45 protein-coding genes and 1 tRNA gene (1 of these 46 running past the window's edge) are annotated in these 57,671 nt (G+C 40.8%); 20 read left to right on the top strand and 26 right to left on the bottom strand.

Going from position 1 to position 57,671, the window contains the following annotated elements; all coding sequences use genetic code 11:
- Positions 1-123, top strand: partial view of an adenylate/guanylate cyclase domain-containing protein gene (locus ACEQ81_RS16795; RefSeq protein WP_411032082.1) — the 3' portion only. Its footprint begins 1,326 nt before the window's first position; only the last 123 of its 1,449 coding nucleotides appear in the window; its start codon lies off the left edge, out of view; its stop codon occupies positions 121-123.
- Between the two features lie 24 nt (positions 124-147).
- On the opposite strand, the gene ACEQ81_RS16790 is transcribed toward ACEQ81_RS16795, so the two are convergent.
- Together ACEQ81_RS16790 and ACEQ81_RS16785 are read right to left on the bottom strand one after the other, a co-directional pair.
- Positions 148-3,573: a tetratricopeptide repeat protein gene (locus ACEQ81_RS16790; RefSeq protein ID WP_411032081.1), complete on the bottom strand. Its 3,426-nt coding sequence runs from the start codon at positions 3,571-3,573 to the stop codon at positions 148-150.
- A 150-nt stretch (positions 3,574-3,723) separates the two neighbouring features.
- Positions 3,724-4,806 carry a glycosyltransferase family 9 protein gene (locus ACEQ81_RS16785; protein ID WP_411032080.1) on the bottom strand — a complete coding sequence of 361 codons (1,083 nt, stop codon included), beginning with the start codon at positions 4,804-4,806 and terminating at the stop codon, positions 3,724-3,726.
- 558 nt (positions 4,807-5,364) lie between these two features.
- Between ACEQ81_RS16785 and ACEQ81_RS16780 the strand changes: the two genes are divergently transcribed.
- Positions 5,365-7,524 carry a TonB-dependent receptor gene (locus tag ACEQ81_RS16780; protein ID WP_411032079.1) on the top strand — a complete coding sequence of 720 codons (2,160 nt, stop codon included), beginning with the start codon at positions 5,365-5,367 and terminating at the stop codon, positions 7,522-7,524.
- Here the strand turns inward: ACEQ81_RS16780 and ACEQ81_RS16775 are convergent.
- From ACEQ81_RS16775 to ACEQ81_RS16720, 12 genes are all read right to left on the bottom strand, one after another.
- Positions 7,521-7,943, bottom strand: a complete 423-nt coding sequence (locus ACEQ81_RS16775; protein ID WP_411032078.1) for a DoxX family protein — start codon at positions 7,941-7,943, stop codon at positions 7,521-7,523. The genes ACEQ81_RS16780 and ACEQ81_RS16775 overlap by 4 nt on opposite strands.
- Before the next feature lie 341 nt (positions 7,944-8,284).
- Positions 8,285-9,139, bottom strand: a complete 855-nt coding sequence (locus tag ACEQ81_RS16770) for a DUF4249 family protein (RefSeq protein WP_411032077.1) — start codon at positions 9,137-9,139, stop codon at positions 8,285-8,287.
- A 5-nt stretch (positions 9,140-9,144) separates the two neighbouring features.
- Complete coding sequence (locus ACEQ81_RS16765) at positions 9,145-11,511, bottom strand: TonB-dependent receptor (protein WP_411032076.1); 2,367 nt, start codon at positions 11,509-11,511, stop codon at positions 9,145-9,147.
- Positions 11,512-11,854: 343 nt separating this feature from the next.
- Positions 11,855-13,030, bottom strand: a complete 1,176-nt coding sequence (locus ACEQ81_RS16760) for an acyltransferase family protein (protein ID WP_411032075.1) — start codon at positions 13,028-13,030, stop codon at positions 11,855-11,857.
- 123 nt (positions 13,031-13,153) lie between these two features.
- Positions 13,154-14,308: a helix-turn-helix domain-containing protein gene (locus tag ACEQ81_RS16755; protein ID WP_411032074.1), complete on the bottom strand. Its 1,155-nt coding sequence runs from the start codon at positions 14,306-14,308 to the stop codon at positions 13,154-13,156.
- A 63-nt stretch (positions 14,309-14,371) separates the two neighbouring features.
- Positions 14,372-15,322, bottom strand: coding sequence for a sugar phosphate isomerase/epimerase family protein (locus tag ACEQ81_RS16750; RefSeq protein ID WP_411032073.1), 951 nt, complete (start codon positions 15,320-15,322; stop codon positions 14,372-14,374).
- Positions 15,323-15,401: 79 nt separating this feature from the next.
- On the bottom strand, positions 15,402-16,388 hold the full coding sequence (gap, locus tag ACEQ81_RS16745; RefSeq protein WP_411032072.1) for a type I glyceraldehyde-3-phosphate dehydrogenase: 987 nt from the start codon (positions 16,386-16,388) through the stop codon (positions 15,402-15,404).
- 22 nt (positions 16,389-16,410) lie between these two features.
- Positions 16,411-17,022, bottom strand: coding sequence for a pyridoxamine 5'-phosphate oxidase family protein (locus ACEQ81_RS16740; RefSeq protein ID WP_411032071.1), 612 nt, complete (start codon positions 17,020-17,022; stop codon positions 16,411-16,413).
- A 92-nt stretch (positions 17,023-17,114) separates the two neighbouring features.
- Positions 17,115-17,246 (bottom strand): hypothetical protein, encoded by a 132-nt coding sequence (locus tag ACEQ81_RS16735; protein ID WP_411032070.1) that lies wholly within the window; start codon positions 17,244-17,246, stop codon positions 17,115-17,117.
- Between the two features lie 7 nt (positions 17,247-17,253).
- Positions 17,254-18,240 carry an alpha/beta fold hydrolase gene (locus tag ACEQ81_RS16730; RefSeq protein WP_411032069.1) on the bottom strand — a complete coding sequence of 329 codons (987 nt, stop codon included), beginning with the start codon at positions 18,238-18,240 and terminating at the stop codon, positions 17,254-17,256.
- Positions 18,241-18,271: 31 nt separating this feature from the next.
- Entirely contained in the window at positions 18,272-18,679 is a 408-nt protein-coding gene (locus tag ACEQ81_RS16725) for a nuclear transport factor 2 family protein (protein WP_411032068.1), read from the bottom strand.
- Between the two features lie 80 nt (positions 18,680-18,759).
- Positions 18,760-19,311 carry a TetR/AcrR family transcriptional regulator gene (locus tag ACEQ81_RS16720; RefSeq protein ID WP_411032067.1) on the bottom strand — a complete coding sequence of 184 codons (552 nt, stop codon included), beginning with the start codon at positions 19,309-19,311 and terminating at the stop codon, positions 18,760-18,762.
- A gap of 283 nt (positions 19,312-19,594) precedes the next feature.
- On the opposite strand from ACEQ81_RS16720, the gene ACEQ81_RS16715 reads away from it, so the two are divergent.
- The 12 genes from ACEQ81_RS16715 (at position 19,595) to ACEQ81_RS16660 (ending at position 36,292) form a co-directional block, all read left to right on the top strand.
- Positions 19,595-20,059: a DoxX family membrane protein gene (locus ACEQ81_RS16715; RefSeq protein ID WP_411032066.1), complete on the top strand. Its 465-nt coding sequence runs from the start codon at positions 19,595-19,597 to the stop codon at positions 20,057-20,059.
- A gap of 325 nt (positions 20,060-20,384) precedes the next feature.
- On the top strand, positions 20,385-20,744 hold the full coding sequence (locus ACEQ81_RS16710; RefSeq protein WP_411032065.1) for a hypothetical protein: 360 nt from the start codon (positions 20,385-20,387) through the stop codon (positions 20,742-20,744).
- Between the two features lie 71 nt (positions 20,745-20,815).
- The gene (locus ACEQ81_RS16705; protein WP_411032064.1) at positions 20,816-21,349 is read left to right on the top strand and encodes an OmpH family outer membrane protein; all 534 of its coding nucleotides are present in this window, start codon (positions 20,816-20,818) and stop codon (positions 21,347-21,349) included.
- A complete protein-coding gene (locus tag ACEQ81_RS16700) occupies positions 21,336-22,001 on the top strand; it encodes a hypothetical protein (RefSeq protein WP_411032063.1) in 666 nt (221 codons plus the stop codon). Before ACEQ81_RS16705 ends, ACEQ81_RS16700 begins: the two co-directional genes overlap by 14 nt.
- Positions 22,002-22,040: 39 nt before the next feature.
- Positions 22,041-27,434, top strand: coding sequence for a PKD domain-containing protein (locus tag ACEQ81_RS16695; protein ID WP_411032062.1), 5,394 nt, complete (start codon positions 22,041-22,043; stop codon positions 27,432-27,434).
- A 28-nt stretch (positions 27,435-27,462) separates the two neighbouring features.
- The gene (locus ACEQ81_RS16690) at positions 27,463-31,170 is read left to right on the top strand and encodes an RHS repeat domain-containing protein (RefSeq protein WP_411032061.1); all 3,708 of its coding nucleotides are present in this window, start codon (positions 27,463-27,465) and stop codon (positions 31,168-31,170) included.
- Between the two features lie 12 nt (positions 31,171-31,182).
- Positions 31,183-31,653: a hypothetical protein gene (locus tag ACEQ81_RS16685; protein ID WP_411032060.1), complete on the top strand. Its 471-nt coding sequence runs from the start codon at positions 31,183-31,185 to the stop codon at positions 31,651-31,653.
- A gap of 376 nt (positions 31,654-32,029) precedes the next feature.
- Positions 32,030-32,740, top strand: a complete 711-nt coding sequence (locus ACEQ81_RS16680; protein ID WP_411032059.1) for a hypothetical protein — start codon at positions 32,030-32,032, stop codon at positions 32,738-32,740.
- A gap of 72 nt (positions 32,741-32,812) precedes the next feature.
- The gene (locus ACEQ81_RS16675; RefSeq protein WP_411032058.1) at positions 32,813-33,514 is read left to right on the top strand and encodes a hypothetical protein; all 702 of its coding nucleotides are present in this window, start codon (positions 32,813-32,815) and stop codon (positions 33,512-33,514) included.
- 91 nt (positions 33,515-33,605) lie between these two features.
- Positions 33,606-34,403, top strand: a complete 798-nt coding sequence (locus ACEQ81_RS16670) for a hypothetical protein (protein WP_411032057.1) — start codon at positions 33,606-33,608, stop codon at positions 34,401-34,403.
- Between the two features lie 106 nt (positions 34,404-34,509).
- Positions 34,510-35,601 (top strand): RHS repeat domain-containing protein, encoded by a 1,092-nt coding sequence (locus ACEQ81_RS16665; protein ID WP_411032056.1) that lies wholly within the window; start codon positions 34,510-34,512, stop codon positions 35,599-35,601.
- 286 nt (positions 35,602-35,887) lie between these two features.
- Complete coding sequence (locus ACEQ81_RS16660) at positions 35,888-36,292, top strand: hypothetical protein (protein WP_411032055.1); 405 nt, start codon at positions 35,888-35,890, stop codon at positions 36,290-36,292.
- Positions 36,293-36,328: 36 nt separating this feature from the next.
- Here ACEQ81_RS16660 and ACEQ81_RS16655 read toward each other — a convergent pair whose 3' ends face one another.
- The 3 genes from ACEQ81_RS16655 to ACEQ81_RS16645 form a co-directional block, all read right to left on the bottom strand.
- The gene (locus ACEQ81_RS16655) at positions 36,329-36,607 is read right to left on the bottom strand and encodes a hypothetical protein (RefSeq protein WP_411032054.1); all 279 of its coding nucleotides are present in this window, start codon (positions 36,605-36,607) and stop codon (positions 36,329-36,331) included.
- Positions 36,608-36,656: 49 nt separating this feature from the next.
- The gene (locus ACEQ81_RS16650; protein ID WP_411032053.1) at positions 36,657-37,439 is read right to left on the bottom strand and encodes a prohibitin family protein; all 783 of its coding nucleotides are present in this window, start codon (positions 37,437-37,439) and stop codon (positions 36,657-36,659) included.
- Positions 37,440-37,512: 73 nt separating this feature from the next.
- A complete protein-coding gene (locus ACEQ81_RS16645) occupies positions 37,513-37,995 on the bottom strand; it encodes a hypothetical protein (RefSeq protein ID WP_411032052.1) in 483 nt (160 codons plus the stop codon).
- A 497-nt stretch (positions 37,996-38,492) separates the two neighbouring features.
- Between ACEQ81_RS16645 and ACEQ81_RS16640 the strand changes: the two genes are divergently transcribed.
- Positions 38,493-38,566: transfer RNA gene (locus ACEQ81_RS16640), tRNA-Arg, on the top strand.
- Positions 38,567-38,838: 272 nt separating this feature from the next.
- On the opposite strand, the gene ACEQ81_RS16635 is transcribed toward ACEQ81_RS16640, so the two are convergent.
- Genes ACEQ81_RS16635 through ACEQ81_RS16625 form a run of 3 tightly spaced genes read right to left on the bottom strand, consistent with a single transcriptional unit; the run spans position 38,839 to position 40,976 of the window.
- Positions 38,839-39,717: a DUF6503 family protein gene (locus ACEQ81_RS16635; protein WP_411032051.1), complete on the bottom strand. Its 879-nt coding sequence runs from the start codon at positions 39,715-39,717 to the stop codon at positions 38,839-38,841.
- 15 nt (positions 39,718-39,732) lie between these two features.
- Positions 39,733-40,578 carry an alpha/beta hydrolase gene (locus ACEQ81_RS16630; protein ID WP_411032050.1) on the bottom strand — a complete coding sequence of 282 codons (846 nt, stop codon included), beginning with the start codon at positions 40,576-40,578 and terminating at the stop codon, positions 39,733-39,735.
- Complete coding sequence (locus tag ACEQ81_RS16625) at positions 40,578-40,976, bottom strand: hypothetical protein (RefSeq protein ID WP_411032049.1); 399 nt, start codon at positions 40,974-40,976, stop codon at positions 40,578-40,580. Before ACEQ81_RS16625 ends, ACEQ81_RS16630 begins: the two co-directional genes overlap by 1 nt.
- Positions 40,977-41,127: 151 nt before the next feature.
- Here ACEQ81_RS16625 and ACEQ81_RS16620 point away from each other — a divergent pair, with 151 nt between their 5' ends.
- Positions 41,128-42,273, top strand: coding sequence for a helix-turn-helix domain-containing protein (locus ACEQ81_RS16620; protein ID WP_411032048.1), 1,146 nt, complete (start codon positions 41,128-41,130; stop codon positions 42,271-42,273).
- A gap of 106 nt (positions 42,274-42,379) precedes the next feature.
- On the top strand, positions 42,380-43,072 hold the full coding sequence (locus ACEQ81_RS16615; RefSeq protein ID WP_411032047.1) for a hypothetical protein: 693 nt from the start codon (positions 42,380-42,382) through the stop codon (positions 43,070-43,072).
- 73 nt (positions 43,073-43,145) lie between these two features.
- Here the strand turns inward: ACEQ81_RS16615 and ACEQ81_RS16610 are convergent, their stop codons facing one another.
- Genes ACEQ81_RS16610 through ACEQ81_RS16585 form a run of 6 tightly spaced genes read right to left on the bottom strand, consistent with a single transcriptional unit; the run spans position 43,146 to position 49,337 of the window.
- Positions 43,146-43,658, bottom strand: a complete 513-nt coding sequence (locus tag ACEQ81_RS16610) for a hypothetical protein (RefSeq protein ID WP_411032046.1) — start codon at positions 43,656-43,658, stop codon at positions 43,146-43,148.
- Positions 43,648-44,850: a hypothetical protein gene (locus tag ACEQ81_RS16605; protein ID WP_411032045.1), complete on the bottom strand. Its 1,203-nt coding sequence runs from the start codon at positions 44,848-44,850 to the stop codon at positions 43,648-43,650. The genes ACEQ81_RS16610 and ACEQ81_RS16605 overlap by 11 nt, the downstream gene beginning before the upstream one ends.
- Positions 44,850-47,030 (bottom strand): type II secretion system protein GspD, encoded by a 2,181-nt coding sequence (locus ACEQ81_RS16600; protein ID WP_411032044.1) that lies wholly within the window; start codon positions 47,028-47,030, stop codon positions 44,850-44,852. Before ACEQ81_RS16600 ends, ACEQ81_RS16605 begins: the two co-directional genes overlap by 1 nt.
- A 3-nt stretch (positions 47,031-47,033) precedes the next feature.
- Positions 47,034-48,446 (bottom strand): GspE/PulE family protein, encoded by a 1,413-nt coding sequence (locus ACEQ81_RS16595; RefSeq protein WP_411032043.1) that lies wholly within the window; start codon positions 48,444-48,446, stop codon positions 47,034-47,036.
- Position 48,447: 1 nt separating this feature from the next.
- Positions 48,448-48,930 (bottom strand): hypothetical protein, encoded by a 483-nt coding sequence (locus tag ACEQ81_RS16590; protein WP_411032042.1) that lies wholly within the window; start codon positions 48,928-48,930, stop codon positions 48,448-48,450.
- Positions 48,930-49,337, bottom strand: a complete 408-nt coding sequence (locus ACEQ81_RS16585; RefSeq protein WP_411032041.1) for a hypothetical protein — start codon at positions 49,335-49,337, stop codon at positions 48,930-48,932. Before ACEQ81_RS16585 ends, ACEQ81_RS16590 begins: the two co-directional genes overlap by 1 nt.
- Before the next feature lie 229 nt (positions 49,338-49,566).
- Here ACEQ81_RS16585 and ACEQ81_RS16580 point away from each other — a divergent pair, with 229 nt between their 5' ends.
- The 3 genes from ACEQ81_RS16580 to ACEQ81_RS16570 form a co-directional block, all read left to right on the top strand.
- Positions 49,567-49,809 (top strand): hypothetical protein, encoded by a 243-nt coding sequence (locus tag ACEQ81_RS16580; protein WP_411032040.1) that lies wholly within the window; start codon positions 49,567-49,569, stop codon positions 49,807-49,809.
- A 402-nt stretch (positions 49,810-50,211) separates the two neighbouring features.
- On the top strand, positions 50,212-55,428 hold the full coding sequence (locus ACEQ81_RS16575; protein ID WP_411032039.1) for a PKD domain-containing protein: 5,217 nt from the start codon (positions 50,212-50,214) through the stop codon (positions 55,426-55,428).
- 21 nt (positions 55,429-55,449) lie between these two features.
- Positions 55,450-57,671, top strand: a 2,222-nt coding sequence (locus tag ACEQ81_RS16570) for a DUF6443 domain-containing protein (protein WP_411032038.1), incomplete at its 3' end; no start/stop codon positions are given.

Raw genomic sequence — 57,671 nt, 5'->3', positions numbered from 1 at the left:
GAAGCACTGGGCAAGTTTAAAGGTGTTGTAGAAGATTACCCGGAAGATGGACTGGCATCTTTTCATTTAAGCAGATTAAACTCGGGCAAATCAGGTAGCACCATTATTCTTCCCTGGAAATAGCAAGAGGTAAAAACCCAATAATCCTTATTTTTCGCTCATGGTGTTCACCACTTCCCAATCTTTGGGTACCCCCGCTATGGTATACTCGGCGGATTTGGTCACAAAATATTTGGCCACAGTATCCTTGGGATTGGCATTCAATACTTTATCGAAGGCCGCAGAGGCTTTGGGAAATTCGTTTTTAAAAAAATACTTCAGGCCTTTCTCAAAGTCTTTTAATGTATTTTGTTTATGGGTTATCACATCGTCATCGTCCCCATCAAAACATTCGTAAATGCCCATTACCTTAGCTTTACCTTTAACCCTTACCTTTCCTAAATATCTAAGTCCGTAGTCCGATTTGTTTTTTATGGTATTTAAACTGTCCTCGCTTATTATTATGTTGGCTCCGTAATGTTTGGTAACTCCTTCCATACGCGAAGCTGTATTTACGGTATCGGCAATTATGGCAGTATCATTTCTGTTGATGTCCCCTATGATGCCCATAACTAAAGGTCCTGTATGAAGCCCCATGCCTACGGACAGGGGTTGGTATCCATCTTGAAGTCTCTGTATATTATATTCCTTTATTTTCTTTTGCATATCGATGGAAGCCTGCAGCGCATGCTCGGCTTCGAACGGAAATAAGGCCATGATACCATCGCCCAAGTACTGGTTTACAAAACCCTTGTTTCCTTGAATGATAGGCCCCATTTTACCTACATAGGCATTTACAAATTTAAAGTTTTGACGTGGGGTCATACTTTCAGCTAAATGGGTATATTCCCTAACATCGGTAAATAGTACCGTAACATCCTTTTCTACGTGATCGCCTAATGCCACCTCGGTAATAGCTTCTCTTCCTACCGATTTTATAAATTCCGTGGGCACAAACTTGCTTGCCGCCTTATGTATTCCGTTGAGGTTGAGGTGCATCTTTATACGGCTTAGCAATTCATTTTTAGAGAAGGGTTTAGTAAGGTAATCATTGGCTCCCACATTAAAACCTATAACCAAATCACTGACCCTGTTCTTGGCCGTTAAAAGAACTACGGGCAATTCGCTGGCGCCATGCTCTTCCCTTATCGTTTGGCATACCTCGTACCCAGATATACCGGGCATCATAACATCCAATAGTATTAGATCAAAGTGGTTTCCATGGGCAATAAGGTCCAAAGCCTCTTTACCACTATGGGCTTCGGTAACCTCGTAATTAGCAACTGCCAAATGGTTCTCCAAGACACGCCTGTTTACCGGCTCGTCATCAACCACCAAAATTTTACTTCGCAATTCTTCAGAAATAGCTTGCAATGGGTCCGTACCATACTCCTGTTTGCCATCGACTATAACAGTTGCTATTCTTTCTTGTACAGTATCCCGATCGGACAGTTGTGCCTTTGTTTTGGAGGTGCTTTTGGGGAGGGTAAAAACAAAGGTAGATCCCTGGTCTATAACTGATTTTACACTGATAGTCCCCTGGTGGAGCTCTACCAATTGTTTGGTAACGGAAAGTCCCAGACCAGTTCCTCCATACGCCCTGGAGATACTGCCATCTGCCTGCTCGAACGATTTAAAAATGGTCTCGAACTTGTCTTTTGAGATTCCAATACCAGTATCCGATACGCTTATGGAAACCATATCTTTTTGTGTTTCGGCACTAACGGTAATAGATCCGCCATTGGTAAATTTTATGGCATTACCTATAAGATTGTGCAATATTTGTTGTAATCTATTTTCGTCCGCTTCCACAAGCGGAATATCTTTTGGAATTGTATTTATCAGTTTAAGGTGCTTGTCCAAGATAAGGGGTTCCGAAAGTTTAAGCACAACATCAACAATAGCGTGCAAGTCGGTAGGGTTTAGGGCAAGTACCAAATCTTGGTTTTTCAGTTTGGAAAAATCCAAAATATCGTTCACCAGATGTGCCAGGCGTTTACCGCTATTTGTGATCATGTCCAGATTTTCAATGACCTTGCCCGGCAGTTTGCCAGCAACACCGTCCTTAAGTGATTCGGTAAGACCGATGATACCGTTTAATGGGGTACGAAGTTCATGCGATGTGTTCGCAAGGAATTCGTCTTTTAGCTTATCAATTTTTTGGAGTTCATCCACGCGTTGTTTTTCAATTTCGGTCTTTTGGCGTTCTTCTGCAATAAGCCTTTTTTTCTCCTCTGCCTCCCTGTTTACGCGTTGTTGGTATTTGTATCGATTAAATAAGATAAGTGAGAGCAGCACGGTGGCCAGTGCTATTCCTATGGTAATATTTCTAAAAGTGGTCTGCCTCCTTAGTTTTAGGTCGTTTATTTCGGCATCTTTCTGTAAGGTTGCAATAGCATCTTGCTTTTTCTCGGAATCGAATTTTACTTGCAGTTCCTCTATTTGTTTGGATTTTGTTTCGTTGAAGAGGCTGTCTTTTACCGCAATATATTTGTCCTTGGTCTCTAACGCTTTTTTAAGGTCGCCCGTTGCAGCATATACTTTGGACAAGGTTTCGTAAGCCTGTTGCATTTCTGGTTTTGCATCTATTGCCTCGGCATAGGCTACTGCTTCTTCTAAGTGGGAGCGTGCTTTTTTGTAGTCCTTGAGTTGAAAATAGTCTAACCCCAAATGGGTATGACTCTCGGCAAGTTCCAATTTTTGTTGTAGCTGTTGCCGAATTTCAAAGGCTTTCAAATGAAATTCCAAGGCTTTTTTATGGTTCTCTTGCAGTCGATAAACTTTTCCTATGGATTCATAATCATAGGCCTTGCCCCAAGGGCTGTCTATTTCGGTATCCAAGTCCAAGGCCCTATTAAAATAGCGCAAGGCTTCTTGGTAATCCTTTTTCATCATATAAAGGTCTCCAATATTAAAGTACCCGTTGGCCATATCTGCCTTCTCGTCCAGGGCCTCGAATATCTGGAGGGATTTGGTATAGTTTTCCATGGCTTCCTCCAACTTATTGGTCCGTTTAAACGTTTCACCCAGAGCATTGAGGATGGTTGCAATACTATATTTATCGTCTAATTTCTCATAGATCTTTAAAATCCTAAATTGTATTTCCAAACTTTTACTGAAAAGCCCCTGACTGTCCAAAATTGTGGCTTTCTGATACAATCCATCGGCAATGCCCTTTTCGTCTTTTTTTTCTTCACAGTAGGTTAAATACTTCTCCATATGTTCAAGGGCCTTGTTGTAGTGCCCTTTTTGGCGCTCCAATACGCCATATTGGTAGTTGGCCCGGGCCAAGCCGTAAGCATAGTCGTTTTTAACACTGATCTGGTAAAAACTGTCGATATATTTTTTGGCCAGGTCGGCATCGGACCTATTGTTAAGATATTCCCATGCAATATTTTTAAGGTGGAAGACTCTAGCGGAATCGGTAACGGAGGCATTTAATTGTTGTTGTAGGCTATCTAGGGTCGTGGATTGCCCGTAAGTAAGCTGGCATACAAAGATTCCCAAAAATAATATGGATAGTAGCGTTTTCATTTTGTACGTGGGGGACCTTGTGGTTTATTGATTATGTCTTCTTAAATGTAGTGTTTAATGGCAAGAATGCAAAAAAGGGGTGATAAGTTGCATCAGGATACTTTGCTAGTAGATCGATTATCGCAGATTGTTGAAACTCCCATAGCTGTTCTATGGATTCACTTTTGGTATGACACTAATATCCTTCAAAAAATCTGTTAACAGCAGCATGAAGTATGCAGGGGTAAAGCGCTTATATAGATCAAGGTTGTTTTTTTTAAGCTCTTTTTTTGATTTTCCATACATTTCTTCCGGGCGATAGTCATTTAAATGGACTGCAACGTTACTGGCATCGCTAAAAGTGTCCCATGCCGCTTTGGTAATCCATGGAGAAAATATGCTGAACGTGGGAACGCCTAGCGCTTTTGCCATGTTTATAGCACCACCTTCGTTACCTATAACCGCATTGCAATGATGAACCAATGCCAAGAACAATCGAAGAGAACTTGCGAATGCGTCTATTTTTATTTGTTTTTTTGTGGTATCGTTGCATAAGTCATATAACTCGAGTGCCTGTTTGTGCTGGCATGGAATATAATTAAATAGTAATGTTGCATCCGTAATTTTTGCTATAAGATCAATTACTTCGGCCATATAAGGTAAGGGGTATGTTTTATTGGGGTGACTCCCTAGAATATTTAGCATAATTATAGGTTCTGACCCAGTAATATTATGCGCACCCAAAAACGTTCTTGCAGCGCAGGTTTCATCCTCTGTTAAATAAATTTTGGGCCTTTTAACGGCTTCGTTTAAATTTGGAAGTATTGGAGCCAAAAATAAAAGCCTGTCCTCTATTGCCATTCCTGTTCCCCGCTTTCTGTTTTTTGGTTTGTAAACATGATGGGTATAAATAAAGCTTGAATACCATTTTTTTAATGACGCTTTCAAAGGTGCCTGTGAAAAAAGGCTTATCAAATTACTTTCCAATTTACAATAAACATCTAGGACAACATGATACTTTTCTTCTTTGATGTCCTTTAAAAATTGGTAAAAGGCCAGTTTGTTTTTTTTATAGTCGGCCTTGAACAATACCACTTGATCTATAAAAGGATTATTAATGACCACTGGCACTGTGTGACAGTTAATTAAGTAATGTATTTCCACGTCGGGAAGGTTTCTCTTTATGTTTTCACAAATGATTGTGCTGATAAGAACATCTCCGATCATTTTTTGCTGTATTATCAATATCTTCATAAAGCTAGAGAAGATTATACAGAGGGCATAGATGTCTTAAAACATCATAAAATGGCTTTTTTTTGCGCATGTCCTTCCTCCTTGTTTAAGATTTGTAACTCTCATTTCGGTGGGAAGAAGGGTATTGTCAAAGGGGCCCTTCCTTTTTTTGTAAATGTTGCCGTTTTAGAAATACCGGAAGTGCGTTCCCGAGAATAGGGAACGTTCAGTTAGGGAACCGATACAAAATATATAGGGATAAAACGGGAATAAACTCAGGTCCTAAGCGAAAGTGGGACATATCGCTTTTATAGAACCGAGCAACACCACTAAATAAGGGAATATTTTTTGATTCCTGAAATCATATCCCGCTTTTTTTGAGGTATAAATCCTACTATAGTTGTTATCAGCGGTTTGGCTCTGGAGATAATTTTCTTGCTGGTCTAGAAACCAACATAGGAACGGTTCAAGGCAAGGTCTTTTAACAATTCAGAAACCAAAAATTACGATTGGGTCATCAATTTTGGGATTGGCTGCACTACTAAAGCACCTTTGTCCCAACAAAATAACCACTGACCCATGAGATTATTAATATTATTGCTCTCTCTTTTTTATGCTGCCCTTGGTATTGCCCAAACAACGGTTTCTGGTACGGTTACGGATCAAAAGAACAAAGCTGTGGCAGGTGCCAACGTGTATTTGGAAGGTACCTATGATGGGGCCTCCACCGATGAAACGGGAAATTTTTCTTTTGAGACTACCGAGAAGGGCACCCAAAACCTGATAGTTTCCATGATCTCGTATGAAACCTATATGCAAGCAGGTGATATCTCTTATTTTAAAGATATAAAAATTCAATTGCGAGAGGCTATAAATTCGCTTACCGGGGTAACCCTTACTGCCGGTACTTTTGAGGCTGGTGATAATTCTAAAGTATCGGTACTTAAACCTCTGGATATTGTTACCACGGCAGGGGCTGCAGGCGATTTTGTTGGTGCTTTGCAAACGCTTCCGGGTACCTCTACCGTTAATGAGGACGGTAGGTTGTTTGTACGCGGGGGAGCCGCTGGGGAGACACAGGTTTTTATAGATGGCCTAAGGGTTTTTCAACCTTTTAGTGCTACGGCAAACAATATTCCTACCCGAGGCCGATTTTCCCCTTTTCTTTTCAAAGGCATTACTTTCAGTACAGGGGGTTATTCGGCGGAATACGGTCAGGCCCTCTCTAGTGTATTGCTTCTGAATACTACCGATGTGCCCGATCAGGAAAAGACAGATATTTCGGTGATGTCCGTCGGTGGGGGGTTGGGACATACCAAAATCTGGGGCAATCAATCATTAAGTATAAATACTTCTTACATTAATCTGGCACCTTACGAAGCCTTAATTCCTTCCAATCAGGGAGTTAAATGGAATAGCCCTTTTGAATCGATCTCCGGGGAGGCTGTATTTCGCAGTAAAAGTGAACAAGGCTTGTTTAAGCTGTACACCGGGTTTAGTCATAGCAATTTGGATATAGATCAGGAAGATATCAACTTTGAAGACCCTGTCCGATTTGGCTTAAAAAATAACAACCTCTACTTCAACACCACCTACAGACATTTCTTTGGGGATGGATGGAGTGTTGCCGGTGGGGCAAGCATTTCTTTTGACGGTAACGATATAAATGTACTTACGGACCGCATAGATGCCGAGGAAACGGCTTCGCACCTAAAAATAAAACTGCATAAGAATTTTAGTAACAGGTTTAAATTGAATTTTGGGGCGGAGCATTTTGTTACCGATTATGACGAGACTTTTACTGCGGCAGATGGTTTCACTGCCCAATACGGATTTACGGACCATTTAACAGCTGGCTATACAGAAGCCGATATTTTCTTTAGTAATAAATTTGCCATGAAACTTGGAGCTAGGGCCGAGTATTCCAAGGTCCTGGAAGATTTTAACCTGGCGCCACGTATCTCACTGGCCTACAAGAGCAGCGAAAAAGGACAGTTTTCCCTTGCCTATGGCGACTTTTATCAAAACCCCTTGAATGAAAACCTGAAATTTGACCAAAGCCTGGGTACCGAGAAAACATCACATTACATTCTTAATTATCAATATAACAACAATGGTAGAACCTTTAGGGCCGAGGCTTTTTATAAGGATTATGATGGTTTAATCAAATTTAATACAAGGCTTCCACAGTTCGATTCAAACTTCAGCAATTTGGGAAGTGGTTATGCTGCCGGACTCGATATCTTTTGGCGCGATAACAAAAACATAAAAAATTTGGATTATTGGGTATCCTATTCCTTGTTGGATACAGAGCGCGACTATCGTGATTTTACCGAACGGGCAACTCCCAATTTTGCGGCCACGCATAACTTTTCCGTAGTAACCAAATACTGGGTAGATAAATTACGTTCGCAAGTAGGGCTGTCCTATAATTATTCTTCGGGCAGACCGTATGACAACCCCAATACCAACCAATTTCTTGCGGAAAAGACCAAGGCCTATAATAATCTTAGTTTTAATTGGGCCTATCTGCTTTCACCACAAAAGATTCTTTACTTTTCTGTAAACAATGTCCTTGGGTTTAACAACATCAATAATTATCAATATGCAGATACCCCAAATGCCAATGGTCTGTTTCCTAGGCGCACGGTAAGGCCTGCAGCTGACAGTTTCTTTTTTATAGGTTTCTTCTGGACAATAAGTGCCGATAAGAAGAGCAATCAGTTAGATAACCTTTAATTCTGCATTTCCAAATAGTAATCTGCGGAATGTTTACCAGATCCGTAGAACAAAAAGAAAATACAAAGTAGTAGTACGGTCGCCGATAGTATTAGATTAGTGGTGTTCATCTCACCCAAAAAATTAATTAGTACGGCACCGATTAAAATAGGTATTTGAGCCAAAACGGCCCATCGGGTAAGCAGACCAAAAACAATTAAAACACCTCCTACAAAATGTGCCGGGATTACATAGTGGATGGCGGCCATACCTCCGGTTAAATGTTGTATGGGTTCAATAAGTTCAGAAAGCGTCTTAAAGCTCTGCATAATATCGATCCCCTTGATAAAAAGAAAAGTTCCCAAGGCAATACGCACAAGATCTAGCGGGTAATACGTGTGGGCGTTGGCCCATTTGTTTAAATTTTTTATTCTTCCCATGATTGACAACGAGTTTGATTAGACCTATCATAAGATACTCGTTTTAAGCCATATATGAAAGAATACAGCTGGTAAATCCGTTTTGACACCCCACTTGGAGGAGTGGCTAATTCCTTGTTTTAAGTTTTTGAAGCCCCTGGTTAATGTATTGTTTTCCAATAAGCAGGAGCAAGTTTTAAAAAAAGGAAACCAACCGATCCATGGTTTTTCCACGAGTCAATACCAATTGGCAAACGAGCAATCCAATCCCAACACTTAAAGGATATAACTTGTTTGGCCAATCTCCGTGGATAGTCCAGAAAAGGCCGGTAACCTTTCGTTCAAAAATCAATCAAAACCAACTACTCAAAAGTATAGGTGTCTTTAACTACCTGTGTAACCCTGAAAAAACCGTATGCATAATTTTCCGGGGAGGTTACGTTTACGCAATTTCCTTTAAGTTCTACCGGAATGGAACTGAAAAGCCCAACCCCTTCCGACTGTTCGATCACGATTCGTATAAAGTTGAAATAAGTCTCCGAAATCCCCAAAAGTTCAATATCCACAATATCCCCGGGAGCAAATTCTTCCGTATTGGTATCGGTATCCTCTTCCTTCTCGTAATAGAGGTCTATTTCGTTACCATTGCTAAACTCATCGTCTACATCAAACAGCTCTACAAAACGATCTCCACGTTCCTGAAGCTTTATGAGGTAGAAATTTTCCTCGTCTTCCGGATCTTCAAAAGAAACGTTTATTTCCAAGACTTCGTCATCAAAACCTTCCTCAGTAGATTGGGTAAGTGAAGTTATGTCCGTTACCGGCATAAGTCTTTCCGTAGCATTGTAAGTTTCACCATTGTGTATAACTTCCAGGGTATAGGAAGCATTGAGCACAGGTACAAATTGTGTTGTGGTATACGATCCGTTGTTTTGATCGGTAAACACAAATTCTGCCCCGCTATCGTTATTGGTAACACGCACCGATGCGCCTGAAACGGCAGAATTCGTAGTGGTATCAAAGTATGGGGTAGAGGTACTTAACTTAATGATCTGTACATTTCCCTGTGTACCCTTTTCCCAATCCAAGGAGGCTTCTATGGTTAAACGGGCAGGTGCGGTTTGCACATCCACGTCTACTACATCTTCACAAGAAGTAAAGATAGCAGCGAAAAAAAGGATACTAAATTTTAAATATGTTTTTATGTATGATGTCATGGTCGTTAAAATTTAAAGTTATACGTTGCGGAGGGTACCATACCAAAAATTGCGGTTCTGGTAGCTTCATTGGCCCCGGTCTCTATATTCTGTCCGAAGGAAATGGATGCTGCATTTTTGTGGTTGTAGACGTTATAGAGTCCAAAGACCCATTCGCCCTTCCATCTTTTGTTAGGTCTTCTGTTTGGCCTATAGGTAGCAGAGATATCTAAACGATGATAGGCAGGTAGCCTATCGGAATTCCGGTCAGAATAGCTGGCTATGGAGAGCCCCTCGTATTCATATTGTCCGTTAGGATACGTTACCGGCCTACCGGTCTGAAAGACCAAATTGGTTCCTAAACTCCATTTATCGTTTAACTTATAAGCTCCCGTAAGCGAAAAATCGTGTGTTCTGTCATAGGCAGTGTTGTACCAGTTGCCATCATTAATTCCCAATCCGCCGGCACTACCACCGGGTGCGCGCTGTTCAGACTTTGACAGGGTATAGGCAAGCCACCCGGTAAATCTACCTTCATTTTTTCGTACTAAGAATTCCAATCCGTAAGCTCTAGATTCCCCGTTCAGGATTTCCGTTTCAATGGTGTTGTTACCAATAAGGTCCGATCCATCAATGTAGTCTATTCTGTTGTCGGTGGTTTTGTAATATGCCTCTACCTCCAGACTGTATATTTTATCCTTGAAATTTCTAAAATACCCCAAGGCAAATTGATCGGATATCTGAGGTTCCACAAACTGGCCACTAGGTGTCCAAACGTCCAAAGGAGTAACGGAAGTGGTATTGGACAACAAATGAATGTATTGGGCCACACGAGAGTATCCGGCCTTTACCGAAGAAAATTCGTTTAACTGATAGGCCAAGGACACCCTAGGTTCCAAATTCCCAAAATCCTTAATGGTTTCCCCTTTATCAAAATTGGTTTCGCCAATTTCTATACCTCGCTCGTAAATCCCCAACGTATTGTTATAAACAACGGGTTGGTTGTTGGCATAATTTGCCATAGGCTGTCCGCCAAGGCGGGCAAAGGCACTGTACCGCAATCCGTACTGGGCGGTAAGATTATCGGTAAGTTTATGTTCCGCGTTTATGTAGATACCACTCTCAAAAGCTCTTTTCTCATCCAGTTTTCTAGGGTTTATGGAAGAAGTAGGGGTAGAGGGGGTAATCTGTCCGGGATCGAACTTGTAATAAATACCACTAGCCCCAAAATCTAGCTTAAACCTATCGTTGAAGTAATACTTAAGATCGTACTTTAGGTGGTAATTCTTTATGGACGATATCCAATCGAACTCCAAAAGATCGATTCCCAGATCATAATCATATTCGCTATAGATTACCGATGCATTGGAAAATAAGCGATCGTTAAAAATATGGTTCCACCTAAGATTTCCCGACTTATTGCCATAGCTGCTGGTAAAATTTCCATTAAAATCAAATGCATCCCTTCCAAAGTAGCCAGAAAGGAATAGCCGGTTATTTTCATTGATATTGTAATTGGTCTTTAGGTTTAGGTCGTAAAAATTGGCACTGTTCTTCTCACCGGCTGCTTTTAACAACAGGTGGGCATAAGAACCACGGCCTGCAATTAAAAAGGAACCACGGTCTTTAAACAAAGGCCCTTCTGCCGCTAGCCTACTAGATATTAAGCCAATTCCGCCGGTAAGGGCAAAGTTTTTACTGTTTCCGTCCTTTTGACGAATATCCAATACAGAGGAAGCCCTGCCACCAAAACGGGCCGGTATACCTCCTTTATAGAGTTTCATGTCCTTAATGGCGTCTGCATTAAAGACGGAAAAGAACCCCAACAAGTGCGAAGTGTTATAAATAATAGCTTCGTCCAATAAAACCAAATTCTGGTCTACCGCTCCTCCCCTTACGTTAAAGCCACTAGACCCTTCTCCGTTATTGGTTACTCCAGGTAGTAATTGCAATGACTTTATTACATCTACTTCCCCTAAGACCACAGGCATCTGTTTTACCGTTTTAATGTTCATTTTGGCCACACTCATTTCTGGTTTTCTAAGAATGGCACGCTCCGGTTCTTCTGCGGTAACTACAATTTCTTCTAACCGAGTGGTAAACTCCTGGATTTCCAAATCTATCTTTTGATTTCGGATCAGTTCAATTTCACGTTTGATTTCCGTGTAGCCCATATGGGATATCACCAAGGTATAGTTGCCTTTTGGGGCAGTGATGGAATAGAATCCATACTCGTTGGTTATAGCACCAATAGTGGTGCCTTCCAAGAATGCGGAAGCGCCAAAAAGCGTTTCCCCATTGCTTGCATCTTTAATAGAACCGCTTATGGTATACTGATCTTGTGCGGACAGTACAGCGGCGAATAACATAAAAAATACTAATAAATGCTTCATTTGTTTTTGATTGTTGAATATTAATTGTTGACTATTTGTTTTTTGATTGATAAAGATTGATGTTTCGTTTAATTCATAGATTTTAAGGTTTACGTTCTTACTGACAGATGAAACAATAAAGGGTTGCATCCTCTGTATTTTAAATGGATCATTTTGCTTTTATTTAACAGATTATTGAAGGAACATTTTTGGTATTTTGAATCCATCCGTGAGTTTTTCCAGCTCCTTGGCAATTTGCAAAAGTCTGTAATCGTGCCACTTACGACAATGTATTTGTATCCCTACCGGAAGTCCTGCTTTGGGGTATTATTGGTTTCTTTCATATAAGACCAAATGGCGGTCCCTATGCTTTTATAAATTTCTCTTTACTAACCGGTGCTTTTTTAGCAGTGTGCACCTTCATACCGAATATAAACCTGAGCAGATTGAATCTCTTAATTATGAACCAATAGGTAATAAAAATTGAAATTAAGGACAGCATAATGATCAATACGGCCTGTAATGCGTATGAAATCTGCCATTGCAATACTATGTAGCCAACAATGACCAGGGCAGGTTGGTGCAAAAGGTAAAATGGATAAATGGCCTCGTTCAACAGTTTTCGCCACCTGTTTTCTTTGTTGAAGTAGGTTTTAAAATAGCCGATGGCAGTAAGGCCACAAGAAAGGGCAATACCCATTTGGATGGCACCGTAGATATATTTTTGCCATGGAAGACCGTAATCGAAGACCCAAAACGAGAACATGAGTACGGTAAGTATAAGGGTTTGGTAAAAAAACGACCGTCTTTGTGCAGCCAAGGCGCTAATTACCTTATCGCTGGTAAACAACATAAACCCACTTAGGAAGAACAATAGATAATAGGTAAAATAGGCCCAGTCATTGTATAAGGCATGGGTACTTCTAGGAAAGTATTGCCTTAGGATAAGCTGTGAAATAAAAATGACCGGAAGCAACCAGTTGAGTCCCATTTTCTTTGAGACAAGGTTGATTATCTTATTTTTTACCTCGGCAAAATGTTTGCTCTTGGCATACTTTAAAAAGGGAGTTATCAGTAAAGATATAATGAAGAGGTACAGTATAAACCACAGATGGTGCCAAGAGATATTACCTATAGGGTAGGGACCACCATCGAACATATGGGGGTAAAAATCCCAAAGTGAGCTGTACTGATCTATCCGCTCTATATAGACCTGTACAGGTACAAGGATAAAAAAGCCAACGGAAAAGGGTATGTACAGACGTTTAAAACGCTCCTTAAGATACTGCCAGCTGGTTCTGTGTCCAATAGCATAATAGGTTCCTACACCAGATACCAAAAAAAGTAGCGGCATACGCCACAAGTGCAGCCAGCTCATTATTGGATCTAAAAATGCAAAGGACTCCGCACTGTTAACATGCCACTCTTCTGGTCTAAAGATCATGCCTACATGAAAAAAGTATACACTGATGATAAGGCCTATCCGTAACCAGTCTATAAAATATTTACGTTCTTTTTGGGTTTTACCATTGGTTTCCATAATTGTATTGTTATTAGATTATGGAACAAAACTATGGAAGGGTAGAGGCGTGCAGCGAATCTCCCTATAAGCACGGCGTTCGTCCTTATAGGGAGCTACATATTTTATCTGATAATCAGGTATTTACAAATCTCTATATGCAGATGGCGTTTGCGAAGTATGCCTTTTAAATGCAGTGTTAAAGGCTGATTTTGAGTTATAACCAACCCGTTCGGCTACCTCTTCAATCGTTAATTTTTTGCCCATATCGGTCTTAAGGATGGTCTTGGCCTCTTCTACACGATGTGTTGCCAAAAGCTCAAAAAAAGACTGCCCCAATTTTTCGTTGATGACTTGGGAAACATGATGTGGCGTTTCGTTGATTGCCTTTGCCAAACCCGATAAGGAGGCTGTGCCGCTTAAATAATACTTTTGTTGTATCATTTGCGAATTAATGCTTTTAAGAATCTCATTTTTTTCAAACTGGTCCAAGGACGATTTCTTGTACTTTAGGGTAGGTGCCTCTAAAAATGTGGAAGCCTGATTGTAGTAAGATGAGCGATCCATAATTTGGGCGGCCGTTGCATATATCATAAGCGTGAGGTACAAATAAATGAAATGATCCCCGACATCATTTTTGAAGATTAGCTTAACAAAAACAAAAATGCATAGCACCACTGTGGTATGATAAAACATGTTGCGCATAGATACCAAGGTTTTGTCCGTGGTCTTAAAAACAGACTGACCAAGGGATTTACTCTTGGCAAAGAGCATTTTGAACATTAGCAGAATATATACGCCAAAAGATATTCCGGTAAGCACATTAACATATTGCCTAACACCCCAGGGGTCATCGGAGAAAGTTGGGCTTTCTTCCAATAAAGGAATATCCAATTGCATTACTTCGATGGTGTCATTGTACTTTACGGCATCGGGTTGTAAAAAATAGAACATACAGTAGCCGAGCCAAAAAACGAAGGGTACAAAATGTAACCAGCATTTAGAATGGCGGTCATCTCCCAATTGTGAAGAAACAAACATGTAAAGCAGCGGGGCCATTATGAAGTTAACCGGTTCGGCGAAATTGGAGAACTGTAGAAAATCGAATATGAAACCGGTATAGTTTAACCAGCCTTCCAACATTACCATAGAAAGAGAAACAATGAACAATCCCATAAAGAGGTTGGGACGGTTTGTTCTAAACGATTTTTTAATGATAAAGAACGATATAAAAATCCCAAGAAAAATACCCGATAACAAAATCAGGGCAATAAAATCGAGGTTTTTCGGTATATCCATATTCCCAAAAGTACAGATAATATCCAATGCCTTGCAACGGGCACGTAATTTAATGGTTAGGGATTAGTCCAAACCTTGCCAAGCCCTTTCTATAAGTGCTTTGGTGGCCCGTATGCCTTCTGGCTCACTTAGGCGTTCGCCTTCGTATTCTATGCCGATATATCCTTCAAATTTGGCATCTTTCACCAACTGCAAAAATTTCTTATAATCTAGCATGGTCTCATTGCCGTTTTCATCAAAATTATAGGATTTGGCGCTTACACCCTTGGCATAGGGAAGAAAGTCGGCAACACCCCGATAATGATCATAAACTTCTGTGCACTGGTTGTTCTGGGTGCCTCCCCATTCTTTGTTTAGGCACCAATTGCCAAAGTCGGGCAAAGTGCCCAAATACGGATTATCCACGGTTTTTATTATATCCACGATGTACGCTCCGTCAGAGGTATGAAGACCATGATTTTCTATAAGAACGTTAATACCCACTTTGGCGCCATATTCGGCCAAGAGACCCAGACCGTTTACCAAGGTGCTCTTTAATGTATCTCGATCGCCTTCACCAAAGGCGTTTACTCTTATAGAATGGCACCCTAGGATTTTGGCCGCGTGTATCCATTTGTAATGGTTCTCCACGGCTGTCAATCGTTCCTGGTCATTGGTATTGCCCAACAGTCCTTCGCTATCTACCATAATCAAAAGGCTCGTTACCTCTTCGTTATTGGCGTGCTCTTTCATCTGGTTCCAGAACTTTTCACTATGACCGTAATCCTTATAAAAGGAATTAACGTATTCTACGGCACCGATACCGTAATCATTTCTGGCAATGGCAGCAAAGTCAGTGGCTTTTATGCTGTTTGCTTCCAAGGCCCTGTGCATGGACCATTGTGCCAGGGAAATTTTTGGGTTGGACATATTTGAAAAGGATATAACCTTGTCAGCGGCCATCAAAGCCGATGGGGCCGACAAGGCTAGACCGCTAAGCGCGGTATTTTTAATAAATGACCTTCTAGAGTACATAGTTTTCTAATTAAAGAATACTTGTAAAGTAATCTATTTTAAAGAAATTATCAAGAAGGACGGTGCAATATATTTTGGCTTAGAGTTCAAGGATTTGCCGAATCATCTGATTGGTAAAGCCCCACTCGTTATCGTACCACGTCATCACCTTTAACAGATCACCATCTACCACTCTGGTCATACCCAAATCCACGGTTGAGGCATAAGGACTTTTTACAATATCCGAAGAAACTATGGGTTCCGTAGTTGTGGTCAATACATTGGCGTAGCGCGCAGATTTTGCCTCTTCTTCAAAAATGGCGTTTATTTCCGCTACTGTTACAGGTCTTTCTGTAACGAATGTCATATCGGACAGTGAACCAACGGGTATGGGTACACGTATGGCCACACCATCAAATTTTCCGGCATATTCCGGCAAAGCTTTTGTGGTGGCTACTGCCGCTCCTGTTGTGGTGGGAACAATATTGGCCGCTCCGGCCCTGCCCATTCTAAAATTCTTTTTAGACGGACCATCTACCATGCTCTGGGACGCAGTATAGGCATGAATGGTGGTCATAATGGCTTTTTTTATCCCTATTCTTCTACCCAATACTTCTACCACCGGGCTAATATTATTGGTGGTACAGCTGGCACACGAAAAAATACTGGTGTTGCCATCTTTGGAGTTTACACCGTGCACTACGGTAGGGGTATCGGCGCTTTTGGTAGGTGCAGAAATCACTACGGTCTTGGCACCGGCCTTTATATGCTTTTCCGCATCCTCCCTAGCGGTAAAAAAGCCTGTACTTTCTATGACCACATCTATTTTGTTTTCTTTCCAGGGTAAGGCTTCGGGGTTGCGTTCCGAGTTGTACTGAATTTTTTTACCATTAACGATCAAATGATTTTCATCATGGTCTACTTCCTTTTCGTAAATACCATAAACCGAATCGTATTTTAAGAGATAGGCTATGTTTTCTATCGCTACAATATCGTTTACTGCCACCAGTTCCAAGCTAGGGGTGTCTAATATTACTTTGAGCGCAGCTCTCCCGATGCGCCCCATTCCGTTAATTGCTATTTTCATATTTCAAAATTGTTTTTGGGTTTTATTTCGCTTTTTTAATGATTTCTTCCAGTTCGGCAATCCGTTTCCTTAAGGGATCTACCACTTTTGCCATATCCTCGGGGGTAAAACGTTGTTGAATGTGCTGTGGACAGTTAATGTCCCATGCTTCCAAGGTAAAAATAATAGCCCGTTCTACCTTTGCTTTGTATGAAATATCCGCAAGGGATTCCAGTAATTTTTCATCGTCCTCCACAGTATGTGCCTTACCCCATAATTTTACCCGTGTTCTATTTGGGTAATCCATTAAAAAAATAAAGGCCCTATTGTTTTCTGTGAGATTCCCGGTAGAGATGTATTGTCTGTTGCCGGAAAAATCTGCAAAGGCCAATCTATTGGCATCCAATACTTTTAAAAAGCCCTTTGGGCCGCCACGGTGTTGAATATATGGTTGTCCCTGGGTATTGGAAGTCCCTAGATAAAAGGAGTCCATAGTACTTAAAAACTGCTCCAATTGTGGGTTAATTTCCGATTGCCATCCGCCAGATTGCTCCATACGTTCGTAGCTCTTGCGCGAACGGTATTTTGTTTGCATGGCTTTTACGGCAGGTGTAAAGGCAATGTCACTAGTGTATTTTGGGTCGTTGTCTTTCATACTAAAATTTTAAAATGCCACAGCGCGACGGATCATCGTGCTGCGACATTCATAATTATTCCAATTATACTGCTGAGTACCCATCAAATCCTTTATAAAAATTTAAACTGGGTAGACAGGAAAGAATGTCTTCTTCTACCGTTCCATGTTAGTCGTTTTGAGGTAGGTACCCTTTCAATATTTAGGGTTTCCGGTTTGTCCGTTTTTATGTTTATCGCTTTCATAATGTTATTATTTTATATTGTTCTTGTTTAAAAATTTTAAAATGTAATCCGCAATCTCATCGCCTTTTTCTTCCAAGGCAAAATGACCTGTGTCCAAAAGGTGGAATTCCAGGTTTTTCAAATCCTTTTTATAGGGATGGGCCCCTTCGGCAGGAAAGATGACATCGTTCTTGCCCCAAACAATTAGGGTAGGGGGTTGATGGTCCCTAAAGTACTGTTGCCATTTGGGGTATAGGGGCACGTTTGTTCGGTAATCGTAGAACATGGCCAGTTGAATCTCGTTATTTTCCGGTCTTGTAAGATGTTGCAAATCTATGTTCCAGTTATCGGGACTAATTTTTGTGCTATCCTTTACTCCATGGGTATATTGCCATTTAAGTCCGGCCAGGGCATGGAAACCTTCAAGAGCCTTGCCATCTTCTACCGCATGGTCTTTCCAATATTTTTTAAGCGGAATCCAAAAATCGCTTAATCCCTCTTCATAGGCATTCCCGTTCTGAATGATCAGGGCATCTACTCTTTCGGGATATTTGGCCGCAATTCTAAAGCCTATAGGGGCGCCGTAATCCATTAGATAGATGCTATATTTAGTGACCTTTAACTCTTCCAAGAACCCTTCCACTATTTTGGACATATTGTCGAACGTATACTCAAAATTGGTCATGGCCGGCTGATCGCTTCTTCCGTAACCGGGATAGTCGGGGGCAAGCACGTGGTACTTTCCGGATAGGTCCGAAATCAAATTACGGAACATGTGAGACGAGGTAGGATACCCATGTAGTAGTAAGATGGTGGGTTTGTTGGCGTCTCCTGCTTCCCGATAAAAAATGTTCACCCCGTTTACTGCTACACTTTTGTGGTAGGTAGGTTGAGGACTATTGGTGGTTAACCCTAAATTGGTTTTGTCATTGGACGTTTCAAAAGAAGCGGTCCCAAAGGCGATCATTGCAATTAGCAGACCCCCTGTTACTATTTTTAACGTACTTGTTTTCATTTTTTTGTATTAAGATTAGATTTATATTGAATTAAAATTTTCTATCAGATTCGTTTATTTTAATATCGTTGGCACTCATGTCGCGTACGCGCATTAGCCCCTCCTCGTTAAACTCCCAATGCTCGTTACCGTGTGTTCGGAACCACTGACCAGAATCGGCTTCCTGCCATTCGTATTCAAATCGGACAGAAATCCTATTGTCCGTAAATGACCAGAGGTATTTTCTAAGTTTGTAATGCTGCTCTTTGGACCATTTGTCCGTTAAGAAAGCCGCTATGGCTTCTCTACCAGTAAAGAAAAGATCCCTGTTTCGCCATTGGGAATCAACGGAATACGCTAGGGAAACCCTTTCCGGATTTTTGCTGTTCCAGGCATCTTCGGCCAATTGTACTTTGGCCGCTGCGGTTTCTTTGTTAAAAGGCGGTACTATTTGTTTCATTTTAATTGTTTTTAAAAACAGACAAGTCTGTTTTATTTGTGATGTACTAATTATACTTCTATGGTATGCATTACATACCGTTACGCTAATAGTTTAGTGCAGGCTCTTTGGGCTGCTTTAATGGGCCAGGCGTTGTGTTGAATTTGGGAAAGGATAATGGCTCCTTCCATTAAGACCATTACTTCTTCGGCCAAAGCGGCCGCATCATCATAATTCTCCTCGCTCAACAGACTGTAGATCCATTTGTGTACCTCATTTTTATGGAGCGCCGTTTGATCTCGTATTTTCCCTTGTTCGGCAGGCAGATCCGTGATAATATTTTGAAAGCCGCAACCCCTGTAGCCGTCTTGTTTTAGCCACTTGGCCATAAAATCGAAACAAGCCAGCACCTTATCCTTATTGCTTGGCCGGGTAGATACAAAATCTGATAATGCACCCATCCAGTTAAAGTGCCTTTGCTGCAAGTAGGCTACGGCGATGTCTTCCTTGGACCTAAACGATTGGTACATGCTAGATTTTGCTACTCCTGCTTCTTCTATGATTTGATTAATGCCCGTTTGGTTGTAACCCTCATAATAGAATAAACGCGATGCTGTTTCAATAATCCTTTCCCGAACGCTTAACTTTTTCATGGGACAAATATATAGAAAAATAAATACGAACAGACTTGTATGTATTTATTTAGCATTTAATTAACATAAATAATTTTCTTTTGTACCGGCATGGACGTTAACACAGAAACGGGAAATATCGATGATTTTTTTAAAAAAGTAGGTGTCATGGGTAATGATTTCCATTTTGATGATTAAGTTTGCGAAGTACCGAAAAGATACGGACAATTTTACCTAGTAGTAAAGCGGTGCAAGGTCTGCCAACATATTATGAGACCTTTTCAATTAATCTATAGTAGAGCCAATGAGAGCGTTTTTTATAAGTTTAGATCAACAAATTGCAAAGGGCATGGGTAAATGGGGCGTGCCTACCATACGTTTTTCTTTTGCCGTTATTTTCTTTTGGTTCGGCATTCTAAAACCTTTTGGATTGTCTGCGGCCGAAGGTTTACTTAAAGCTACGGTAGCCTGGCTTCCTTTTGGGGATCCGGAATGGTGGTTGGTGGTCATCGGATGGTGGGAGGTGGTCATAGGAATTACTTTTTTGTTTAAGCGTACTACCAGGATTGCCATTGGCCTTCTGTTTCTTCAGATGCTGGGTACTTTTATGCCCCTTGTTTTTTTACCCGAAATTACTTTTCAGAATGGAAACTATCTGTTACCTACCATGGAAGGACAATACATTACCAAAAACCTGATGATCCTTTCCGCGGCCATGGTGGTTTGGGGATCTATGTACGTTAAAGAGCGGTCCGCCAAATTGCAATAAAAATGTTCCCTCGTTTGTAACTTCCTAATGATGTGTACCGGATAAACGGACAAATTATTTAGGTATCCTTAAGAACTTTCAAATTCTAAAGACCGGAATCAAAATTCGGCACTCTTTTAATCCAACCGCATAATTTTAAATCGGACGAAATGCAATTTTAACACCTGGCTTTTCCGTACCCTATACCATATAATGTAGGAAATGTATTTCATCGAAATTAAGAAATATATTTTTTATTATTCAAAATTAATAATACATTTAGCTGTGTTATTCTTACATCAGTAAATGAATAATAGTTTGACCAAATCAGTTTGACCTACAGATTATGCTTGAGACACTATATGGTAAAATGCCATGGGTCCAGTCTTTTGGTACGGTTGCGCAAGGCGACCTTAAAGACACCCGAAAAAGATTACGTTTCACCACTTCCGGGATTTCCGTTCCGCCGTATTCCAAAATACAAGAACATTCCGGTCTACCTATGAGATCCATGGGGAAGCCCATTGCCAATTTTCCATTTGGACAAGACCATGGCGTACGTCCTAGTGAAACCAATGACATGCGGTTGGGAGAGATGAACAAGTTGTTGCACGAGAAAATTGAGGAGCTGATATTTTACATTTTGAAGCAACAAATGGAACCGCAAATGCAAAAAGAGTCAAATCTAGAACTCGAACAAGACTAATGAAATTGGAAAATTCCTTTAATACAAATGAAAAAGAAACCTACAGCTAATAAACAAAAACACCAAATACCATGAATAAACTAGCATTGCCTATATCTATCATCGCCCTTGTGGCAAGTATGGCCACTTTTTTTCTTTTACCATCAAAATCCGAGTTGGTCTTTGTGGACATCAATAAGTTGGTAGAAGGTTATGACCGGACCAAAACCGAAAGAGAAACTTTTAATAATAAAGCCAGCACACTAAAGGCCAATGCAGACAGTCTTTTGGTAGATTGGCAAAAGGAACTACGGACGTATGAAAAAGAACGTGCCTCCATGACTAAAAAAGAATTGGAGTTAAAACAACAACTATTGCAAAACAAACAGCAACAAATTAATAGTTACCAACAGGCGATACAAAAACAGATAGAAGAAGAGGATCAAAAAATGACCCAAACGGTAGTTAATGATATTAATGATTATGTAAAAGAATACGGTAAAAAGAAAGGGTATCGAATCATTTTTGGCGCCAAGGGAAGCGGAAATATTATGTATGCCGAAGATGTTTCAGATTTAACCCAAACAGTGTTGAACGGTTTAAATTCTGAGTATGCAGGTGAATAATAGAAAAACAAAACAACGCTTTCTCTTTCCACAAGATAGGATCAGAGCATTAACATTTACGCTCATGGTAATTACGTTTAGCTCCTGCCATCAAAACAAGTTTGAATCGGAGCAAGCACTTTGGGCCCATATCAAAAAAGAGGAGAATGGCTATGTGCATCAAAAAACGGTTAATAATGTTTCCTATACGCTTACCTATAGGCCTACGGACATATTGGTAAAACAGGAATTGACAGATCGGTATGCTATAGAAACGGTAGATAGCCTTAGAAATAAGTATGGGGAATATCTCTATTTTAATTTGAGCATGAGCTCCAACAACCAAGAACTCTTAAGCAACAAGATAGGAAACAGAAATACTTTTGGCACCATGGTAAACCAGTTAGCCTTTGGTATGACAGATAAAGTACATATGTATACCAAAGCTAAGGACACTATTCCTATGGCAGATTATGTGTACCCTAGAATGTATGGTATGAGTAATGGTACTAGTATGTTATTAGTGTATCCAAAAGATGAAAGATTATTGGAAAAAGATTTTTTCCATTTCACTATTGAAGATTTAGGATTCTCTACCGGAGAAGTGCGCTTTAAAGTTTCCACTTTGCCAATTAAAGACCAACCAAAACTAAATTTTAAAAACCTACTCTAACCCAAGTTTAAACCTTGACCTATTAACACCCAGATCACTATGAAGAAGACCAAATTTTCACACAAAGTAATGGCAGTGTTTTTAACACTTACCTTTTTGCCCAGCTTGGTACCTGTAAACTTTTTGTTTGCATCCAACAATGGACCCACGGCCCCTGAAGCTTCAAGTTTTGAACCCGTGGATGCCACAGACATGGTAAACTTAGCTACTGGGGATTTAAGCTATGTATTACCATTAATGAACGTGCCTTCTCCAGAAGGAGGCTACCCATTATCATTGGCATACCATGCAGGTATAGCTATGGATCAAGAAGCTACGTGGACTGGCTTGGGTTGGAACGTAAACCCTGGTGCCATAACCCGATCCGTAAATGGTTATCCGGATGACTGGAATCAAGGTACTTTTAGAGAGTATTTCTACAACAAGGGTACAACATATACAGATTATTCCGCTAGTATTGGGTTTACTAGTAATGGAGGAGCATCTGTGGGGCTCAATCTGGCCTGGGGAGATAGCCGTTCTTTTGGGGGTTCTGTAAGTTTGGGAACAGGTATTTTAAACAAAACGGGTAATACTGTCGGTAACATTGGTGTATCTGTTGGCACTTCTGGTTTTTCGCTTAATGGTGGTACGTATATTGGAAATAATGGTTTTGGTATTGGAGGGAGTATAGGTACTAATGGTATTGGATTAAGGGGCAGTTATGGTTTTGATAGGAAATTAGGTACTAGTGGGGTATTTACAAACCAAAATTTAAATTTAGGTGTAAGCTCTAGTTGGAGTGGTGATGTTTCAGCAAATGCATCATATTCTGCTGGAGAGGGTGGCAAAAAAAGTAGTTTAGGTGTAAACTTTTCTTCCAGTGGAGTTGGTATTACAGGAACTGTTGGCAAAGCATCAGTAGGACTTAATACCTTTTCTTTTTCCCATTCGGTTTCGTCCAATGATTATAATGTAAAACAAAGTGGTTATAATATCCCGGCGTTTATCCCTTTACCTGGTGGAATATTATCTTTTAGTTTTGGGAAACAAAAGACTACCGTATCTCTTGACAATTTGGAGCACAATATTGTTAACGGAACTTTGTATTTTAGGAATAATAGAGCAGCCTTAAACCAGAATAGTACTAATGTCCGTGGAACTTCAGATATATACGGCATAAGTACTTCAGGCACATATAATAGCAATAGTAACAATGGGGTTTATCCCAATTATGATGGATATAGGGTAATGGGCCAGGGTATTGCAGGTTCCATTTCTCCACGTCACAAAAAAAATGGAGCGTTGATTGGGTTTAACAAAAAAGTGGAGAACAGTTTTCCAACAGTAGATTATGAACTTCGGCACGAACTTCCAACCTCCGGTTCTTCATATGCCACAGCAACAGATTTTACATTGCTCCCAGACTTCCAATTTGATAACGATTATACATCCAATTGGTTGCAGACACAAAAGGATTTTCACGGGAGTTCAGCAAATAGTTCGTCTATTTTTAATTATTTGACCTCCACGGCAAATGCCTCCCTTTCCCGAAGGGTAACTGGAAGATATGTGGAATATTATACCAACGCAGAGTTGGCTGCTGGGATCGGCTTTAACCTTGGGCTTTTAAAGGCGGTTTCAGCTACCCCTACATATAGCGGCACAGCCTTTGAATCAGATGGAATAGGAGCTTTTAAGGTGGTGGCACCAGATGGTAAGACCTACCATTATACCATTCCTGTATACAACCATGAGATAGTAGCAAGGCAATATGGCATGGACCCGCAATATACTTTAGAAGGTGATGCTTTTTATGAAAAACGTCAACTAAAAAAATATGCTACCCACTGGTTGTTAACTGCGGTTACAGGTCCCGATTTTGTGGACATGAATAACAATCAAAGACCTGACGACTCCGATTATGGCTATTGGGTAGCTTTCGACTACGGCAAATGGTCCAACGGCTATATTTGGTATAATCCCCATGGGGAGGAGTTTGAATTAAGTGGTACAAATGATGAGATCAAAAATTATTCTTGGGGACGAAAGGAAATCTATTATTTAGACAAAGTAATCACGCGTACCCATACGGCACTTTTTGTAAAAGAAGAACGTGCAGATGGCAGGGGAAAACAATTAACCTACCATCACCGAAAAGATAAGAATACTGCAGTCAGTACTTTTAATCTAAGAGAACAAAGTTTGTTAAGGCTTAAAGAGATTTTATTGGTGAAGAACTCGGATTTGGGAACTATTTCCAAAAATAATACAACAAATTTAAGCGCTACGCCTGCTGTTAACACTAATTATTCCATTACTTGGTTTGACACAACTGCGGATGGCGGTGGTACAAAAAATATAAACTGCAGTCGTCAAAGCAGTGTTCTTGACGCCAAGGATGCTAACAACTGGACTCTTTTAAAGGATAAATCCTCGAAAGTAGTATCTTTTTCATATGATTATAGCTTGGCTTCAGGAGCGCCCTATACCTCCTCTACAGGCAGATTGACCTTAAAAAATGTGACTTTTAAAGGAAAGGGAGACAATCAGTTGATGCCACCTTATACTTTTGCGTACAATAATACCAACAAGCCTTATGTATTTGCAGACAAGGACGAATGGGGGTATGACAAACACGACCCCGATCAATGGAGTCTTACCGATATTACAATGCCGACGGGTGGGAAAATTGTGGTAGACTATGAAGAAGACACTTTTGCTTCTGCCATACCACAAAACTTGAGTTTTTCCACCACAAGAAGCTTAGATGTTAACAACACCTTTGAAGTCTCTTCCAATGTGGATTTCTCAAATTTCGGTATCGGACTTAATGACGATATACCGGCCACTCATAGAAAAGTAACCAGTTGTAGTGATGGCGCTACCTCTTCTGATCCTGATTCATACACAATGGATGTTTATGATGGCACGGCCAAAGTGATTCAGGTCATCAATCCACAAAAGATAAAATTACAACTAAATGGCAATCCAACATCGGTGAGCAGTATATCATATGGGTCTGAATGTACAGCAATTACATTTAACAATACCTACACGAGAGTAAGTATGTCTGGCGATACATTCTCCACAGGAACACGGGTAAAATCCTTAACCACCACTGATGGGACCAATTCGTATAGGACGGATTATGATTATGATATTCCTGGTACCAATATAACATCAGGCATTGTCTCGTACATACCTTTTGGACCTTATGCTGACAAGGAGGTTCCATACGGTATGGAACTCCCTGCACCAATAGCCATGTACTCCCATGTGAAGACCACGGCTTACGGAACGGATAATACATCTCTGGGGAATACACAGTATGTCTTTAAAACACTAGTGGAAAAGAGCAGTCTTAACACCACTTTTGGAGATGTGCTTCAGATAGATAAAGATGAAGACAATTTCAATAATTCCGGTGCCGGCGCCTCTGTTTCCGTAAGTACTATAAATGTAAAAGATAATACCGCATGTTTGGGACAGTTATTATCCACTGCCAGTTATAATAGTTACGGTCAATTGTTGAGTAAGACCATCAATAATTACGCATTACCAGATAATGCACCCCAAGGGATTGTAAGAGAATCATTTCAACAGTACAAAATATTGGATTATACCAGTGGCTCTGCAACGGACAAATGGTATGTGAATAGTTCCTCTCGAACCATATACTCCAGTGCTTTGTTAAGTACTACCGTAATACAAGGTGGTTTTACGAGCACCACCTATTTTGACCAGCACGACCAATATACTGGCCAGCTTTTAAAGACCACTACAACACAGAGCGATGGTACTGAATTTAGAACGGAGACCATTCCTGCCTACACACGTTACGCAAATATGGGTAGTAAAATTACCAGCACGTCCTACAAAAATATGTTGACACAAGAAGCGATGAACAAAACATATATAAAGGACAATGGTACCTATAAATTGGTAGGGGCCGGAATCAATACATGGTCCCCATCAACCTATACGGCAAGCAACGGGGGTGGTACCTCTAGCGTATGGCGCAAGCACAAAACCTATACGTGGGATGGCTCTTCCGATAGCAATGGTTTCTTTACCAGCTTCTCTGGAGATTATGATAACTTTAATTGGAGCACAACTGCAAGTTCACAACCTACGGATTGGAAATTAACCTCCCAAATAAATGCTTATGATCCCTTTTCCATGGTTTTGGAAGTTGAGGATATCAATGGTAATAAGGCTGCTACCAAAATGGGAGATGATGATACCAAAATTATCGTTACAGCTAACGCCCCACTGTCCGAAATGTACTATAGCGGTGCAGAATATTTGGACGGTGACACTTTTGACGACGGAATAGATGATGTGGGCAGAACAGAAGATCGGGCACATACGGGCAGGTATGCCATTAAGGTCACAAGCGATCAGGGTTTTAAGACAACCTTATCTGGACACCGCGCTGGAAAATATAAAATTTCCGTTTGGGCTTCCAAGGATAATTACACCAACGCAAGGGTTTACGATGGTAATGGACTTAATTCCTTTAATGGCGAAAAGATTATTGCAGGAGACTGGGTATTGCTGAATCATTATGTAAGCTTAAGTTCCTCTAATAAAACGATATATGTAAGAGCAAATACGGGGACGTTGTATTATGATGATTTTAGAATCCATCCAGTACAATCTTCTATGAATTCTTATGTCTATAATGAATGGGACGAACTAACCCATATTATCGGAGCTAATAACCTTGCCACACAATACGTTTATAATGAAGGTGGGCAATTATGCAGTACTTATGCCGAAGTGGTAGACCAAACAGGCATTGTTGGAGGGTTTAAAGTGATAGCCAAAAGCAAACTGCAATATAAAAATGGGAGTATAGGAACCTGTAGCAACCTTTCTGGAAGTATTGCAACAGATGAAAATGTTACAAGCACTGCCTGTAATGTTGTTTTTGATATTATAGGATACGGAGGGGTCACCACTTGGAATGTAAACTTTGGTGATGGCTCTTCCCAAAATGGAACCAATAATCCACCTGCAACACTTTCCCATTCCTATAGCTCGGCAGGTAATAAAACCATTACCCTGACTTTGAACAACGAGCAATCCTTTACAACCAATATTTCGGTATCCGCTGCATACACGTTTAGCAATGCCAGTTGTTCCAATTGTAGTTCTAAAACAATACGATTAAATGGAACCCCGGGAGATCCCATTATTTATTCAGCTACAACGGGAGGCTCTGGAGCAGGATTTTATGGATACGCCACGGTAAATGGTGTACGATCCGATTTACTCAATACAGGAAGTAGTGTAAGCAGTGTAGATGCAGGGGTCTTCCCTAGTGTGGGATATGTGGACTGTAGCTTGAGTGTAAGTAATGATTCTGGCGGTTTCGGTAACACTATTCTTAGTATTGAGAAAGCGGGCGATTGTGGTACGGTAACCACTTCGGTAAATATGCAGTAAGTAAAGGTTCATTCTAAACATATAAATTATGAAACAGATTAAAAATAAATTTCAAAATTGGACAATGAGCCTACTGCTACTGCTTTGTAGTGCCATTACATATGCCCAGGATAATTTTGATGCTTTACCAACCAACAGAAACTGGAGCAGCGTTGAAAGTTTTGATGTGAACGGAACCGTAAAAAGCAGAAGTGTTTCTTTCTTTGATGAATTGGGAAAGGCCCAACAAACACAAAGTAAGGACATGCTGACCAACAAGATCTGGGCCACCCAAACCCTTTATGATTATCAGGGAAGGGCTGCACTATCAACATTAAGCGCCCCGGTTGGGACCACCTTTGGGTACCAAAGCAGCTTTATGCGCGATTCCGGAAACAATACCTATTCCATTGCCGATTTTGAATCCAACCCGGAGAGTCCTACTCCTGTTGGTACGGTTTCCAATACTTTGGGCAATTATTACAGTACCTCCAATGACAATAACGACCATCCCGGTAATAGTTATATGGACATTACCTCCTATCCATTTTCAAGGACAATCTTTAGCAAGCTTAACCCAAGCGTACCTTTAAAAGCTATTGGGGGAAACAAAATAAGCGGACAATGGCCACAGGCCTATAGTTTTACCATGAGGGCTGGCCAAGAATTGGCCCAGACTGTAGCTTTTGGCGAAACCAAATACGCAGCGTCCGATTATAAAATTCATAAGGCCGTGAGCCGAAATGTGCACGGAAATGAAAATGTAGTTTTTACCGATAACGATGGGCGCACCTTGGCGGCTGCCCGCAGTGGAGGCACTACGGCAAGAAGCATGAGCATCGATATTTATGAACAAGGATTTGTGGATATTCACGTGCCAGCTGGCAGTAGCATGGGTTTTACGGTTACCACCAATGGTAATGCGGTAACTACCTACAATTTAATAACAGAATCCACAGTTACCCCATCAACCACATTGCCCAATGGCTTTTATCGTGTATCGGTCAATGATATTGATAATTACGACCCTGCTACTCCGGTCACCGTAAATTATAAGGAGAATTATTATGACTATAGTCTTAACGAATATGATAAAGCCGGTAGACTTATAGCAAGTTACCAACCCTTGGGAACCACCAAGGCTACAAAACCCAAGACTACCTATCAATACAATACCTTGGGGCAACTGACCTACACCAAAAGCCCGGATGAGGGAGAAGCCTGGTTCAAATATCGTAATGATGGGCAGATACGATACTCCCAGAACAGTGTTCAAAAAGATGCAGGTCTATTTTCCTATACCGATTACGACAGTTTTGGGCGCCCCGTGGAAAGTGGCGTAGTACAGAACAGTGGGTTTACCTCCGCCAATCCGGATGCCGCTATGGTCTCTGGCACAAGAACAGAGGTACAACATACAGAATATGACGAGACCGCGGAGACCTACAATTTAGGCACTAGACAATCTTCCTACCCTGCACTGGATTTCTCAGCAGGTAATGTGGCCTATACCGCCAACGATTATAATGAAACTTGGTATAGCTATGATATTTATGGGAGAGTAAAATGGTTGGTACAGGAGACACAAGGCTTGGGCACCAAAACCGTAGACTATGAATACGACCCTATAACCGGGCTGGTAACCAAAGTCCTTTATCAAAAAGGGGTGTCCAGTGAACAATTTATCCATAGATATACCTATAATAGTACAGATCAATTAACAAAGGTGGAAACTTCTACCAATGGAAGCACATATACTACCCATGCAGAATATGAATATTATGAGACTGGGGCCTTAAAACGTACCGAATTGGCCGAGGGTTCCCAAGGTGTGGATTACGTTTACAATTTGGCAGGACAGTTAAAAAGCATTAACCACCCAAGTTTAAGCGCCGCGGATGATCCTGGGGGGGATAACAATGATCTGTTTGGCATGCAGTTGGACTATCATGGGAGTGATTATGCAAGGAAAACGACCAATAATATTACCACACCCGGTTATGGTACAGATCAGTTAAATGGGAACATTAAGGGGATACGATGGAACAGTCCGCTATATGCCGTTGCCGGTAAGCAGAGCACCTATGCCTTTAACTACGACCGGAACAATTGGTTAAGCCAGGCCAATTTTGGACAAGTGGCCACTGAGGATGAACCCGCCGAGGAGGATTTAACCAGTAGTTCTGTGTATGCCAATGCAAGCAATACCACTTTGGAAGCGGGTAATAGCATTAGGTGGCTACCGGGGTTCCATGCCCAATCGGGAAGTACGTTAACCGCCCGTATTGTTGGTGGATTTAATGAAGTGGGCAGTGGAGATTACGATGTTACCGGGATAACCTATGATGCCAACGGAAATTTACAACACCTAAAGCGCAACAAGGATGCCAGTGGTGGCAATGCCATGGACGACCTTAGCTACACCTATAAGACCGACCCGCAGGATGGCCCCAACCAGTTGTTGCGGGTAGACGATGCGGCCGGTGATGTTTCCGGTGCGGACGATATTGGGGACCAAGACGGTAATAACTATGTATACAATAAAATAGGGCAGTTGGTTAGCAATACCGGGGAGAATATTGGGTACGTCTATAACGCCAGCGGTCTGGTGACCGAGGTTAAAAAAAATAATGTAACTTTGGTTAAGTTCATGTATAACGATAGGAGTCATAGGGTGAAAAAGCAAAGTTACACTAGCGGTACCTTAACGAACACCACCTATTACGTTAGGGATGTTACCGGTAGCGTTATGGCCATCTACAATAACAGCACGCTAGTGGAACAACCTATTTATGGTAGCCAAAGGTTGGGAGTACACTATAGGTCTGGAGGTACCAATGTATATCAACTTACCGATCATTTGGGTAATGTACGTGCCTTGTTCCAGAAAAATGGCACTGGTACCAACAATGAAGACTATACGGATTACTATCCGGGCGGGATGGCCATGCCCGGACGGAATGTCGTCGGGGATTACCGTTATGATTATCAAGGGCAATTTTCGGAAAAAGATGATGAGACTGGGCATAATTTCTTTGAACGTAGGTTTTACGATTCAAGGATAATGAGATGGTTAAGGCCAGATGATGTAAGGCGAACAAGCCAATCTCCTTATATGGCCATGGGGAACAATCCAATTCTTTACGGCGATCCTGACGGCAGGGACATTATCATACTTAATTCGAGTATGGCAGTAGGTGGTCTGGGTCATGCCGCAGTACTGATAGGGAATGACAGAGATGGTTGGAGGTATCTTTCTAAGAATGGAACAGATAAAAATTTAGGCACGTTATTTGGGTTGAGTGGTGTTAACAGAAATCCTGACTTAGGCAATGTAAAATATGATTCTCAAACCGGAGCAGGAAGTGATTTTAGAGGTACAGGATTAAATGCATCGCAAGTAATACAAATTGTGAACAATCAATATCGAGAAGCACATCCCGACGGAGAACGTTATGATAATTTTATTCGTTTGGAAACCAGTACTGAGGAAGATGGGATTGCCTATAATGCTGCCTTTACCCAAGCTAATGGACATTTTTATGACGTATGTGGCTCTTCTTGTGTAGATGTTCCTCAAGACGCTCTAAAATCCCTTGGAAGATTTAAAACACCCGATATAGAAAGCAGCTATAACAATATACTTCCAAATAGATGGTTCATCAATTTTGGGTGGCATAATAACAATGCAAGATATAATAGAGTACCATATGTTGAAGTAGGGCAAGGTCACTTTGGCGCACCATTGGATGATTGATAATTTAAGAATATGAAAAAAGTAATTTTATATCTCCTATTAGTTTTTGTGCTGTTATTTGGTGTTTTTTTATTGGTTACAAAAGGTGGGATTGACCATCAAAAATCTGGTGGAATAGCATATTCAGAAACTATTGAGGAATCTAAAAAAAGAGGCGTTTTTGTTATGGAGCTTGATTATAAGGTAGAATCAAATAATTCAATTGAAGTTGTTGAGAGACTGAAATTTTTCATTGAGAAAAGTTTTAGATATGGTAAGAAAAGTACTGGTGATACCGATTCTTTGAGTGCGACAGGTCACAAATACCAAATTGGGCGGAGTCCAATGTCGGGGGACATATTTATAGGGGATTACCTTTTAGGGAATGGAGATGGAGTATTTGATGAAATGAAAGATACCTTTAGCCGAGAAATAGTGACCAAGACCCCACCATATGACAGTATTTATAAGGTCGGAGAACTGAAACTGTTTAAGAAAAAGTAAGAATTTAAAAAGCTACCTCCCTGCTGGCGCAAGCAAAAAACATCTGCAAGTGCGAGGGTCACGCTCGTACCGTACCAGAGTAAGCCATAAGGGGAAATATAAAGAATGGAAGAGGCCCTCGTTAGCGCTAGTTTCCGCCGGAGGCGGACAGGGTATGACAGGTGCCGTACAGAGTAAAAAACAAAAGATGAAGAAACTATATGCTAGCACTTATGAACAACGTACATACCGCTACCTACGGATATTATTTGTTTAGGCACTGATGCCGTAATGTGCTCGGTAAACCCAACAGCGTTTTCATTTTCCAATGAAATTGCCTGTTAGAATCGATCACGAAAAAAAGAATAACATTTTAATAATAACTAAATAAAACGATATGATGCCCAAATCAAGATTCTTAATTTTAGCACTATGCTTAGGTGTTATCACTTCTGCAAAATCCCAAGTCAACGAATTACCAAATGGTGATGTCGGAATTGGAACTACAAATCTAACCGAGAAATTTGAGGTTAATGGAAACACCATTTTGAATGGAAAGTTATATGGTAGGCATGGATTAACATATCCAACTACAGGAAAAAGTTATTATGCTTTAAAAACGAATAATGCAGATGCTTCACAAGGAGGGTTAACAATTCAGTATTTAACAGGAGGTGTTTTAAAAGATGGCATGGTACTTAATTATTTGGGCAAAGTTGGGATAGGAACCACTTCGCCAGATATGAAGCTCACCGTAAAGGGCAATATACATGCTGAAGAAGTGAAAATAGACCTCAGCGTTCCTGCGCCGGATTATGTTTTTAAGGAAGATTATAATCTAAGAAGTATAGAAGAAGTAGAAGAATTTATTAAAGAAAATAGTCACCTACCAGAGATCCCGTCCGCAAAAGAATTTGAACAGCATGGAGTAATGCTTGCGGAAATGGACATGAACCTTCTCAAAAAGATTGAGGAATTGACTCTTTATACGATCCAGCAGGAAAAGAAAATAGAAAAGCTTGAAAAAAAAATAGAAGAAGTGAAATTATTCAACAAGAATCTTCTTGAATTACAATCGAGGCTGGAAAAGTTGGAATCTGAAAAGTAAAAAAGGGTATAACAATTTGTATAATTTATGTGCCCTTCTATATAAAGAAGAACTACCTGAAAAAATAAAGAAATGAAAAAAACAACTTTCTTACTATCATTTTTAATGTTATGGTCGTATGCAAATGCTCAGCTAGATGATACAGGGTCAACAAGCAATGGTTCAATGTCTCTAGGTACAGGAACCGGAACTCTATACCAATTTGCTGGGGATCAACGGGGTACCGATGCAACAAATCAATCTCAAGGAGGTTTCGGCATTTTAAGTGGTTCGAATCAAATTTCCCCCATCATTTGGATGTACAGTGCTGGGGACAAAAATGCATTTCAGGTTAGGAAAAAAGGGTATAACTCAACTGTTCAGAATGGAACAACTTTATTACATATTGGTGCTAATGGCAAAGTTGGAATAGGAACCACAAATCCGGATATGAAATTGACGGTAAACGGCCATATACATGCTGAAGAAGTGAAAATAGACCTTAGTGTTCCTGCGCCGGATTATGTTTTTAAAAAAGATTATAATCTAAGAAGTATAGAAGAAGTAGAAGAATTTATTAAAGAAAATAGTCACCTACCAGAGATCCCTTCCGCAAAAGAATTTGAACAGCATGGAGTAATGCAAGCCGAAATGGATATGAACCTTCTTAAAAAGATTGAGGAATTAACACTTTACACTATCCAACAACAAAAAGAAATAGAAGAATTGAAACTACAGAATAAAAGGCTTCTTCAATTACAATTAAGGCTTGAAAAGTTGGAATCGGAAAATTGAAAAGTACATAAGACATATGCAACTTCAGGGATGTAGACGTGTTATGAAAGAGGTATTATAAATAGTAAAATATACCTAAAAAGATATTAAAATGAAAAAAACAATTCTTGTTACCACAGCACTTTTTTTGACTTTATCATTAGAGGCCCAGTGGACTGACAATGGTGCAAATTTGACTACTTCTGACAATGTAGGTATTGGTACAACTAATCCAATTGCTCATCTTGAGGTCAATAAAAACATTAATGCCACCACTTCGGCATATCTCTTAAACCAAAGTTCTTCAGCTAACGCAAGAGCAATGTTGTTAGTTGGCAAACAGGCTACCGGTGGATTCTACGGTTATTTGGTGCACCATAATGCCGGTCATGTTGCTAGTTTTGGAAACTATGCTTCTGCCCGTTCAACATGGTTGTTAGGAGCAGATTTAAATGGTTTGAATATAATCGCTGGCAATTCACAAGGGAAAATTGTTTTTGGGACAAGCACTAGTGAGAAAATGCGATTAACCGCCAATGGTTATTTGGGCATTGGAACGGCTAATCCAGATATGAAGCTCACCGTAAACGGCAATATCCATGCTAAAGAAGTGAAAATAGACCTTAGTGTTCCCGCACCAGATTATGTTTTTAAAGAAGATTATAATCTGAGAAGTATAGAAGTGGTAGAAGAATTTATTAAAGAAAATGGTCATCTTCCCGAAATACCCTCTGCAAAAGAATTTGAACAGCATGGAGTAATGCTTGCGGAAATGGACATGAACCTTCTTAAAAAGATTGAAGAATTAACTCTTTATACTATACAACAGGAAAAGAAAATAGAAAAGCAAACCCAACAAATGGAAGAGCTAAAATCTTTAGTCCAAAAACTAATCGAATCAAAAAAATAGAAACTCCCCGCTAGCGCGAGCATCTTTCTGCTCGTGCCGTTATGAGTAAGCGATAACGATAAGAAATATAAATAAGAGAAGAACCACGGTCCCGGTGGCCATAGCCATGGCAGAGCTGAGGTTTTTTATTTGGCGAATGATTGTGGATAGGCTTTCTTCTCCCAAGTATAGGATTGGAAAGCTTCGAGCGGAACCATTACGCCATGGCGTAATGGCGAAGTTTTCGATCCGGTTTTGTGCCAACAAAAATACCTGTGGGAGAAGTGTATTTTCTTTTGTTTCGTTTTCTTTGGACAAGCAAAGAAAACGAAAGAATCCCTATATTTACGACGCCACGGGCACAAAGCAAAAGAAGGTTGTGAGTACAGCGGGAAATACCGAGTATGCAGGAAACTATATCTACGAGAACGGCACATTGCAGTTCTTCTCGCAGCCCGAAGGGTACGTCTCGGTCGAGAATGGAAATTACGAATACGTGTACGAATATAAAAATCATCTTGGCAACACGAGGTTAAGCTATACGGATGCCAACAACGATGGAAATATTACTACAAATGAAATAGTAAAGGAATCGAACTATTATCCATTCGGATTGGCCCATCAAGGCTATAATGGTAATGTCAGTCCCTTGGGCAACTCCGTTGCGAAAAAATATATGTTTGGTGGTAAAGAACTCGACCAAAGCTTAGGACTTGAAACCTATGACTTCGGTGCTAGGAACTATGACCCCGCACTCGGTAGGTGGATGAACATCGACCCGTTGGCGGAGGATATGAGAAGACACAGCCCCTATAATTATGCTTTCAACAATCCAATAATATTCACTGATCCTGATGGAATGTCGCCTTTTGATGTAGTAATTAATGGAGATTTAGCGAAAAAAGCCACTGAACAACTAAATGCTTCATCAAGTTTGGAAATCACAAGGGATGCAGAAACGGGTAAGCTATCTGCAACAGGTACAGCAGAAACGGAATCAGATGTAGCTTTATTGGAAACGATTAATGTTGAGAATGTGGTTGTGAACCTAAATGCGTCTATTGAAAATTCCAATGAAAGCGGTCTAATAGTTGGAGGGGTTTTCGGGGGCAATACAGAAATCCCCGAAATGAACGTAACTTTTGCAGAACAGCAGGTAAATCCAAATCAAGCCGAAGTGATTGAGGAATTTGCAGGAATGAAACAGGAAGTGTTGTAAAACATGAGGTAATTGAAGCTTATACTGGGGCAGTACTCTCCCCAAATGCACCTTCTTCTTCTGAAAACCCGAGAAGCAAAGCGTTTATAACTGCTCACGGTGTAACTAATGCCATTTATCCCGCAGGTGATGCTGCTAGTTCAGGACTTGGTGCTTCAATAAGTCAAAATAATCGAAAATATGTTGGCGGAAGCACTTGGATTTCAGATGTAAGCGTCAAAATAAATAAGTCTGGGAAAAGTAAAACTCTTTATACTGTGAAGTATAGAGAACAAGAATAAACTTTATGATGATAAGAAACCTATTTTTTTTAATGTTGTTTTTTGTATGTAGTTCGTTTAATATGCTTTTTTCACAAAATTGTGATAAGAAATACGAAGTGGTGAAAATTGATTCGACAGAAGGAAATTATCTTGTTCATATAAAAAGAGCAAAAGAAAAACTTCTGCTTATTTCCAGTAAAGAAGATGTTAGAATAAACAATAAAATTCAGATGGGAGATAGAATTAAGGTTGGTGGAAAATATAAATTTAAACTTTCTGAATATGACATTAAGTTTGCCAGCATACCTCCAGAAATGGATCAATCTTTATCAATAGATGGGAAAATGATATGGAAAAAAGGAGATGATTTTAATCTGTTTGTCTCTAAGAGCTTAGCAGGTCTGTACTATATTAGAAAACCAGAATAATAAAACGTAGAAAGACCGCCCATTGAGTCGGTTTTTTTATGCCTTTGAGTATGCCTTTTTGGTCTTGTGGTAGCTGATGGCCATGTCCATAAGTTTATAGATCTTGGTGCGCTCCTCCTCTGTAAAGCTCTCGATGTCCCCACTAGCGCGAGCATCTTTCTGCTCGCGCAGTACAGAATAAGCGATAACGCTAACGGTAAGAAATATAAGTAAGAGAAGAACCACGGTCCCGATAGCCATAGCCATGGCAGAGCTGAGGTTTTTTATTTGGCGAATGATTACGTTTACCCATATGAGCAAGGGGTTAGGAGGCATTGCCCGATAGGTGTGCTTTCACTTTCACTATTGCTGTTTTCCGTATCTTTTATTTTATGCTAGGTTCTATCAACAAAGGTGTTTTACCATCCGTAATGATAATTTTAGTGCCCTGAGAGCGCGAAAGTTCACGAAACGCCTCAATACTCCTAATCTGTATAAGTTTATCGGTAAGCCCTTCGGACAGTATTTTTTGGGCGTCCCGTTCACCCTTAGCTTCAATGATCTTGCGGTCCGCCTCCAATGTTGCCTGCTGCAAAATGAACTCCATTCGCATGGCATCTTGTTCGGCTTGTAGTTTTCGCTCTATAGAATTGGCCAAACCATTGGGTAATTGAATGCTTTTCATCAAAACGGCAATGAGCTCAATACCATCTGCTTGTTTCGTAAGATTTTCTTCCATTTTAACCTTTATTTCCTCTTCTATCTTTGCTCGCATACCAGAATGCATATCCTTTGCGAAAAACTTAGCGCAAACATCTGAAGAGGCAGATCTGAAAACACTGGTAATTATAGATTCATATTCCTGTCCCAAATTTTCCAATACAGAAGGAATTTTATTTTGCTCTAAACGATAGAGGATGGAAATTTCAGATTTCACACTTAGTCCTTCTTTACTGGGTAAACTCAACACAAGTTTTATATTGTTGGTTTGTGTCGATTCCTTTAGCACCTTACTAACAAGAGGATTGTAAAGTACCGTACCCTGGGTTATTACTTCATTTGAAAATTCGCCCAAAGTTTGTTTTACTCCGGCCTCTCCGGGCCTTATTACCGCACAGCTGGTAGATAACAGCATTATCGCTACCAATGTTAAAATTTCCTTTTTCATCTTCTTTTAGTTTTATTTTAATATGTTTTGGTATTGACTATACTTTTAAAAGGGTTTTCGAATGGATTTAAGATCAAAACCCGATTTGTGGCCCAAAGCCTTCGGGCATGTTATGTAAATCGCCCAATGTATTCTGCTGGTACCTAACGGGGTTCAACCCATCCAACAAGGTGTCTTCTTTCGGAAACATAGGATCGTTCAAGGCAAGTAGACGGTTCAAGCGTTCTTGTGGTCTTTGATTTTCCTTTACGGTGTTAGCAAGCCCGACCAAAGAAAAAGTATTCAGATATTTGGGGAGATAGCTAACAATCGCTGCATCATGGGTAAATTGTGGTATAGCATAATCAATTTCCATTTCCCAAACATACACTTCTATCGTTATGAAAAGTTCAATGGTGCCATCTACAGGTTCCGGAGAATCAGTTTCCTCATTTAGGATGGGTTCCATAGCAAAATCCATGGAAAATTCGATATCAAAGCTTTCTATTTGATGTTGGCCATGAGGTTGTGCCAGCACCATGATCGGAAGTAACAAAAGTGATAATATTGTTTTCATAGTCCATGGATTTTAGATGAATATTTCATTTCTCTTTCATAAATTTACGACATATAAGTCATTAATTATTATTTATATATGTTATGTAGTACATTAATATTTTTTATGCATTACGTATTATGTCAGCTAGAAATATTTTTGACCATCGCATAAAATCAAACTATTATAAGGGCTTGGTAAGAACAATATTCCATACGGATACAGCTCAATTATTTTCAAGACTGGTTTTGTGTGAACAAAAATACCTAAGGGGGAAGTGCCCTTTTTGCATTCCTTTTTGGGCAATCAAAAAGGAATAGCGAAATCCATTCCCAAAATCCTAGCCAAACAACAAAAACACCTACGGAGAACATTTTACTATAACACTATTTTTCCACTTACTAAAAAACCTTTTGCAGTGGTCTTAGTTTACCAAAAATTTGTTGGTTGTTATTTAATGTTAATTGTATATTTGCCAACGCTAAGCAAAAAGGTCGTTAACTTTTGCCTTACAGGCCGGTCGCGTAGCTCAGCTGGATAGAGCATCTGCCTTCTAAGCAGACGGTCACAGGTTCGAATCCTGTCGCGATCACTACAAGCACAAACCCTGCAACGAAAGTTGCAGGGTTTGTTGTTTTCCGGAAAAGTGAAGCTTGCTTCGACCTTTTCCAGGGAACAACAAACGCCATTGCGTTAGCAATGCAAGTTTGTATTTGCAAAGGGGAGTGCTATCAGGAAAACCGCAGGTAATCCTGTGATGGTAGTTCAGGTGCCGGGGACAACTGGCACAAAGAATGGAAGGCAATGCACTTTTATTTACACTTACCTAAAGAATACCAGTAAAGAGCATTAATACAAAATACCTCAGTTACCAAGCACCCTTATTTCATTGTCTTTTACGTCCTTGGGGTTAAATTCAAATGAATTAAACTTCATTTCATGAATTATACCTTCCCTGGTGGGGAGGTAACCCAACCTGTGAATAAAAGGAATAGTTATCCCCTCTCTAGTTTTAAAGTCATCGAATACTACAAATCCATAGGCCCCCGGGGCAACAGCTCTAACCGTATATTGAACAACTTCCAAAAATTTTGTTTTACTGTTGATCCAATAAACATATTGATCAAAATCCTTGTTCGCTTTAGGTGACTTCCAGGTGCCATAAACGAGATGATATGTTTTGGTATTGACGATGGTGTCCTTAACATAATTAACCAATGGTACTTTGGTAATCCAATAGGGGAGCTGCATAAAATATTCCTTACCAACCAATGTAGGAATCATATTTAAATCATCTATCAATTTTAAACGATTATTTATCTTTTTATATGGAACCTTATTATCTACACCCCAGATTTCATTTTTGCTTGGACCATTTAATAACTGCACTTTGGAAAAACCCAATTTAAAAGCGTAAAAATCGTGCCTTACTTTCTGGTTTTCGTTAGGCCAATTATTAAATGCCTTTAGAGATTCCGGAGCAGATGACCAATCATCATAATAAATTGCCGAAAGCGTCTTTAGATTTTCAATTTTACCCCAGCCATGAGCTTGGTAACATTGATCAAGAATTTTTTCCCCTCTTTCTTCCCTAATGGAAAAACCGGTTTCAAAACTGCCTTCTTTCTTTATAATATCTGGCCTTATATCAACGAGAACATCCATCGACTGACCAAAGCAAGCAAGTTGTCCAAATATTACAAATGTTGCGATTACTATTTTTTCAATTAGTGTTGTTTTCATGATGTTGTTATTGGTTTATTGCTGCATTTTGTCATTGAATAGAGTTCTTATCCCATTGGGAAAGGCCTTATTAAAGGCCGTTACATGGGTATCTTTATCCAATATTTCTGAATAAATCTTTATGTTGGCAGATTTTAATTGCGACTGAATTTTTTTCCAGGGATTTAGCATGGCATCCGGATTTTCCTTAGATCCGATCGACAAGTAAATTTGCAGCCCCGTATCAGTTAATGAAAAACTAGGTAAGTCCTCCCCAAACCACCATAAGGAGGGACTTGCAATTAAGTATTTGTTAAAGTGCTTTTCCTCCAAACTTGCAACATATGTCGCAAATAATCCGCTAAGGGAATACCCTACCAATGTTTCATCATTCGTATTAATGCGTAAACTATTTTGAATGTAGTTTTTAACCGTATGCTGAATAAAGTCCAAAAAGTTATGGGCTCCCCCAGAATTATTTATTCCACGGATTCCTGTTAACTGCTCAATTTCGTTTTCATTCCGGCGAGTAGGTGTAAAATCCCTAAATCTGCGGTTATGGATATTTTCAAAACCTTCCTTGTAAGCAATACCTACCAAAATTACCTCGGGAATTTCCTCACCGTAGGACATTAGTACCCTGGTGTTATAAACAATACCAAAAGTTAAATCCGCATCTAAAACATAGATTACAGGATATGATTTGTTTGAATCATCATAGCCAGGTGGTAGGCTGATGTAAATTTTATATTCTTGTCCATATTCAGAACTCAACGTAATTTGCGATGTCTGAGGCAAGGTAACCCCGGTCTTGGGTTGGCTATATGACTGGAAGATAAATAGTGAAAAGATGATAACTAAAAGACGTGTAAGTACTTCCATTACGGGTTTGTTTGAAATGATTTTGAATGTTTGATGATACCAACCATTTGAAAAACGGCAAATATCAGGACCAAAAAAGTGGTAAACAGGATTAGCGCAAATCCGCTAGGGCTCAAATTTTCTGCAACTGCCAGATTAAATGAAGTTAACATAACATAGAGAATGTCCATACCGATAATAACCCAAACAAGTACTTTAAATACCTTTTTACTATACCCTGCGAATAGGACTATTGCGCCAAATACAACCATTTGTATTGCAAAATTTACTGGTTGCCCGTTGGTCATTTCATTAACGGCATTTACTTTGGTACTCAATAGTATTGCCAATAAAGCACTGAATAACGAAAAAAAACCGTTCGTTTTAAGCGCTACTCTAAGTATATTTACTCCTTTCATAAATTAAGTTTTAGCTTTCCTATTGGCTAAAGTATTTTTAGAGAATGATTTTGAAGTATCTATTAATTTAGAATGACTAATTTCTTATCATGGCGGTTAGAAAGTATCCTACTATTTTTAATTTGTAGTTTTATTATAATTATGAATAGAAATGGAAGACTTATTTAACATCACCTTTAATTTTTGGACGGCCATTCTTCTTTTTGGGACGCTACAGGGTATTTTCCTTATGTACATATTGCTGGCGAACAAGCAAAAAACAACATCTGTTTATTTTTTGACCCTCCTGATTGCAATAGTGACGTTAAATCTTTTTAATTATATATTGATTCAATCCAACATATACCATAAACTGCCACATTTGGTTAATATATCCCTTCCATTTTTAATGTTAATAGGCCCAGCATACATGTTTTATGTAAAATCAACATTAAACAGATATCAGTTTAAATGGACAGGTCTGTTGCACCTATTGCCTTTCATTCTTGCAGTGTTATTTCTTAGTCCCTTCTATTTTTTGGGTACCACGGATAAGATTACCTTTTTAAAGTCGCTGGCAGCCTTGCCAATACAAATTTTGACTCTGGAAACCGCTATCTTTTTAATTGCTCAGATATCTTTAAGCTTGGCCTATGTAGCCTATTCGGTTAAAATTCTCAAAATGCATCAGGCGTATAACACAAATAAGTCGTTATCCAAAAAGTATAACTGGCTTATTAAATTAAGTAACGGCTTCTTTATTTTCTGGTTAGTAGATTTTTTGGCAATTGCTGTTTACATTGCTTATGGAGAAATCCAGCAAGAAGTGTACTACGTTACCATGTTATCTTGTACTGTTTTTATAGTGCTTATTGTTTTGTTCGCAATTAAGAACAACAAGATATTTTCACAGGTTTTTTTAAATTATTCGGATAACAGATATGTAACTTCCAAAATGAGCCATTCGGATATGGTAAAGCACCTAAATGAGCTAATTGAGTTCATGGATTTGAACAAACCTTATTTAAATTCTGAGCTTACCCTACAAAAGCTTTCCACCGTCGTGGATAAACCTAATTATGTTATTTCGCAGGTATTAAATGTGGCATTGGGAAAAAGCTTTTATGAATTTGTTAATGAGTATAGGTATAAAGAGGTTAAAGAAAGATTGATTGATCCGCAACATGAAAATTTAACTATTTTGGCAATCGCATTTGACTGTGGATTTAACAATAAAAACACCTTTAATAGGGTTTTTAAACAACTATCCGGAATTACGCCTTCCCAGTTCCTTCGTCAAAATCAAATGGCGAATTAAATCGTATACCACATTATTTTAACTTGAAAAGTGTTAATTAGTTTCATGGTGCTTAAAAAAAAACTAAATTACTAGTTCTTAAATTGTTACTTCAAATTATATGTCAATGAAAAAGCTGTTCGCCATTCTTTTTTGTTTATTAAGTCTACCCATGTGGGCACAGATTGATACAGGAAGTCGCCAGGCAGATATGGAGCTGGCCGGTTTTGTTAATAAGAACGTAGAATATGATAATTCTGAAGGTAGTCGTTATCTCAATGAAGCGTTTGTTCCTGCTAAAATTAATCGTTCAAAAAAAACGCATTTGGTGCGATTCAATGTAGTGGAAAACACCATTGAAGTTAAAAGAACCGATTCCAAAATCATGTCTTTGTCAGAGTCTAACAATTATTTCATTGAGTTACTCGATGGTTCTAATAAGATCTATGTAACTCGGGAATATACAGATGACAACGGGAAGTTAAAAACTACTTTTTTCGAGGAAATGAGAGATACAGATCAGTACGCACTTTACATGAAAGAACAAATAATTTATGTGAGGCCCCAAGAAACCAAAACCCATTATGAACAATCAAAATACGGGAAATTCATTGCTGGGCGGACTAAGTTTTATTTTCAGGAAAAGAACACTGAGTTTTCGGCCTTGAAGGAAATCCCTAAAAAGAAAAAAGCGTTTTTAAGCCTTTTCGGGGAGCATGCTAAAAGCATGGAACAGTTTCTTAAAAAAGAAAAGGTAAAAACGGATAACAGAGCGGATATCTCTAAAATTTTGGATCATTATTTTACACTAAAAGTATAGCTTTTCTTCAAAAGACCATTTGATAGCTACCATTGAGCAAGGCTGTACTTGTTAGAAAATAAGAGGTTGTCACTTACCTTGCCTGTTGAATTAGAAGGGTAGCTGTTAGGTAGGCCTGGTTGTTCTTGTAATTTTTCTTCTTTTCTAGCCCTACATGTACTATTTCTCCAAAATTACCCTTTTGTTCCAAGGTGTGCATGGTCTTTAAAATATTAGTATAAGCACCCTGCAATTCCAAGGAGAAGGTATTAATGATGTTGGCTTCCTTTTTATGAACATGGGGTTCGTTAAAATCCAATACCTTAATGTTATGTCGCTGGGCTTCTTGGTTAATAACCCGCAACAGATTGTTTTGTACAGAGGTATTTTTTAGGGCCATTTTTTGCATTAGCGAATCGTAATGTTTTTCCTCTTGGGATAAAATATGGAATTGCCTGGGGAGATCCTTTAAGCCCTTGGTCTCAGCAACCAGGGTTTTGGAAGTTTTTCTTAAATCCAATGTTTTTTCCAAAGACAGTTTGTAGCTTAGGAAAAAGCCCAGTAAAACCCCTGCTATCAATATTTTGTTTTTGGTACTACTTTTCATGGAGCTTAATTTTGATGGAGAAGTTAGAAGCTGATTTTGACACATAGTCATAGTCCATGGTTTCTACCTGTTGTATCCAATCATATTTTTCTAGTGTTTCTACCCATTCCGAAAAGGCCTCGTGGTCGTTGCACATGCCCGAAACCAGAATAGTTCCTTTATATAACGATACCGGTTTAGACGCGCGTAAGGGTTTGGTAAGTGGTTGGTAATCAATTTTTTTTAGAAGAATAGCTGTGGGGACCCCTTTTCCTAATTCGTCTAAATAATAAGAGGTTTTAGAACCCGATAAGGAGGTTAGCGTAGCCATGCGTTCCCTTTTTTCCATTACTACCGTATTTAAGCTGCTTAAACGTTCTTTATTGGCCCTGCTGGCGGTCAGGGTTGCATTCATGGTAGCTACCTTCTTATAATAGTGGTCAAAAACAAAGAAATTGATCAGCAATACGGTCAATAGCACACCCAAAGCAGTGCGCAGACCTAGATTAAAAATACGTTTGTTTACATAATCGTTTTTCAATGCCGCTATTTCATCCTTAAAATTGGATGCGTTTGTTTGGCTTGTAATATGACCAACAATACTGGCAAGGCCCAATATATTGGTGTTGGATACCTTAAGTCCATTAACGGAATAATGGCCTTCCTCGTTAATTATTGGTGTAATTTCATTGATCTGCCTATCGGCAATATCGACCTTAAAATTGGAAAAATAAACGGGACTTTCATCGAGATGGGGGATAAGGCTTTCAAATTTGGAAATGCCTAGGGAAAATTGAAAAATTGATATACCCAAGTCATTAAAACGTTCCAAAACACCATCGATGTATGCCTTTTTTGCAATACTGACTACGGCACTTTTTGATTGTTGAATCACTTCATAGTAAAAGCTATCCATATCCAAGTTGGGAAAGGCATGGTTTACTACTGCATCGGGATTGGAGGTACCGGTTGTATCTGTAATTTTTGTCAATACCTGGGTTGTATTGATCGTTAGGAATAGGGGAGTGCCCTTTTTAAGTGTTTCTTTAAGCTCGTCCAAGGTTTTTGGCGCTATCGCATTGGCTAGATGCAGTTCGCCCTTTTTCTGCTCCAATCCCAAGAAAAAATAACGCTCTTCCCCAACCGATTCCTGTATTTCCAGGGCGGCATAACGATGACCTTCTTTTATGTATGTCCCTATCTTGGAAAACATCAATAGATTACCGTTGGTTTTATTAGAATGGTTAGTTTTTGCTTACTATCCTCTCGCTTACGCTCGCTAAACAACCATTTTATTACGGGTACACGGGCTAAAAAGGGTACACCACTACCGGAATCGTTCTTTAATTTTTCTTCCAATCCACCTAAAATGGCCAAATCCTGATTCTGCATTCGAATAATAGAGCTAAACTCGCGCGAGGTAAGCCCGGGTGGGGCTTCATCCTCTATACGTTCCCCGCTAAAATCGGATTGTATTACATTAATATCCAAAGTAACCTGTCCATTACCGGATACTAACGGTTTTATACTTACTGCCAGTTCGGCATCAATAGGTGCATAGTTACGTACTTCCGATGGTATGGGATTTTGAGAGCCAAAAAAATTCTGGTTGGTTATTACGTAATAGGTAGTTTCCCCAATAGATAAATTTGCCCTATGTCCGTTAAGGGTAGATAGTTTTGGTGTGGACCGTATTTTTATATTGCCATTGGCCTCCATGGCTTTAATGGTGGCAAAAAACTCCGGGACCACCCTACCAATATTAAATGACCCAAAACCATCGAAACCACCAATAATTTTATTTACCGTTTTCGCTCCTAGTGTTAGGTCCGTTGAGGGAAATAATTTTCCCTGGGTTTCCCTGGCTTCTTCCCCAATACCCCAACTGATACCGGTTTCCACGGTAGCGGTTTTGCGCACTTCAATGATCATAACCTCTATAAGAATTACGGGTACGGGTTTATCGATCTCTTTGATGAATTTTTTAAACCTATTGATTTTGGCCGAGGGGCCACTTACAAAAAAACTGTTTAGTTCAAAATCGACCTTAATATCGAGGTCCGATTTTATCTCGTCCGGTAGAATATTGACCAGGGCTTCGGCCCCGCTTTGGAACGATCCAAAATTATCGGTTTGGGTTCTTACGGTCCTTCTGTTGGAGGAATAACCCTGCTGGTTGCCCTGAAAATTGTTTTGTGCGCCATTGCTGCCAACGTAATTGATATTGGCGGTTTCCGTCCTTCCTGCCGATCGGTAGCCCCCCGAAAAGGAGGATGGATCGCTAAGCAACTCAATAGAACGGTGCATCATCTGTACAATTTCTACTTTACGGACACTTAGTTGGTCTGTAGTACCAAAAAAGTAAATGTTATTTTCCTTTTTAAAGGTAAAGTGCGATGCCGTACTTGGAGGCTGGGCACCTACATTTCCACTTTGCCGAGCCCCTAGGGAGCTATTATTTTGGGAGGTGTTTTGAAATGGGGTTGTTCCTTGTTCGCCCCCTTCAAAAATATGTTCCAAAAGATCATCAAAATAAATATTCTTGGCATTGAAAGTAACGTTTCCGGCCTCGTGAAGGGGTGCGGCCGTATAAACGTCCAAATCCAGATCTATACTTAATTCATGTATAATTTGTGCAATGGGCGTATTTCCAAAATCTACGTTCAGTAGGCCAGTAACCGTATCCAACACCTTATAGTTTAAACCATTGCCCAAAGAGGTTCTGCGCATTCTGCCTTTATCATCATCGTTGGCCAATGCATTGAAGAGATAAAAACCATCTCTGGATTTGGAAAAAGACAGCGTGTTCATTACCGCTAGTTTTTCCATCGCCTTATCAAAAGGAACATTGGTTAAGTAAAGGTTTAAGGGCCGGTTTTCCATACCGTGTGAGAACAGCAGATTTTCCCCGGAAACATCCATGATTTTTCTAAAAACCTTTCCCAAGGGATCGTTCGTTAAGTCCAAAGAAATAAGGTCATTGGTGGGGTTATAGCTAAGCTGAATTTCTTTTTCCTGAATTTCGGGTGGGACTTCCTGGTATTTTTTAACGGAAAGTATACTTCCGGTAAAATCAATATCCAACCGGTATTCTTTACACAGGAAAACAAGTAGATCCAGAACCGATACGTCTGCAAAATTATTTACAATGGTAATGTTGTTTATATCCGGTGAAACATTTAGGTTAAGCTTATGCACTTTGGAGACGGCGATCAAAAAGTTGGGTAAGGTTACGTTGGTAACGTTAATTTCTAACTTTAGGTTTTCGCCAAGGCCCAAATTGTCTTGTGCCAGTAATTCTAGATTGTTTCTAATGTTCTGTATTCTGCTGGTTTCTTGCCCATTAAGAGCTAGTACTGCCAGAAGCAATAACATGGTAAGTAGGTTTTTCATAAGTTATTCCGTTAATAGGGGATACACTTCCGTTATGGAGGTAGTACCTTCCCTTATTAAGTTTATGGCGTTCTGTTTTAGGGTGTCGATTTGGTTTTCTTTCAGATAGTTGTCTATTTCCAGTATATTGTTTTTAATGGAATTACTGAGGTTCTTGGTAATGGGCAAAATTTCGTAAATGGCTTTTCTTCCATCATAGCCCGTATGGTGGCAATGATTGCAACCAATTGCTGCATGATAATGTGTAAGGTCTTTAGGGGGTACAAAATTTTCTGGAAAAAGGGTAAGATCCAAGACCTGCTTCTCCTTGCAATGATCACACAGTTTACGCACCAGCCTTTGGGCAACGCTCATGTTTAGGGTACTGGCAATTAGAAAGGAGGGCACGCCCATATCTATAAGTCGGGAAATGGTGGCCCAGGCCGAGTTTGTATGTATGGTAGAGAGTACCAAATGCCCGGTTAGGGCCGCCCTTATGGCCATGTTGGCCGTTTTAACGTCTCGTATTTCCCCTACCATGATAATATCCGGATCTTGGCGTAAAAATGTACGTAGGGAACTGGCAAAATCTAACCCGATACTTTCTTTCAGTTGCACTTGGTTAACACCCTCCAAGGTATATTCTATGGGGTCTTCAATAGTGAGGATATTGGTTTCCCCACTATTCAAAAGTTTTAAGGTAGCGTATAAGGTGGTTGTTTTTCCAGACCCTGTAGGTCCGGATATGAGTACAATTCCGTTGGGTTTTCGTATGCCTTCCTTATAGCGGGCCAGTTCTTTTCTGGTAAAGCCCATACGTTCCAAATCTATGGCTCCGGTATCTTTGTTAAGGAGTCGAAGCACCAATTTTTCCCCGTGCAGGGTAGGGAGGGAGGAAACCCGGATATCAAATTCGTTGCCCTGGGTATTCGACGTAATACGGCCATCTTGAGGCAGCCTTTTCTCGGAAATATCCAAATTGGCCTTTATTTTTATTTTATTGATAATGGTAGGGTATTCTTCCAGGGGAATATTGAACTGTTCCAAGAGCTTACCGTCTAGTCTAAAACGTATCCGACATCTTTTTTCATAGGGTTCAAAATGTATATCGCTACTCCCAATATTCTTGGCGTTGACCAATATTTTTTCTAAAAAATCTGCCGTGTAGTGCAGCTGTTGTTCACTATTATTTGTCTGCTGCCTGTAGTTGGCGGTGAGGTACTTTTGCAATTCTTCTTTCCGACATTGCTCTAGGGTTACGGAAGTGTCCAGTACAATCTGTAGTTCCGATAAGAGCTGATCCAAAGCATCGCTATCGGTTTTAAATTTAATTTCGGTCCCTGTATCGGCTACCGGAACAATCCTATAATGGAAGGCCTGTTCGGAAGTGATCCGTTGTTGCAGCGCATTGGGTATTTGATACGTATTTTGCCTCATGTTATAGTATGTATAGCGATGGAACGTTAGGGAAAAAACTTAAAATCAATATCCCCATTAAAAAGAGACCCATGAGTCCGGCCAAGGGTACCGTATCCATGTTATTGTTCATTTTTGCAAATAGCAATACCAACAGGGAAAACAACAGTGCCCCTACAAAAAGTAAAATAAAGGTTACGGTAGGGAATCCTAGGGCAAGGGCATAGAAAAAAAAGAGATCTCCCAGGCCGAAGCTCACGTTTAAAAAAGGTTTACGGATTACCCATTTGGTATAGAGGTACAAGAGAAATAGTATTAGACTTACCAAAAGAACGTTTATCCCAACGAACAATAAATAAACGTTCCAGGTAGCATTGTATAAGTAGTTAATTGCCAGTAATATGCCTACTGTCGGAAACAGAAATGCCATTACCGCACGCTCCTTAAAATCTTGAAGGGCGATGGCACCACAATTGAGTACTACCAATATTTTAATAAGAACCATCAGTCCTTTACCGTTTGTTTAGGGTTACCTTCTTGATCAATTTCCCAAACGTTGAGGATACCATCACCATCAAAATCGGTTACGGCCTCGGCCCTTGCCCTAAAAGTGGCGTGGTCGGCACTTATGATTTGGTATTGATAGTTGGCGGTACCGTTGTCCTTTACGGTTTTTGGCGGTACAAAATCCAGTTCGTTAAAATCGGCACTGAATTTACTGTACATATACCGATATGTAGTTTCGGCGTTGTACAGGGCCTTTAGCTGTGTTTGTGCCTCAATACTTTTTGCTTTGGATATCAGGGGCATTAGATTGGGCAAGGCCAATAATAGCAAAATGCCAATAATTGCAAGTACAATTAGCGTCTCCTGAAGGTTGAGCGCGGGTAATCTTTTCCTATAACATGCCATGTTCTCGGATTGGTTAAGTTAAGATTCGGGTCTTAGTATAACAGATTATACCAAGTATTATTATAAGGTACATCATATTTATACCTCATACAAAGTAGGATTTATAAGATACAAAAAAACGAAAATTAATTTTAATATTAAAAAATTTATGCTTTATTTCGCATTGTTATTCATGTTAAAATAACAAAACGGACCGCTTACCCCAGGTCTTGTTTTAAACCTACAAATTATGCAGACTACGATTAAAAGCGCAAAGCGCTTGGGGTTATGTTATCCCGAAAAAAAAGAATCACGGGAAATTTTATCTGTGACACGTATTCCTTTTTTTATCAATTTTCTCAATCTTAGTGGCACACTGGTCTCTAAAAAAGGACAGGTGAATAGCGGTGCTATTGCCAAGATGCAAGGTAATTCAAAAAAGGAAGGATGCAAACGGGACAAGGCCAATATGCCTCCTGTTGGTCATCTATAGTGCCCATTAACCTTTGATTTATAAAAAACTCCCACAAATAAATCTGTTGGCCTATCGCTGACATCAAATCTTGGAAAGCAAAATGTGCTTTTTAATGATTTAAGCATGAAACTTTGGTGATACCTTTTAAAACAAAAAAAAGGACATTTCCCAAGGATCGTACGTAAAAATTCTTCTTACAACCCCTATTGGAAAGAAGTGAGACAACATTACAAATAGGGTCCCTATAACCTAACATTTTTGCCCTGCAGCAATTGACTGCAAGAGTGTAACCATATTAGCTGGCGGGTTGCACAAACAAACCATAGCTGTATTGTGTTACAGTACGTGGAACTATAACAAGATGTTCCGTTAGGGAATAGTTTCCCAAGGGGCATCCAGAACACTAAATAATGGAGTAAAATGAAAAGATTTAACCTACTTATGCTAAGTGCACTTACCAGTGGAATTTTGGCAAGCGGCCAAGTGCAGGATTTTGCCTTTGACAACCCATCGTACTATACCGAGCGCATACCTTCTAGTCCGGAGGTGGCAGAACTTGGAAGGTTCGGCGATTTACCGGTGGGGAAATACACTGGAACCTCCAATATTGCCATTCCTATCTACACCCTGGATTTTGAAGGGTTAAAGATTCCCATAAATCTTGCCTACAACTCATCGGGCATTAGAGTATCCCAGGAAGCTACTTCGGTAGGTTTGGGTTGGAACATGTCCGCCAACGCCATTATCAGTAGAAAGATCAATGGTTTTGACGATATTCTGAACCGTAATAACAGTATGGGATATATCTATTCGCCCATCATCCCGGATCAGGATCCCGGAACAGGATATCTATTATCCAAATCAGATTCCATTCAGCTACTTAGTGCCCATAAGCATAACAGGCAAATAGATGTGGAGCCCGATCTTTTTACCGCAAACCTGTTTGGTGGTTCTTATATGTTTACGCTGCCAAAGGCCGGAAACAATACGGTAATACAGGCCATTAACCACAACAACAAAGAGCTGATCGTTAAATTCGATAAAAATACATTGGCCTTCGAGATCGTTGATTCAGGTGGGTTTCATTATTTTTTTAATAGCAGGGAGGTTTCCGATCCGTTCAGGTTTCAACCCACTCCTTACAGCGGTACTTCCGGGACGGCTACGGAACATATTATAAGAAAGATGGTGGGCCAGGTCATGGATCGGCAAAAGGTGAGTAATTCCACTATGGCGTGGCACTTAGACCGTGTTGTTTCCCCGACCGGGCGTACACTTCATTTTACGTACGAAAACGGAATACATTTTACCTATCCCAGTTATTCACATTCCTATAGCGTAAATCCGAATGCCGATCTAAACCCGGTGGTCTTTGATTTGAACTACCGTGGTTTAGTCAACGTTGATTGTAGTATTTCGGTAATGAAAACGAAATACCTCAGCGGTATCCAAGGTGATTTTGGGGAAGTGATCTTTGAGCTTAGCGATAGGAAGGATCTTTACAATTGGGAATCCCATAGGGATGTGGTGGCGCCTTCAACCCCCCAAGCCCTCCCCAATTTGGGTACCAAACAACGAAAACTAACTTCGGTAACCGTAAAAAACTCGGACGGAGCTATCGTTAGGTATGCCCGTTTGTTCCATTCCTATTTCAACGGACCGAAACTAAATCACCCAGAAAAAGAACGCTATATCCGATTAAAACTGGATAAGGTCTTGGTACAGGACCAAGAGTATACTTTTGATTACGAACAACCTGATGCCCTCCCTGCAAAAGATTCGCCATCGGAGGATTTTTGGGGCTATTATAATGGGATCTCAAATAAGCACGAACAATACAATCTAAGAATCCCTTCTTTTGGGCGCTACGTATGGAGAAGTCCGGCGAAATTCGAAGAGCGGTTCTTTATTTATCACGGGGCCAATAAAAGCAGCGATTTTACCTTTGGGAAAATCGGTCTTTTAAAAAAGATCACTTATCCCACACAAGGGTATTCATTACTGGAATATGAGGGTCACAAGGCCACAGTGGAAGTACCAGAATCCACGCTTGCCAGCTATAACAATTCCACGGATTACAAATACACCTATCAATATCTGGAAAGGGCCAGGGCAGCTACAAGTGTTAAAATAACCGATGGTAAATTTACGCTCAGTGGAGCGGAGAACCTGCCTTTCGATAAAAACGTAAAAGTGTCCATAAAGCTTACTTGCGTTATGAATTGCGATTCTGCGGAGAACCAACCCATTTTTACCTTCACCAACACGCAAACCGGACAAAAATACTATGCCAAAAACGATTTTGGAAACGTACTGGCGTATAGATTTGTGCCCAATACCCAAGGGCAATGGATAAAGTTGGAAGGCAGCGTAAGACTGCCAAACGGAAGCTATACCGTTAGCTCACCCGGCTATGACAACTCCCAGCGCAACTTGGGCGGGGTGGTAGCCATTAGTACCTCCGACAAGAACATAGCCGTATACGACAATCCGCCAATACCCCAATTTCCACCATTAAGGGAGTATTTGGTAGGTGGGGCCCGGGTAAAAAGCATAACCAATTATGGGGCAAATAATGAGTTACTTACCAAAAAGGAGTACGATTATACGCAAGAACGCTATGGAATTCGAATGTCTTCCGGTGTGCTGATGGACGATTTGATCTACCATTCCAAGTCGGGTTACTTTGATTATACGCCAGAGGGCTATAACGCCTCCAACATAAACCTGCATTCATCCAATATGTTGGTGAACAGTTTTTCCGCGAAAGGAAGTCATATCGGTTATTCCAAGGTTACCGAAAAAACGGTGTCCCCCACTGGTTCGAACAATGGAAGGCGCGAAAGTTTCTACTATAATACAAAAAATGCACCCTATACAAGATTTATAGGTAACACCTATACTTACGGTTATGATAACTATTCCAAAGGTATTGGCGGTAGGGGCAGGAATGCGTTCGTAAGTTACGGCGAGGTATTTTATCTGGGGGTCCCGCCTGATAGTTTTGAACATTTAAACGGTAATGTCAAAGAAGAACTGGTCTATGATAACTCCAATAAGAAGGTAAAGCAGCTATTTTATGATTATGAGACCATTCCCGTCTCTGCTGTGGATACCTGGAAAATTTACTATGCTTCCAAAAATATCCCTCATTATTATAAGTACAGCCTGTTCGGGAAGAAAGCGTTGTTGACCAAAACCACGACCCATAATTATTTTGGGGACCAGGTTGTAAAGACCACACGGTCTAATACCTATGAGGGGCAGCATTATTTCCCCAGGGCCATTATCACCGATAACTCTATGGATAATAGGCCCTTAAGACAGGAAGTTTACTACCCCTTTGATAGTGATATGGGGATAAGTTCCATGCCCTTTATGGCCAATTTGGTAAGTCAGAACCGAATAACTGAACCGGTACACACCCGTACCTATAATGGCGAGGACCTCCTTTCCCAGACCTTGTTCAGGTTTGGGGATTATGGTAATGGCAAGTATTGGAAAAAGGAAGTGCTCCAAGCCAAAGGAAGGGATGACCTTACTAAACGAATAGATTTTGTCTCTTATGACGATTTAGGAAATCTAACCAAGTTATTGCGACCAGATGGAACCACAGTGCGTTACATCTGGGGATATAACAGCAGTTTACCCACAGCCAAGATCGAAGGATTGAAGGACGTGGACATTACTCCTACAATGCGAACACGGATGGAATATGTGGAGGTATTGTCCAATGCCGAAGACTCACCCAGCGATGAGGCCAATCTAAGATTTGCCTTTACCAGTTTAAGGGAGTCCATGCCCATGGCCCTGGTTACTACCTATACCTACGATCCACTTGTGGGCGTTACCAGTATTACAGACCCTAAGGGCCTTGTTACTACCTATCACCATGATGAATTTAACCGATTGGGGTATGTAGCCGACCATAACCAGAAAGTGATCAAAAAGTACGATTACAATTACAACGGTTCCAACCCATTTTCAATAAGCATGTCGGTGCCCGGTTCCGTGGTACAAGGGTCGGCAGCACAATTGGCCGTGGCCGCGCAGGGTGGTTCTGGTAGTTTTAGCTACAGTTGGAAGGTGAACGGGCGCTCCGTTCCAGGAGCAGGCCCTAGCATAACACACTCTTTTGCAAATGCCGGTACCTCCAACGTATCCGTAACCGTGTATGATAGAGTAAACAACAAGACCATTACAAAAGAGGATTCCGTAACTGTTGGTCCCGCACTGGCCACTCCAAATATCACTTCTAGTAGGGTGGCTGCTTTAAGGGGAACGCGAATAAATTTTACCGCTTCCAACATCAGTGGTGGTTCGGGTAACAGAAGTTATTCTTGGTACGTTAATGGAACAAGGCAATCTGCCACCGGTACCAGCTTTAACCACACCCCATCGGGCACAGGTACCTATACCATAAAATTCCGGGTTACGGACAACCAAGTCCCCAACCATTATAAGGAGGGTGTAAAGACCATACACAGTTATAACGCCTTGGGTACGCCAAGCCTAAATGCGAATAGTACGCGTATTGTACGAGGTACTAGCATTAATTTCACAACTGGCGGTATAGGCGGTGGTTCCGGGAGCCGTAGGTACGAGTGGTATATCAATAATGCCCGGCAATCCGGTACGGGCAGTAGCTTTAGCAAATCTTTTTATGCCAATGGTACCTATACGGTCAAATTCAGGGTAATCGATAATAGTATAACCGGTCATTATAAAGAAGTGGCAACGACAATTTATGCCTATAGTCCCCTGACCGTTCCTAACCTATACAACAACAAGACCTATATCACCGAAGGTACTAGTATTGGTTTTACTACCAGCGGAATAGGTGGTGGTTCCGGGAGCCGTAGGTACGAGTGGTACATCAACAATGTCCGGCAATCCGGTACGGGAAGTAGCTTTAGCAAATCTTTTTATGCGAATGGTACCTATACGGTCAAATTCAGGGTGAAGGACAGTTATACAGGTCAGTACAAGGACCGCACCAAGACGGTTTACGTATACGATCCCTTAAGGCCCGTTACTATAGCAGCCCCTGCCAAGGTAAATGTAAATGGTAAGGCCACGTTCAGCATCAGTCCGGCAGGTGGGTCTGGCAGTTATAGCTATGCATGGAAAGTAGCGGGCCGATGGAGAACCTATACCGGTAGTCCCCGATCTTTTTGGCTTACCATGACCTACGATTATTATGGTACCAACACCGTTAGTTGTAAGATTACCGACACCCGTACTGGAGCTACCCGTACCGTAACCAAGACCCTTTTGGTGGGCAATGCCCCTTCCCTGTCGGGCAAGTATGTAAAGTCTACCATAAACTCCAACCGATACTATCAACAATACCGGCTTTCCGTAGGTTCGCTCAACGGTTCCGGACACTATAGCTATAAGTGGTATGTAGATGGTTCCTCTAGGGTGTTGACCACTAAAAAGGACCATATTATTTATTTGGACTGTAAAAACCGCAGCGACCGGGTAAAATGTATCATAACGGACAACAGGACTGGGAAGACCAAGGTGTTGGATGGCCGATATTATTTTACAGGACGTTGCAGCAGAAGAAGTACCAGACCCACAAGAAACAAAAACGGCACCTATAACACAGGTACCAATGCCCCACACCAATAAACGGATTAAAAAATGAACAGTATGATAAGCAAAGAATATAGTTTGGTGATGGTGTTGCTGTACCTATGGACAGGCACCCTAATGGCCCAGGAAGGGGCCTCGGACAAGAACTACATACACGTAACGGTACCCCAAAAGCCGGTGACCATAACGGAGATTGACCGTACCGGCGGTCCTACCGACCCGGCCCCCGAAAGGCATATCCGCTCCATTACCTATTACGATGGGCTGGGGCGCCCCATGCAGGAGCTGGCCATAGCGGCCTCCCCGGAAAGTAGGGACCTTGTTACCCATATCGGTTACGATGCCCATGGCAGGCAAGACAAGCAGTGGCTGCCCTATGTGGAACAGGGCGGTATTAACGGCAGCTATAGGGGCGATGTACGGGCAAACACCCAAAACTATTACCGGCAATGGTACCCGGAGGACTTTAGCGGTATGTCCGCCCAGACCGTAAACCCGTATTCCCAAACGGGCTACGAGGCCTCGCCCCTGAACCGAACGGTGGAGCAGGCCGCCCCGGGGAAGGACTGGCAACTGGGCGGGGGCCATGGCATAGAGACCCGTTACAAAACCAACACCAACGGGGAGGTACGCCTCTTCGAGGCCTACCTATCGGGAGAACATAACGTAACCCCAACATTAAACTGGGCCGGACACTATAGGGCCGGACAACTGTACAAGACCGTTACCTATGACGAGAACCATACCAGCGGCAAGGACCACAGCATGGAGGAGTTCACCGACAAACAGGGACGTACCGTACTTAAACGTACCTATAACGGCCAAGTGCCCCACGATACCTATTACGTATACGATCGTTACGGCAACCTTAGCTATGTGCTGCCGCCCAAGGTGGATACCTCCAACGGGGTATTGGCCACCGAACTGGCCGAACTCTGCTACCAGTACAGATACGACGATAGGAACCGACTCGTGGAAAAGAAGATCCCCGGCAAGGGATGGGAGTACCTAGTGTATAACAAAGGGGACCGTTCCGTGATGACCCAAGATGCGATACAGCGTGCCAACAATGAGTGGCTCTTTAGCAAGTACGACATCTTTGGGCGCGTGGCCTATACGGGGATGACCGGCAATTTCCCCGGGGAAAGGGAAGGCGTACAAAGAACGGGCAATAGAACAAGCAACCAGTACGAAACCAGCAGTAACGTACCTATAACTTTGGCGGGTACACAGGTATATTACACCAATAACGCCTTTCCGAACAGGGTAGAGGAACTGCACACCATAAACTATTACGACAATTACAATTTTGACCATGCCGGCATTGCCCTCCCTACGGGAAGCGTGTTGGGACAGTTATTGGCAACCAGTGCGCAAGGGTTGTCCACGGGGAGCAAGGTACGGGTATTGGGGACCGACAAGTGGATCACCACCATTACGCTGTACGACCGCAAGGGAAGGCCCATCTATACAGCCACCAAGAACGATTACCTGAACACCCTGGAGGTTGTGGAGACGGAGCTTAACTTCACCGGAAAGGCCAAAAGGACCAGAACGGTGCACACCAAAGCGGGCAATGCCCCCATAACCACCGATGACCGTTTTACCTACGACCATGTGGGCAGGCTGCTGGCCCACAAGCAGACCATAAACGGGGGTAGGGAAGAGACCCTTGTGGAAAATGGTTATGACGGACTGGGGCAGCTGCAGCGCAAAAAGGTGGGCGGTGGCCTACAGACGGTGGACTATGCCTATAACGTTAGGGGGTGGTTAAAACAGATCAACGACCCCAATAGTTTGGGGACAGACCTCTTTGCCTTTGGTATCAATTACAACACCGCGGACCACGGGGCCAATAGGCTCTATAACGGCAATATCGCCGAAACCGAGTGGATAACGGCAAACGATAATACAAACCGCTGGTATAGATATGGTTATGATGCCCTTAACCGTATAAGCTCAGCAACGGACAATGCAAACCGCTACAAGCTGGGCGGTATGGCGTATGACAAGAACGGAAATATCCTATCTTTACAAAGGCAAGGGCATACCAATGCCAGTGCAACGCTCTTTGGAAATATGGACGCCCTGGTCTATAGCTATGACAATGGTAACAAGCTGACCAAAGTGTTGGACAACGGCAACGACTCCTATGGTTTTAAGGACGGGGCAAATACCGCAACGGAATATACCTATGATGCCAACGGGAACATGACGTCCGACCTCAATAAGGGGATAGCCGCAGGTGGGATAGAGTACAACCATCTGAATTTGCCTAC

Source organism: Spongiimicrobium sp. 3-5 (genome assembly GCF_046557915.1).
In the GTDB taxonomy this organism is placed as follows: Bacteria; Bacteroidota; Bacteroidia; order Flavobacteriales; family Flavobacteriaceae; genus JBHEBG01.
This window is presented reverse-complemented; position numbering and strand designations above follow the sequence as displayed.

What these genes read in the sequence shown, in the direction of transcription:
- ACEQ81_RS16790 (WP_411032081.1), bottom strand. Translation starts at nt 3,573, where the DNA reads ATGAAAACGCTACTATCCATATTATTTTTGGGAATCTTTGTATGCCAG.
- ACEQ81_RS16785 (WP_411032080.1), bottom strand. Translation starts at nt 4,806, where the DNA reads ATGAAGATATTGATAATACAGCAAAAAATGATCGGAGATGTTCTTATC.
- ACEQ81_RS16780 (WP_411032079.1), top strand. Translation starts at nt 5,365, where the DNA reads ATGAGATTATTAATATTATTGCTCTCTCTTTTTTATGCTGCCCTTGGT.
- ACEQ81_RS16775 (WP_411032078.1), bottom strand. Translation starts at nt 7,943, where the DNA reads ATGGGAAGAATAAAAAATTTAAACAAATGGGCCAACGCCCACACGTAT.
- ACEQ81_RS16770 (WP_411032077.1), bottom strand. Translation starts at nt 9,139, where the DNA reads ATGACATCATACATAAAAACATATTTAAAATTTAGTATCCTTTTTTTC.
- ACEQ81_RS16765 (WP_411032076.1), bottom strand. Translation starts at nt 11,511, where the DNA reads ATGAAGCATTTATTAGTATTTTTTATGTTATTCGCCGCTGTACTGTCC.
- ACEQ81_RS16760 (WP_411032075.1), bottom strand. Translation starts at nt 13,030, where the DNA reads ATGGAAACCAATGGTAAAACCCAAAAAGAACGTAAATATTTTATAGAC.
- ACEQ81_RS16755 (WP_411032074.1), bottom strand. Translation starts at nt 14,308, where the DNA reads ATGGATATACCGAAAAACCTCGATTTTATTGCCCTGATTTTGTTATCG.
- ACEQ81_RS16750 (WP_411032073.1), bottom strand. Translation starts at nt 15,322, where the DNA reads ATGTACTCTAGAAGGTCATTTATTAAAAATACCGCGCTTAGCGGTCTA.
- gap (WP_411032072.1), bottom strand. Translation starts at nt 16,388, where the DNA reads ATGAAAATAGCAATTAACGGAATGGGGCGCATCGGGAGAGCTGCGCTC.
- ACEQ81_RS16740 (WP_411032071.1), bottom strand. Translation starts at nt 17,022, where the DNA reads ATGAAAGACAACGACCCAAAATACACTAGTGACATTGCCTTTACACCT.
- ACEQ81_RS16735 (WP_411032070.1), bottom strand. Translation starts at nt 17,246, where the DNA reads ATGAAAGCGATAAACATAAAAACGGACAAACCGGAAACCCTAAATATT.
- ACEQ81_RS16730 (WP_411032069.1), bottom strand. Translation starts at nt 18,240, where the DNA reads ATGAAAACAAGTACGTTAAAAATAGTAACAGGGGGTCTGCTAATTGCA.
- ACEQ81_RS16725 (WP_411032068.1), bottom strand. Translation starts at nt 18,679, where the DNA reads ATGAAACAAATAGTACCGCCTTTTAACAAAGAAACCGCAGCGGCCAAA.
- ACEQ81_RS16720 (WP_411032067.1), bottom strand. Translation starts at nt 19,311, where the DNA reads ATGAAAAAGTTAAGCGTTCGGGAAAGGATTATTGAAACAGCATCGCGT.
- ACEQ81_RS16715 (WP_411032066.1), top strand. Translation starts at nt 19,595, where the DNA reads ATGAGAGCGTTTTTTATAAGTTTAGATCAACAAATTGCAAAGGGCATG.
- ACEQ81_RS16710 (WP_411032065.1), top strand. Translation starts at nt 20,385, where the DNA reads ATGCTTGAGACACTATATGGTAAAATGCCATGGGTCCAGTCTTTTGGT.
- ACEQ81_RS16705 (WP_411032064.1), top strand. Translation starts at nt 20,816, where the DNA reads ATGAATAAACTAGCATTGCCTATATCTATCATCGCCCTTGTGGCAAGT.
- ACEQ81_RS16700 (WP_411032063.1), top strand. Translation starts at nt 21,336, where the DNA reads ATGCAGGTGAATAATAGAAAAACAAAACAACGCTTTCTCTTTCCACAA.
- ACEQ81_RS16695 (WP_411032062.1), top strand. Translation starts at nt 22,041, where the DNA reads ATGAAGAAGACCAAATTTTCACACAAAGTAATGGCAGTGTTTTTAACA.
- ACEQ81_RS16690 (WP_411032061.1), top strand. Translation starts at nt 27,463, where the DNA reads ATGAAACAGATTAAAAATAAATTTCAAAATTGGACAATGAGCCTACTG.
- ACEQ81_RS16685 (WP_411032060.1), top strand. Translation starts at nt 31,183, where the DNA reads ATGAAAAAAGTAATTTTATATCTCCTATTAGTTTTTGTGCTGTTATTT.
- ACEQ81_RS16680 (WP_411032059.1), top strand. Translation starts at nt 32,030, where the DNA reads ATGATGCCCAAATCAAGATTCTTAATTTTAGCACTATGCTTAGGTGTT.
- ACEQ81_RS16675 (WP_411032058.1), top strand. Translation starts at nt 32,813, where the DNA reads ATGAAAAAAACAACTTTCTTACTATCATTTTTAATGTTATGGTCGTAT.
- ACEQ81_RS16670 (WP_411032057.1), top strand. Translation starts at nt 33,606, where the DNA reads ATGAAAAAAACAATTCTTGTTACCACAGCACTTTTTTTGACTTTATCA.
- ACEQ81_RS16665 (WP_411032056.1), top strand. Translation starts at nt 34,510, where the DNA reads ATGGCAGAGCTGAGGTTTTTTATTTGGCGAATGATTGTGGATAGGCTT.
- ACEQ81_RS16660 (WP_411032055.1), top strand. Translation starts at nt 35,888, where the DNA reads ATGATGATAAGAAACCTATTTTTTTTAATGTTGTTTTTTGTATGTAGT.
- ACEQ81_RS16655 (WP_411032054.1), bottom strand. Translation starts at nt 36,607, where the DNA reads ATGCCTCCTAACCCCTTGCTCATATGGGTAAACGTAATCATTCGCCAA.
- ACEQ81_RS16650 (WP_411032053.1), bottom strand. Translation starts at nt 37,439, where the DNA reads ATGAAAAAGGAAATTTTAACATTGGTAGCGATAATGCTGTTATCTACC.
- ACEQ81_RS16645 (WP_411032052.1), bottom strand. Translation starts at nt 37,995, where the DNA reads ATGAAAACAATATTATCACTTTTGTTACTTCCGATCATGGTGCTGGCA.
- ACEQ81_RS16635 (WP_411032051.1), bottom strand. Translation starts at nt 39,717, where the DNA reads ATGAAAACAACACTAATTGAAAAAATAGTAATCGCAACATTTGTAATA.
- ACEQ81_RS16630 (WP_411032050.1), bottom strand. Translation starts at nt 40,578, where the DNA reads ATGGAAGTACTTACACGTCTTTTAGTTATCATCTTTTCACTATTTATC.
- ACEQ81_RS16625 (WP_411032049.1), bottom strand. Translation starts at nt 40,976, where the DNA reads ATGAAAGGAGTAAATATACTTAGAGTAGCGCTTAAAACGAACGGTTTT.
- ACEQ81_RS16620 (WP_411032048.1), top strand. Translation starts at nt 41,128, where the DNA reads ATGGAAGACTTATTTAACATCACCTTTAATTTTTGGACGGCCATTCTT.
- ACEQ81_RS16615 (WP_411032047.1), top strand. Translation starts at nt 42,380, where the DNA reads ATGAAAAAGCTGTTCGCCATTCTTTTTTGTTTATTAAGTCTACCCATG.
- ACEQ81_RS16610 (WP_411032046.1), bottom strand. Translation starts at nt 43,658, where the DNA reads ATGAAAAGTAGTACCAAAAACAAAATATTGATAGCAGGGGTTTTACTG.
- ACEQ81_RS16605 (WP_411032045.1), bottom strand. Translation starts at nt 44,850, where the DNA reads ATGTTTTCCAAGATAGGGACATACATAAAAGAAGGTCATCGTTATGCC.
- ACEQ81_RS16600 (WP_411032044.1), bottom strand. Translation starts at nt 47,030, where the DNA reads ATGAAAAACCTACTTACCATGTTATTGCTTCTGGCAGTACTAGCTCTT.
- ACEQ81_RS16595 (WP_411032043.1), bottom strand. Translation starts at nt 48,446, where the DNA reads ATGAGGCAAAATACGTATCAAATACCCAATGCGCTGCAACAACGGATC.
- ACEQ81_RS16590 (WP_411032042.1), bottom strand. Translation starts at nt 48,930, where the DNA reads ATGGTTCTTATTAAAATATTGGTAGTACTCAATTGTGGTGCCATCGCC.
- ACEQ81_RS16585 (WP_411032041.1), bottom strand. Translation starts at nt 49,337, where the DNA reads ATGGCATGTTATAGGAAAAGATTACCCGCGCTCAACCTTCAGGAGACG.
- ACEQ81_RS16580 (WP_411032040.1), top strand. Translation starts at nt 49,567, where the DNA reads ATGCAGACTACGATTAAAAGCGCAAAGCGCTTGGGGTTATGTTATCCC.
- ACEQ81_RS16575 (WP_411032039.1), top strand. Translation starts at nt 50,212, where the DNA reads ATGAAAAGATTTAACCTACTTATGCTAAGTGCACTTACCAGTGGAATT.